This is a genomic window from Citrobacter sp. Cu096, assembly GCF_030332285.1.
Taxonomy (GTDB): Bacteria; Pseudomonadota; Gammaproteobacteria; order Enterobacterales; family Enterobacteriaceae; genus Citrobacter; species Citrobacter meridianamericanus.
The window spans coordinates 115,344-156,722 of record NZ_JAOWID010000028.1 but is presented as its reverse complement, the minus strand read 5'-3'; the positions used below and the strand labels follow the sequence as shown (position 1 = coordinate 156,722).

At 51.6% G+C, this 41,379-nt stretch carries 35 protein-coding genes, 2 rRNA genes and 3 pseudogenes (1 of these 40 cut by a window edge); 22 read left to right on the top strand and 18 right to left on the bottom strand.

What is annotated here, in order from left to right:
• Nucleotides 1-2,304, top strand: a 23S ribosomal RNA gene (locus tag OGX99_RS12885); the annotation flags it as partial.
• 93 nt (nucleotides 2,305-2,397) lie between these two features.
• Nucleotides 2,398-2,513 (top strand): 5S ribosomal RNA (rrf, locus tag OGX99_RS12880).
• Between the two features lie 92 nt (nucleotides 2,514-2,605).
• On the opposite strand, the gene OGX99_RS12875 is transcribed toward rrf, so the two are convergent.
• Nucleotides 2,606-3,043, bottom strand: coding sequence for an acetyltransferase (locus tag OGX99_RS12875; RefSeq protein ID WP_252838904.1), 438 nt, complete (start codon nucleotides 3,041-3,043; stop codon nucleotides 2,606-2,608).
• Between the two features lie 157 nt (nucleotides 3,044-3,200).
• Between OGX99_RS12875 and metA the strand changes: the two genes are divergently transcribed.
• From metA to aceK, 4 genes are all read left to right on the top strand, one after another.
• Nucleotides 3,201-4,130 carry a homoserine O-acetyltransferase MetA gene (gene metA, locus OGX99_RS12870; protein WP_151224594.1) on the top strand — a complete coding sequence of 310 codons (930 nt, stop codon included), beginning with the start codon at nucleotides 3,201-3,203 and terminating at the stop codon, nucleotides 4,128-4,130.
• Nucleotides 4,131-4,398: 268 nt separating this feature from the next.
• Nucleotides 4,399-6,000: a malate synthase A gene (gene aceB, locus OGX99_RS12865; RefSeq protein ID WP_187253996.1), complete on the top strand. Its 1,602-nt coding sequence runs from the start codon at nucleotides 4,399-4,401 to the stop codon at nucleotides 5,998-6,000.
• A gap of 31 nt (nucleotides 6,001-6,031) precedes the next feature.
• Nucleotides 6,032-7,336, top strand: a complete 1,305-nt coding sequence (gene aceA / locus OGX99_RS12860; RefSeq protein ID WP_016155323.1) for an isocitrate lyase — start codon at nucleotides 6,032-6,034, stop codon at nucleotides 7,334-7,336.
• A 102-nt stretch (nucleotides 7,337-7,438) separates the two neighbouring features.
• The gene (gene aceK, locus OGX99_RS12855; protein WP_286543750.1) at nucleotides 7,439-9,187 is read left to right on the top strand and encodes a bifunctional isocitrate dehydrogenase kinase/phosphatase; all 1,749 of its coding nucleotides are present in this window, start codon (nucleotides 7,439-7,441) and stop codon (nucleotides 9,185-9,187) included.
• Between the two features lie 21 nt (nucleotides 9,188-9,208).
• Here aceK and iclR read toward each other — a convergent pair whose 3' ends face one another.
• On the bottom strand, nucleotides 9,209-10,033 hold the full coding sequence (gene iclR, locus OGX99_RS12850; RefSeq protein ID WP_003031613.1) for a glyoxylate bypass operon transcriptional repressor IclR: 825 nt from the start codon (nucleotides 10,031-10,033) through the stop codon (nucleotides 9,209-9,211).
• A 195-nt stretch (nucleotides 10,034-10,228) separates the two neighbouring features.
• On the opposite strand from iclR, the gene metH reads away from it, so the two are divergent.
• A complete protein-coding gene (metH, locus tag OGX99_RS12845) occupies nucleotides 10,229-13,912 on the top strand; it encodes a methionine synthase (RefSeq protein WP_286543747.1) in 3,684 nt (1,227 codons plus the stop codon).
• A gap of 136 nt (nucleotides 13,913-14,048) precedes the next feature.
• A complete protein-coding gene (locus tag OGX99_RS12840; protein ID WP_003031618.1) occupies nucleotides 14,049-15,680 on the top strand; it encodes a Na/Pi cotransporter family protein in 1,632 nt (543 codons plus the stop codon).
• A gap of 53 nt (nucleotides 15,681-15,733) precedes the next feature.
• On the opposite strand, the gene pepE is transcribed toward OGX99_RS12840, so the two are convergent.
• Nucleotides 15,734-16,423: a dipeptidase PepE gene (pepE, locus tag OGX99_RS12835; RefSeq protein WP_151218102.1), complete on the bottom strand. Its 690-nt coding sequence runs from the start codon at nucleotides 16,421-16,423 to the stop codon at nucleotides 15,734-15,736.
• Between the two features lie 108 nt (nucleotides 16,424-16,531).
• A pseudogene (locus OGX99_RS12830) lies at nucleotides 16,532-16,811 on the bottom strand (addiction module antidote protein).
• Between the two features lie 681 nt (nucleotides 16,812-17,492).
• On the opposite strand from OGX99_RS12830, the gene OGX99_RS12825 reads away from it, so the two are divergent.
• Nucleotides 17,493-17,963, top strand: a complete 471-nt coding sequence (locus OGX99_RS12825) for a hypothetical protein (protein WP_094169439.1) — start codon at nucleotides 17,493-17,495, stop codon at nucleotides 17,961-17,963.
• A gap of 298 nt (nucleotides 17,964-18,261) precedes the next feature.
• On the opposite strand, the gene OGX99_RS12820 is transcribed toward OGX99_RS12825, so the two are convergent.
• Nucleotides 18,262-18,450, bottom strand: a complete 189-nt coding sequence (locus OGX99_RS12820) for a hypothetical protein (protein ID WP_286543742.1) — start codon at nucleotides 18,448-18,450, stop codon at nucleotides 18,262-18,264.
• Between the two features lie 210 nt (nucleotides 18,451-18,660).
• On the opposite strand from OGX99_RS12820, the gene OGX99_RS12815 reads away from it, so the two are divergent.
• Nucleotides 18,661-19,263, top strand: a complete 603-nt coding sequence (locus OGX99_RS12815) for a site-specific integrase (RefSeq protein ID WP_039316117.1) — start codon at nucleotides 18,661-18,663, stop codon at nucleotides 19,261-19,263.
• Nucleotides 19,264-19,398: 135 nt separating this feature from the next.
• Here OGX99_RS12815 and OGX99_RS12810 read toward each other — a convergent pair whose 3' ends face one another.
• From OGX99_RS12810 to OGX99_RS12780, 7 genes and pseudogenes are all read right to left on the bottom strand, one after another.
• Nucleotides 19,399-20,736, bottom strand: coding sequence for a hypothetical protein (locus tag OGX99_RS12810; protein WP_094169438.1), 1,338 nt, complete (start codon nucleotides 20,734-20,736; stop codon nucleotides 19,399-19,401).
• A gap of 397 nt (nucleotides 20,737-21,133) precedes the next feature.
• A pseudogene (locus OGX99_RS12805) lies at nucleotides 21,134-21,406 on the bottom strand (ISNCY family transposase); the annotation flags it as partial.
• A 203-nt stretch (nucleotides 21,407-21,609) separates the two neighbouring features.
• A complete protein-coding gene (locus tag OGX99_RS12800; RefSeq protein ID WP_286543729.1) occupies nucleotides 21,610-22,485 on the bottom strand; it encodes a hypothetical protein in 876 nt (291 codons plus the stop codon).
• Nucleotides 22,486-22,497: 12 nt separating this feature from the next.
• Nucleotides 22,498-22,857 (bottom strand): hypothetical protein, encoded by a 360-nt coding sequence (locus OGX99_RS12795; RefSeq protein WP_286543726.1) that lies wholly within the window; start codon nucleotides 22,855-22,857, stop codon nucleotides 22,498-22,500.
• Between the two features lie 202 nt (nucleotides 22,858-23,059).
• Nucleotides 23,060-23,314: pseudogene (locus OGX99_RS12790) on the bottom strand (ISNCY family transposase); the annotation flags it as partial.
• Between the two features lie 22 nt (nucleotides 23,315-23,336).
• The gene (locus tag OGX99_RS12785; RefSeq protein ID WP_286543724.1) at nucleotides 23,337-24,308 is read right to left on the bottom strand and encodes a lipase family protein; all 972 of its coding nucleotides are present in this window, start codon (nucleotides 24,306-24,308) and stop codon (nucleotides 23,337-23,339) included.
• Between the two features lie 155 nt (nucleotides 24,309-24,463).
• A complete protein-coding gene (locus tag OGX99_RS12780) occupies nucleotides 24,464-24,625 on the bottom strand; it encodes a hypothetical protein (RefSeq protein ID WP_286543722.1) in 162 nt (53 codons plus the stop codon).
• Between the two features lie 103 nt (nucleotides 24,626-24,728).
• Here OGX99_RS12780 and OGX99_RS12775 point away from each other — a divergent pair, with 103 nt between their 5' ends.
• The 4 genes from OGX99_RS12775 (at nucleotide 24,729) to rluF (ending at nucleotide 26,760) form a co-directional block, all read left to right on the top strand.
• Nucleotides 24,729-24,887 (top strand): hypothetical protein, encoded by a 159-nt coding sequence (locus OGX99_RS12775; RefSeq protein WP_187254001.1) that lies wholly within the window; start codon nucleotides 24,729-24,731, stop codon nucleotides 24,885-24,887.
• Between the two features lie 130 nt (nucleotides 24,888-25,017).
• Nucleotides 25,018-25,311, top strand: a complete 294-nt coding sequence (locus OGX99_RS12770) for a type II toxin-antitoxin system CcdA family antitoxin (RefSeq protein WP_187253990.1) — start codon at nucleotides 25,018-25,020, stop codon at nucleotides 25,309-25,311.
• Nucleotides 25,311-25,628: a CcdB family protein gene (locus OGX99_RS12765; protein WP_252838894.1), complete on the top strand. Its 318-nt coding sequence runs from the start codon at nucleotides 25,311-25,313 to the stop codon at nucleotides 25,626-25,628. Before OGX99_RS12770 ends, OGX99_RS12765 begins: the two co-directional genes overlap by 1 nt.
• Before the next feature lie 250 nt (nucleotides 25,629-25,878).
• Nucleotides 25,879-26,760: a 23S rRNA pseudouridine(2604) synthase RluF gene (rluF, locus tag OGX99_RS12760; protein WP_032948298.1), complete on the top strand. Its 882-nt coding sequence runs from the start codon at nucleotides 25,879-25,881 to the stop codon at nucleotides 26,758-26,760.
• On the opposite strand, the gene OGX99_RS12755 is transcribed toward rluF, so the two are convergent.
• From OGX99_RS12755 to rtcR, 3 genes are all read right to left on the bottom strand, one after another.
• Complete coding sequence (locus tag OGX99_RS12755) at nucleotides 26,757-27,029, bottom strand: YjbD family protein (protein ID WP_003031655.1); 273 nt, start codon at nucleotides 27,027-27,029, stop codon at nucleotides 26,757-26,759. The two genes, rluF and OGX99_RS12755, sit on opposite strands and share 4 nt — an antisense overlap.
• Nucleotides 27,030-27,126: 97 nt before the next feature.
• Nucleotides 27,127-28,068 carry a ketopantoate/pantoate/pantothenate transporter PanS gene (panS, locus tag OGX99_RS12750; protein ID WP_151218085.1) on the bottom strand — a complete coding sequence of 314 codons (942 nt, stop codon included), beginning with the start codon at nucleotides 28,066-28,068 and terminating at the stop codon, nucleotides 27,127-27,129.
• A 111-nt stretch (nucleotides 28,069-28,179) separates the two neighbouring features.
• A complete protein-coding gene (rtcR, locus tag OGX99_RS12745) occupies nucleotides 28,180-29,760 on the bottom strand; it encodes an RNA repair transcriptional activator RtcR (RefSeq protein WP_151218084.1) in 1,581 nt (526 codons plus the stop codon).
• A gap of 448 nt (nucleotides 29,761-30,208) precedes the next feature.
• Here rtcR and OGX99_RS12740 point away from each other — a divergent pair, with 448 nt between their 5' ends.
• Together OGX99_RS12740 and OGX99_RS12735 are read left to right on the top strand one after the other, a co-directional pair.
• The gene (locus OGX99_RS12740; protein ID WP_286543720.1) at nucleotides 30,209-31,336 is read left to right on the top strand and encodes a slipin family protein; all 1,128 of its coding nucleotides are present in this window, start codon (nucleotides 30,209-30,211) and stop codon (nucleotides 31,334-31,336) included.
• A 5-nt stretch (nucleotides 31,337-31,341) separates the two neighbouring features.
• Nucleotides 31,342-32,127, top strand: a complete 786-nt coding sequence (locus tag OGX99_RS12735; RefSeq protein ID WP_187260056.1) for a nucleotidyltransferase domain-containing protein — start codon at nucleotides 31,342-31,344, stop codon at nucleotides 32,125-32,127.
• 42 nt (nucleotides 32,128-32,169) lie between these two features.
• Here the strand turns inward: OGX99_RS12735 and lysC are convergent, their stop codons facing one another.
• Complete coding sequence (lysC, locus tag OGX99_RS12730; protein WP_151218081.1) at nucleotides 32,170-33,519, bottom strand: lysine-sensitive aspartokinase 3; 1,350 nt, start codon at nucleotides 33,517-33,519, stop codon at nucleotides 32,170-32,172.
• A gap of 301 nt (nucleotides 33,520-33,820) precedes the next feature.
• On the opposite strand from lysC, the gene pgi reads away from it, so the two are divergent.
• From pgi to OGX99_RS12705, 5 genes are all read left to right on the top strand, one after another.
• Nucleotides 33,821-35,467, top strand: a complete 1,647-nt coding sequence (gene pgi, locus OGX99_RS12725; RefSeq protein WP_151218080.1) for a glucose-6-phosphate isomerase — start codon at nucleotides 33,821-33,823, stop codon at nucleotides 35,465-35,467.
• A gap of 469 nt (nucleotides 35,468-35,936) precedes the next feature.
• A complete protein-coding gene (yjbE, locus tag OGX99_RS12720; protein ID WP_061382702.1) occupies nucleotides 35,937-36,179 on the top strand; it encodes an exopolysaccharide production protein YjbE in 243 nt (80 codons plus the stop codon).
• An 85-nt stretch (nucleotides 36,180-36,264) separates the two neighbouring features.
• Entirely contained in the window at nucleotides 36,265-36,903 is a 639-nt protein-coding gene (locus tag OGX99_RS12715) for a YjbF family lipoprotein (RefSeq protein WP_151224603.1), read from the top strand.
• Nucleotides 36,900-37,637: a capsule biosynthesis GfcC family protein gene (locus OGX99_RS12710; RefSeq protein ID WP_187253982.1), complete on the top strand. Its 738-nt coding sequence runs from the start codon at nucleotides 36,900-36,902 to the stop codon at nucleotides 37,635-37,637. Before OGX99_RS12715 ends, OGX99_RS12710 begins: the two co-directional genes overlap by 4 nt.
• A complete protein-coding gene (locus OGX99_RS12705) occupies nucleotides 37,637-39,733 on the top strand; it encodes a YjbH domain-containing protein (RefSeq protein ID WP_286543714.1) in 2,097 nt (698 codons plus the stop codon). The genes OGX99_RS12710 and OGX99_RS12705 overlap by 1 nt, the downstream gene beginning before the upstream one ends.
• A 34-nt stretch (nucleotides 39,734-39,767) precedes the next feature.
• Here OGX99_RS12705 and OGX99_RS12700 read toward each other — a convergent pair whose 3' ends face one another.
• Nucleotides 39,768-40,220, bottom strand: coding sequence for an acyltransferase (locus OGX99_RS12700; RefSeq protein ID WP_151218076.1), 453 nt, complete (start codon nucleotides 40,218-40,220; stop codon nucleotides 39,768-39,770).
• 138 nt (nucleotides 40,221-40,358) lie between these two features.
• Here OGX99_RS12700 and psiE point away from each other — a divergent pair, with 138 nt between their 5' ends.
• The gene (gene psiE, locus OGX99_RS12695; protein ID WP_003031674.1) at nucleotides 40,359-40,769 is read left to right on the top strand and encodes a phosphate-starvation-inducible protein PsiE; all 411 of its coding nucleotides are present in this window, start codon (nucleotides 40,359-40,361) and stop codon (nucleotides 40,767-40,769) included.
• A 45-nt stretch (nucleotides 40,770-40,814) separates the two neighbouring features.
• Here psiE and xylE read toward each other — a convergent pair whose 3' ends face one another.
• On the bottom strand, nucleotides 40,815-41,379 hold the final stretch of the coding sequence (gene xylE, locus OGX99_RS12690; protein ID WP_187253980.1) for a D-xylose transporter XylE. It continues 911 nt past the right edge of the window; only the last 565 of its 1,476 coding nucleotides appear in the window; the start codon falls outside the window, past its right edge — the gene reads right to left on this strand; the stop codon is at nucleotides 40,815-40,817.

Genomic DNA, 41,379 nt, shown 5'->3' with positions numbered 1-41,379 from the left:
GGTTAACCGTATAGGGGAGCCGAAGGGAAACCGAGTCTTAACTGGGCGTTAAGTTGCAGGGTATAGACCCGAAACCCGGTGATCTAGCCATGGGCAGGTTGAAGGTTGGGTAACACTAACTGGAGGACCGAACCGACTAATGTTGAAAAATTAGCGGATGACTTGTGGCTGGGGGTGAAAGGCCAATCAAACCGGGAGATAGCTGGTTCTCCCCGAAAGCTATTTAGGTAGCGCCTCGTGAACTCATCTTCGGGGGTAGAGCACTGTTTCGGCTAGGGGGTCATCCCGACTTACCAACCCGATGCAAACTGCGAATACCGAAGAATGTTATCACGGGAGACACACGGCGGGTGCTAACGTCCGTCGTGAAGAGGGAAACAACCCAGACCGCCAGCTAAGGTCCCAAAGTCATGGTTAAGTGGGAAACGATGTGGGAAGGCACAGACAGCCAGGATGTTGGCTTAGAAGCAGCCATCATTTAAAGAAAGCGTAATAGCTCACTGGTCGAGTCGGCCTGCGCGGAAGATGTAACGGGGCTAAACCATGCACCGAAGCTGCGGCAGCGACACTATGTGTTGTTGGGTAGGGGAGCGTTCTGTAAGCCGTTGAAGGTGTGTCGTGAGGCATGCTGGAGGTATCAGAAGTGCGAATGCTGACATAAGTAACGATAATGCGGGTGAAAAACCCGCACGCCGGAAGACCAAGGGTTCCTGTCCAACGTTAATCGGGGCAGGGTGAGTCGACCCCTAAGGCGAGGCCGAAAGGCGTAGTCGATGGGAAACAGGTTAATATTCCTGTACTTGGTGTTACTGCGAAGGGGGGACGGAGAAGGCTATGTTGGCCGGGCGACGGTTGTCCCGGTTTAAGCATGTAGGCGGAGGTTCCAGGTAAATCCGGTACCTTTTAACGCTGAGGTGTGATGACGAGGCACTACGGTGCTGAAGTGACAAATGCCCTGCTTCCAGGAAAAGCCTCTAAGCATCAGGTAACACGAAATCGTACCCCAAACCGACACAGGTGGTCAGGTAGAGAATACCAAGGCGCTTGAGAGAACTCGGGTGAAGGAACTAGGCAAAATGGTGCCGTAACTTCGGGAGAAGGCACGCTGATATGTAGGTGAAGCGGTTTACCCGTGGAGCTGAAATCAGTCGAAGATACCAGCTGGCTGCAACTGTTTATTAAAAACACAGCACTGTGCAAACACGAAAGTGGACGTATACGGTGTGACGCCTGCCCGGTGCCGGAAGGTTAATTGATGGGGTTATCCGTAAGGAGAAGCTCTTGATCGAAGCCCCGGTAAACGGCGGCCGTAACTATAACGGTCCTAAGGTAGCGAAATTCCTTGTCGGGTAAGTTCCGACCTGCACGAATGGCGTAATGATGGCCAGGCTGTCTCCACCCGAGACTCAGTGAAATTGAACTCGCTGTGAAGATGCAGTGTACCCGCGGCAAGACGGAAAGACCCCGTGAACCTTTACTATAGCTTGACACTGAACACTGGTCCTTGATGTGTAGGATAGGTGGGAGGCTTTGAAGCGTGGACGCCAGTCTGCGTGGAGCCAACCTTGAAATACCACCCTTTAATGGCTGGTGTTCTAACGTTGACCCGTGATCCGGGTTGCGGACAGTGTCTGGTGGGTAGTTTGACTGGGGCGGTCTCCTCCTAAAGAGTAACGGAGGAGCACGAAGGTTAGCTAATCCTGGTCGGACATCAGGAGGTTAGTGCAAAGGCATAAGCTAGCTTGACTGCGAGAGTGACGGCTCGAGCAGGTGCGAAAGCAGGTCTTAGTGATCCGGTGGTTCTGAATGGAAGGGCCATCGCTCAACGGATAAAAGGTACTCCGGGGATAACAGGCTGATACCGCCCAAGAGTTCATATCGACGGCGGTGTTTGGCACCTCGATGTCGGCTCATCACATCCTGGGGCTGAAGTAGGTCCCAAGGGTATGGCTGTTCGCCATTTAAAGTGGTACGCGAGCTGGGTTTAGAACGTCGTGAGACAGTTCGGTCCCTATCTGCCGTGGGCGCTGGAGAATTGAGGGGGGCTGCTCCTAGTACGAGAGGACCGGAGTGGACGCATCACTGGTGTTCGGGTTGTCATGCCAATGGCATTGCCCGGTAGCTAAATGCGGAAGAGATAAGTGCTGAAAGCATCTAAGCACGAAACTTGCCCCGAGATGAGTTCTCCCTGAGACTTTAAGTCTCCTGAAGGAACGTTAAAGACGATGACGTTGATAGGTCGGGTGTGTAAGTGTAGCGATACATTGAGCTAACCGATACTAATGAACCGTGAGGCTTAACCTTACAACGCCGAAGATGTTTTGGCGAAGAGACAGATTTTCAGCCTGATACAGATGACATCGACAGACTAAAAAGTGTGTTGATAAACAGAATTTGCCTGGCGGCTGTAGCGCGGTGGTCCCACCTGACCCCATGCCGAACTCAGAAGTGAAACGCCGTAGCGCCGATGGTAGTGTGGGGTCTCCCCATGCGAGAGTAGGGAACTGCCAGGCATCAAATAAAGTGAAAAAGCCCATCCTGCCGGATGGGCTTTTTTGCGTCTGTGCGCCGTGAAATCCGCCGGCTGCGGCGTCCGGAAGTACGGCTAGCCGTGTACGAGGCTGAGTAACGGGTACGGTCGTCCGAGATCGTCCACTTCTGTCCGTCCCGTCACGTTAAATCCCATCTTTTTATAGAATCCAACCGCCTGCTCATTCTGTTCATTAACGTTGGTCGTTAGCATTGAAGTCATTGATAAAGCATGTTCAATGAGTAACTTACCAATACCACGACCACGTGCATCCGGGTCGACGAACAGGGCATCCATATGCTGATCGGTCAGAAGCATAAAGGCGATAGGCTCATCTTGTTCTGTCACTGCAACCCATAGTGGAGCTTCTGGTAAAAATGAACGTACCAGCTCTTCCAGCTCAATGCGATAATCCGGTGAGAGAAAATGGTGCGTCGCATCGACTGAACGACACCAGATAGATACGAGCTTATCGCCTTCGTCCTTACGCGAACGACGAATGGTAAAGGGCATAGCATTCTCCTTTTTTCTTTACTGCACTATTCTACAGCAAGGGGCCGTGAAACTTTCTCAACTTGAGGATGCAGGCTCGACATTCGCATGATTCCTGGGTATCTTCAGCTGTCTGGATGTCTAAACGTTTAAACGTATGTAGTGAGGTTATCAGGTTATGCCAATTCGCGTGCAGGACGAGCTACCCGCCGTCAATTTCTTGCGTGAGGAAAACGTCTTTGTCATGACGACATCCCGCGCTTCCGGTCAGGAAATTCGACCACTGAAGGTGCTCATCCTCAACCTGATGCCCAAGAAGATTGAAACGGAAAACCAGTTCCTGCGCTTACTGTCTAACTCACCGCTACAGGTAGATGTTCAGCTATTGCGCATCGATGCCCGGGAGTCACGCAACACTCCTACGGAGCATCTGAATAACTTTTACTGTAATTTCGAGGATATCAGCGATCAGAACTTTGACGGACTGATCGTGACCGGCGCGCCGTTGGGTCTGGTTGAATTTAATGACGTGGCTTACTGGCCGCAGATTAAACAAGTGCTTGAATGGGCCAAAGATCACGTTACCTCGACGCTATTTGTCTGTTGGGCGGTACAAGCCGCGCTGAATATCCTGTACGGAATTCCTAAGCAAACCCGTACAGATAAACTCTCAGGCGTTTATGAGCATCATATTCTGCACCCACATGCACTACTGACGCGTGGATTTGATGATGCGTTCCTGGCTCCGCATTCGCGCTATGCCGATTTTCCTGCTGCACTTATCCGGGACTACACCGATCTCGAGATTTTTGCCGAGACAGAAGAGGGAGATGCTTACCTGTTTGCCAGCAAAGATAAACGAATTGCCTTTGTGACGGGTCATCCTGAGTATGACGCTCATACGCTCGGCAGTGAGTATTTTCGTGATGTCGAAGCGGGCCTAATGCCGGAAGTACCCTATAACTACTTCCCGAAAGATGACCCGCAAAACAAACCGCGGGCAACCTGGCGTAGCCACGGCAATCTGTTGTTTACTAACTGGCTCAACTATTACGTCTACCAGATCACGCCATATGATCTGCGTCACATGAATCCAACGCTGGATTAATCTTCTGTAGCAGACGATCCTTAAGCGTTTCAGCATGTTGAATCAGGCACCTTCGGGTGCCTTTTTTATTTCCGAAATGCACCTCATCATGTAATTAAATTTTATTTATATTGTTATCAATGAGTTAATTAATATTTAAATTAAAAATGGAAATTGTTTTTGATTTTGAAAATTAAATGAGTAGTCTTAGTTGTGCTGAACGAAAACCGCACAACGATCCTTCGTTCGCATTGGGGATGTGTTTGGATCAATGACGAGGAACTACGCAATGAATCAACAGGCAACGACAACCGATGAACTGGTCTTCACCAGGCCGCGTGGCGAACAGGAGCAACAGATTCTGACCGCTGAAGCGGTGGAGTTTCTGACCGAATTGGTGACAAGATTTACACCAAAACGCAATAAACTTCTGGCTGCACGTATCCAGCAGCAGCAGGATATTGATGACGGTAAGTTGCCTGATTTTATTTCGGAAACGGCTTCCATTCGTGAGGGCGACTGGAAAATTCGCGGTATTCCTGATGATTTACTGGATCGCCGCGTAGAGATAACCGGGCCTGTTGAGCGCAAGATGGTCATCAACGCGCTGAACGCAAATGTCAAAGTCTTTATGGCTGATTTTGAAGATTCGCTGGCTCCTGAGTGGAGCAAAGTAATCGATGGGCAGATCAACCTGCGCGATGCGGTCAATGGCACCATTAGTTACACCAACGAAGCCGGTAAAATTTATCAACTTAAACCCAATCCGGCCCTGTTGGTGTGTCGCGTTCGTGGTCTGCACTTGCCGGAAAAACACGTCACCTGGCGTGGTGAATCCATCCCGGGCAGCCTGTTTGACTTTGCCCTCTATTTCTTCCACAACTACAAAACGTTGCTGGCAAAAGGTAGCGGCCCTTACTTCTACCTGCCAAAAACGCAGGCCTGGCAAGAAGCAGCATGGTGGAGCGAAGTGTTCAGCTATGCAGAAGATCGCTTTAATCTGCCGCGCGGCACCATCAAAGCGACTTTGCTGATTGAAACTCTGCCGGCCGTCTTCCAGATGGACGAAATTCTGCACGCGCTGCGAGACCATATTGTCGGCCTGAACTGCGGTCGCTGGGACTACATTTTCAGCTATATCAAAACGCTGAAGAACCACCCGGATCGCGTGTTGCCGGACCGTCAGGTGGTGACGATGGATAAGCCATTCCTCAGCGCCTATTCACGCCTGCTGATTAAAACCTGCCATAAACGCGGCGCGTTCGCGATGGGCGGTATGGCGGCGTTCATTCCCAGCAAAGATGCAGAACGTAACAACCAGGTGCTGACCAAGGTAAAAGCGGACAAAGCGCTGGAAGCCAATAACGGTCATGACGGCACATGGATTGCTCATCCGGGACTGGCTGATACCGCAATGGCGGTGTTCAACGACGTGCTCGGTGAAAACAAAAATCAGCTGTTCGTGACCCGTGAAGAAGATGCGCCGATTACCGCAGAACAACTGCTGGCACCTTGTGAAGGTGAGCGTACTGAGGAAGGTATGCGCGCCAACATCCGTGTCGCAGTGCAGTACATCGAAGCGTGGATCTCCGGTAATGGCTGCGTACCGATTTACGGTCTGATGGAAGATGCGGCCACAGCCGAAATCTCCCGTACCTCCATCTGGCAGTGGATCCACCACCAGAAAACGCTCAGCAATGGCAAACCGGTGACCAAACCGCTGTTCCGCCAGATGCTGGCCGAAGAGATGCTGGTGATTCAGGACGAGCTGGGCGAACACCGCTACAGCAGCGGACGTTTTGACGATGCCGCGCGCCTGATGGAGCAAATCACCACATCAGATGACTTAATCGACTTCCTCACCCTGCCAGGTTACCGCCTGCTTGCGTAATCCACCACATAACAATATGGAGCATCTGCACATGAAAACCCGTACTCAACAAATCGAAGAATTACAGAAAGAATGGACTCAACCGCGTTGGGAAGGCATTACCCGCCCATATAGCGCGGAGGAAGTGGTGAAATTACGTGGCTCGGTCAACCCGGAATGCACGCTGGCACAGCTTGGCGCGGCGAAAATGTGGCGTTTGCTGCACGGTGAATCGAAGAAAGGGTATATCAACAGCCTCGGTGCGCTGACCGGCGGCCAGGCGCTGCAGCAGGCGAAAGCCGGTATTGAGGCGGTCTACCTTTCAGGCTGGCAGGTGGCGGCAGATGCCAACCTGGCGTCAAGCATGTACCCGGATCAATCGCTGTATCCGGCGAACTCCGTCCCGGCAGTGGTGGATCGAATCAACAACACATTCCGTCGCGCCGATCAGATCCAATGGTCAACCGGTATTGAACCGAACGATCCGCGCTATGTGGATTACTTCCTGCCGATCGTTGCCGATGCGGAAGCGGGTTTTGGCGGTGTACTGAACGCGTTTGAACTGATGAAGTCGATGATTGAGGCTGGTGCAGCGGCCGTTCACTTCGAAGATCAGCTCGCATCGGTGAAAAAATGCGGTCATATGGGTGGCAAAGTGCTGGTACCGACTCAGGAAGCTATCCAGAAACTGGTGGCGGCCCGTCTGGCGGCCGACGTTATGGGCGTTCCGACGCTGGTGATTGCGCGTACCGATGCTGACGCAGCCGACCTGATTACTTCTGATTGCGATCCCTACGACAGCGAGTTCATCACCGGCGAACGCACCAGTGAAGGGTTCTACCGTACACATGCGGGTATTGAGCAGGCGATTAGCCGTGGTCTGGCCTACGCACCGTATGCGGATCTGGTGTGGTGTGAAACCTCCACGCCGGACCTCGAACTGGCGAAGCGCTTTGCCGATGCTATTCATGCCAAATTCCCTGGCAAACTGCTGGCCTACAATTGTTCACCGTCGTTTAACTGGCAGAAAAACCTGGATGATAAAACCATTGCCAGCTTCCAGCAGCAGCTGTCAGATATGGGATACAAATATCAGTTCATTACCCTGGCGGGCATCCACAGCATGTGGTTCAACATGTTCGACCTCGCACACTCCTATGCGCAGGGTGAAGGCATGCGCCACTACGTTGAGAAGGTTCAGCAGCCAGAATTTGCGGCGGCGAAAGACGGTTACACCTTTGTATCCCATCAGCAGGAAGTGGGCACTGGTTACTTCGATAAAGTTACCACCATCATTCAGGGCGGTACTTCCTCGGTGACCGCACTGACCGGCTCGACTGAAGAATCGCAGTTTTGATCAATGCCCGGTGGCGCTGCGCTTACCGGGCCTACGAAGGGATGTAGGCCGGATAAGCGAATGCGCCATCCGGCATGACGTTGTGCCGGATGGGAGAAATCAATGACGCGTGGCCTGGAATTACTGATTGCTCAGACGATTTTGCAAGGTTTCGACGCCCAATACGGGCGTTTTCTGGAAGTCACCTCCGGCGCGCAGCAGCGTTTTGAACATGCCGACTGGCATGCGGTTCAGCAGGCGATGAAAAGCCGTATTCACCTTTATGATCATCACGTCGGTCTGGTGGTGGAGCAGTTGCGCTGCATTACTGACGGTAAAAGCACTGATGCGGATTTTTTACTTCGCGTGAAAGAGCATTACACCCGGCTATTGCCGGATTACCCGCGCTTCGAGATTGCGGAGAGCTTTTTTAACTCCGTTTACTGCCGGTTATTTGACCACCGCTCGCTGACTCCCGAGCGGCTGTTTATTTTCAGTTCTCAGCCAGAGCGCCGTTTTCGCACGATCCCACGCCCGCTGGCGAAAGACTTTTTCCCTGATTCAGGTTGGGAGTGGCTGCTCACACGCGTCCTTAGCGATCTGCCCTTGCGTCTACCGTGGCAGAACAAACATCGGGATATCCACTACATCATTGAGCACCTGACCGAAACCCTCGGTGCGAATGTGTTGCAGGGCTGCCATTTACAGGTGGCGAATGAACTGTTTTATCGTAATAAGGCCGCCTGGCTGGTCGGTAAGCTGATTACCCCTTCCGGGACGCTGCCGTTTTTATTGCCAATTCACCGGACAGACGAAGGTGAATTGTTTGTCGATACCTGCCTGACCACGACGGCGGAGGCGAGCATTGTGTTTGGCTTTGCCCGTTCCTATTTCATGGTGTATGCACCGTTGCCGGCCGCACTGGTGGAGTGGCTGCGCGAGATCCTGCCCGGTAAAACCACCGCGGAATTGTATATGGCGATTGGCTGTCAGAAGCACGCCAAAACCGAAAGCTACCGTGAATATCTGCTGTATCTTGCCCATTGCGATGAGCAATTTATCGAAGCGCCGGGGATCCGCGGCATGGTCATGCTGGTGTTTACCCTGCCGGGCTTTGATCGGGTGTTTAAAATCATCAAAGATAAATTTGCCCCGCAAAAAGAGATGTCTGCAGCCCACGTCCGCGCTTGTTATCAACTGGTCAAAGAGCACGATCGCGTTGGGCGAATGGCTGACACCCAGGAGTTCGAAAACTTTGTGCTGGATAAACGGCAAATCGCCCCGGCGCTGATGGCGCTGTTGCTACAGGAAGCCCCGGACAAAATTACCGATCTCGGCGATCAGATTGTCATTCGCCATTTGTATATCGAACGGCGCATGGTGCCGCTGAATATCTGGCTGGAGCAGGTCGAAGGCCAGCAACTGCGCGATGCCATTGAAGAGTACGGCAACGCGATTCGTCAGCTGGCCGCCGCCAATATTTTTCCCGGCGATATGTTGTTTAAAAACTTTGGCGTGACCCGCCACGGGCGCGTGGTGTTCTATGACTACGACGAAATTTGCTATATGACGGAGGTGAATTTCCGCCATATCCCGCCACCGCGTTACCCGGAAGATGAGATGAGCGCTGAACCGTGGTACAGCGTATCTCCAGGGGATGTTTTCCCGGAAGAGTTTCGCCACTGGCTGTGTGCTGACCCGCGTATTGGTCCGCTATTTGAAGAGATGCACGCTGACTTATTCAACGCCGACTACTGGCGGGGTTTGCAAACGCGGATCCGTGAAGGGCATGTGGAAGATGTTTACGCCTATCGGCGCAAGCAGCGGTTTTGTGTGCGTTATGAAACCGACCGTAAGCCGGGTAAGGCGTAGCCGCAACCCGGCAATGCCATCTTAGCGAAAGCCGCCATACGCCAGCGTTACTTCTTTCGCCGCTTTGATCGCCATGGCGCCAAACTCGGTCACGCGATCGTCGGTAATGCGCGAAATCGGACCGGAGATGGAAATGGCGGCAAACGGCTGGCGGTGCTCGTCATAAATGCATGATGCCACGCAGCGCAGGCCCAGCGCATGTTCCTCATCATCAAAGGAATACCCGCGCTTACGCGTCTGGGCGAGATCCTCTTTCAGATGCACCGGCGACACCAGCGTGGCGTGGGTGTATGCGTGCAGCCCTTTACGGTGCAGCAGCCCAGTCACCTGTTCTTCGCTCAGCTGGGATAAAAACGCTTTACCCGCACCGGAGGCGTGCATCGGCAGTTTGCCGCCGATGGGTGCAGACATGCGCATCAGTTGGGTACACTGCACCTGGTCGATAATAATCGCCTGATGGTCGCTTTGATCCAGCACGGCGAGGTTGACCGTTTCACCGGAATCTTCCATCAGTTTGCGCAGTATTGGGTGGACAATCGCCAGCAGATTGCGACTTTGCAGAAAGCTGCTGCCGACAATAAACGCATGCGCGCCCACGGCCCAATGCCCTAATTCACCGACCTGACGAACAAATCCCTGCTGCTGCATGGTGGTCAATAATCGGTGAGTCGTGGAGTTTGGCAGGCCGGCCTGCTGCGCCAGCTCGGTCAGCGCCACGCTGCCGTTGGATTCCGCAATCCACTCGAGCAGTTTCAGGCCGCGCGTCAGGGACTGAACCTGCCCGGTTGCGGGCGCAGTGGTAGCGGCGGGTTTTCTACCGCGTTTCGCGGGAACGGGGGCAACCATGGCAGACTCCTTTTCTGTATCGTGGAAATCATTTTCGTTTTATTCAAATATAATGCAAGAATTCCTGTACTGATCGGATGAGTGAAGCTGAACATGTCTCATGTTGGCCGTTGTTCTCTTTTCCGCCTCTCAGGTTTGTGCCAGTATGGTCTGTTGAGTTTTTTTCGGTCTGGTTGAGCGTTGTCGGGAGCGAGTGTGAGCAGCAAAGTTGAACAATTACGTCAGCAGTTAAATGAACGTATTCTGGTGCTGGACGGCGGTATGGGCACCATGATCCAGGGATATCGTCTGAGTGAAGAGGATTTCCGCGGCGAACGCTTTGCCGACTGGCCGTGCGATCTGAAAGGCAACAACGACCTGCTGGTGCTCAGCAAACCGGAAGTGATCGCTGCGATTCACAACGCCTACTTCGAGGCGGGTGCGGATATCATCGAGACCAACACTTTTAACTCCACGACTATCGCCATGGCGGATTACCAGATGGAATCCCTGTCGGCGGAAATCAACTTTGCGGCAGCCAAACTGGCGCGCGCGGCAGCAGACGAATGGACGGCGCGTACGCCAAATAAACCGCGCTACGTCGCGGGCGTGCTTGGCCCAACCAACCGTACGGCGTCTATATCGCCCGACGTCAACGACCCGGCTTACCGCAATATTACCTTTGATCAGCTGGTGGCCGCCTACCGGGAATCCACCAAAGCGCTAGTGGAAGGCGGCAGTGACCTGATCCTGATTGAAACTGTATTTGATACCCTGAATGCCAAAGCCGCTATTTTCGCGGTAAAAACCGAATTTGAAGCGCTGGGCGTTGAGCTGCCGATTATGCTCTCCGGCACCATCACCGACGCTTCTGGCCGTACGCTCTCCGGTCAAACCACCGAAGCGTTTTATAACTCGCTGCGCCACGCCGACGCGCTGACTTTTGGTCTGAACTGCGCCTTAGGGCCGGATGAACTGCGCCAGTATGTGCAGGAACTGTCGCGTATTGCCGAATGCTACGTTACCGCACACCCGAACGCCGGGCTGCCGAACGCCTTTGGCGAATACGATCTTGATGCCGACACTATGGCGGCGCAAATTCGCGAGTGGGCCGAAGCGGGCTTCCTGAATATTGTTGGCGGCTGCTGCGGCACCACGCCGGAACACATCGCCGCCATGAGCCGCGCAGTGGACGGGCTGCCGCCGCGCAAACTGCCGGAAATCCCGGTGGCCTGCCGCCTGTCTGGCCTCGAACCGCTGAATATCGGCGATGACAGCCTGTTTGTGAACGTCGGCGAAAGGACCAACGTTACCGGCTCAGCGAAGTTTAAGCGCCTGATCAAAGAAGAGAAATACAGCGAGGCGCTGGACGTCGCCCGCCAGCAGGTAGAAAGCGGCGCACAGATTATCGATATCAACATGGATGAGGGGATGCTCGACGCCGAAGCGGCGATGGTTCGTTTCCTTAACCTGATTGCCGGTGAACCGGATATCGCCCGGGTGCCGATCATGATCGACTCCTCAAAATGGGACGTTATCGAAAAAGGGCTGAAGTGCATTCAGGGCAAAGGCATCGTTAACTCCATTTCGATGAAAGAGGGGGTTGAGACCTTTATTCATCACGCGAAGCTGCTGCGTCGCTACGGTGCGGCAGTGGTGGTGATGGCCTTTGACGAGCTGGGCCAGGCCGACACACGCGCGCGCAAAATTGAGATCTGTCGTCGCGCCTACAAAATTTTGACCGAAGAAGTCGGCTTCCCACCGGAAGATATTATCTTTGACCCGAACATCTTCGCGGTCGCGACCGGCATTGAGGAACACAACAACTACGCGCAGGACTTTATCGGTGCCTGTGAAGACATCAAACGCGAACTGCCGCATGCGCTGATCTCCGGCGGCGTTTCTAACGTGTCGTTCTCGTTCCGTGGCAACGACCCGGTACGTGAAGCCATTCATGCGGTATTCCTCTACTACGCCATTCGCAACGGCATGGATATGGGGATCGTCAACGCCGGACAACTGGCGATCTATGACGACCTGCCCGCCGAGCTGCGTGATGCGGTTGAAGATGTGATCCTCAATCGTCGTGACGATGGCACCGAGCGTCTGCTGGAGCTGGCCGAGAAATATCGCGGGAGCAAAACCGACGAGACTGCCAATGCCCAGATGGCGGAATGGCGCAGTTGGGACGTGAAAAAACGCCTCGAATACTCGCTGGTGAAAGGCATAACCGAATTTATTGAACTGGATACCGAAGAAGCGCGCCGGCAGGCCGCGCGTCCGATCGAGGTGATTGAAGGGCCATTGATGGACGGCATGAACGTGGTTGGCGACCTGTTCGGCGAGGGCAAAATGTTCCTGCCGCAGGTGGTGAAATCCGCCCGCGTGATGAAGCAGGCGGTGGCCTACCTCGAACCGTACATCGAAGCCAGCAAAGAGAAAGGCTCCAGCAATGGCAAAATGGTCATCGCGACCGTGAAGGGCGACGTGCACGACATCGGTAAAAACATCGTCGGCGTGGTGCTGCAGTGCAACAACTACGAAATCGTCGACCTTGGCGTGATGGTACCCGCGGAGAAAATCCTCAGAACCGCGCGTGAAGTGAATGCCGATCTGATCGGCCTGTCCGGGCTGATTACCCCGTCGCTGGATGAAATGGTCAACGTAGCGAAAGAGATGGAGCGTCAGGGCTTCACTATTCCGCTGCTGATTGGCGGCGCGACCACCTCGAAAGCGCACACGGCGGTGAAAATTGAGCAGAACTACAGCGGCCCGACGGTGTACGTACAGAACGCCTCGCGTACCGTAGGCGTAGTGGCCGCGCTACTCTCTGACACTCAGCGCGATGACTTTGTCGCTCGTACGCGTAAAGAGTACGAAACCGTGCGTATCCAGCATGCGCGTAAGAAACCGCGTACCCCGCCGGTAACGCTGGCTGCCGCGCGTGAAAACGATCTGGCGTTTGACTGGGAAAATTACACCCCGCCGGTGGCGCACCGCCTCGGCGTACAGTCAGTCGAAGCCAGCATCGAAACGCTGCGTAACTACATCGACTGGACGCCGTTCTTTATGACCTGGTCGCTGGCGGGAAAATATCCGCGCATTCTCGAGGATGAAGTGGTGGGTGAAGAGGCGAAGCGCCTGTTCAAAGACGCCAACGACATGCTGGATAAACTCAGCGCAGAGAAGACCCTGAATCCGCGTGGCGTGGTGGGGTTGTTCCCGGCCAACCGTGTCGGCGATGACATCGAGATTTACCGTGACGAGACGCGGACGCACGTCATCAACGTGAGCCATCACCTGCGTCAGCAGACGGAGAAAGTCGGTTTCGCCAACTACTGCTTGTCTGACTTTGTCGCGCCGAAACTGAGTGGCAAAGCAGATTACATTGGGGCTTTCGCAGTTACCGGTGGTCTGGAGGAAGATGCGCTGGCGGACGCCTTCGAAGCCCAGCATGACGACTACAACAAGATTATGGTGAAAGCGATCGCTGACCGTCTGGCGGAAGCCTTCGCAGAATACCTGCACGAGCGCGTGCGTAAAGTCTACTGGGGCTATGCGGCGAATGAGAACCTCAGTAATGAAGAGCTGATCCGCGAAAACTACCAGGGCATTCGCCCGGCACCGGGCTATCCGGCGTGCCCGGAACATACCGAAAAGGCCACCATCTGGGAACTGCTGGATGTGGAGACGCACACTGGAATGAAGCTCACCGAATCCTTCGCGATGTGGCCTGGTGCATCGGTATCCGGTTGGTATTTCAGTCATCCGGACAGCAAGTACTACGCCGTGGCGCAAATTCAGCGCGATCAGGTTGAAGATTACGCCTTCCGTAAAGGCATGAGCGTGGCGGAAGTCGAGCGTTGGTTAGCGCCTAATCTGGGTTACGACGCTGACTGAGCCACAAAACTGTCATCTTTATTTACAACAAACAGGGCACTCAATGAGTGCCCTGTCTCTTTATTACGTTTAAACCCTTATACTGAAAGAAGGCTTCGGCCTCAGGAACATATAACGATAAGGAGTACCTGATTCCGTGTTAACTCTGTTACACCTGCTTTCTGCCGTCGCGATGCTGGTTTGGGGTACGCATATTGTGCGTACCGGCGTGATGCGCGTCTTCGGCGCTCGTTTACGCACCGTACTCAGCCGTAGCGTTGAAAAGAAACCGCTCGCCTTCTGTGCTGGCATCGGCGTCACTGCCCTGGTGCAAAGCAGTAACGCTACCACCATGCTGGTGACTTCGTTTGTCGCGCAGGATCTCGTGGCGCTCACTCCTGCGCTGGTGATTGTGCTCGGTGCCGACGTGGGGACCGCGCTGATGGCGCGTATCCTGACCTTCGATCTCTCCTGGCTGTCGCCGCTGCTGATTTTTATCGGCGTGATCTTCTTTCTCGGACGGAAACAGTCCCGCGTGGGACAACTTGGGCGGGTCGGCATTGGGCTGGGATTGATTTTACTGGCACTGGAGCTGATTGTGCAGGCGGTAACGCCGATCACCCAGGCTAACGGCGTACAGGTTATTTTCGCCTCACTTACCGGCGATATCATGCTGGATGCGCTGATTGGCGCCATGTTTGCGATTATCAGTTACTCCAGCCTGGCGGCGGTACTGCTGACGGCTACGCTGACCGCCGCAGGCATTATCTCGTTCCCGGTAGCGTTGTGTCTGGTGATTGGTGCCAACCTCGGCTCTGGTCTGTTGGCGATGCTCAACAACAGTGCTGCGAATGCTGCTGCCCGTCGTGTGGCGCTCGGCAGTCTGCTGTTTAAGCTGGTGGGCAGCCTGATTATCCTGCCGTTTGTTCATCCGTTGGCGAATTTGATGGATGAGCTACCGCTGCCGAAATCCGAACTGGTTATCTACTTCCACGTCTTCTACAACCTGGTACGCTGTGTGGCGATGGTACCGTTCGCTGAACCGATGGCGCGTTTTTGTAAGCGCATCATCCGCGATGAACCGGAGCTGGACGCGCATCTGAAGCCCAAGCATCTGGACGTCAGCGCGCTGGATACGCCAACGCTCGCTCTCGCCAATGCCGCCCGCGAAGCGCTGCGCATCGGTGATGCGATGGAACAGATGATGGACGGGTTGAAGAAGGTGATGCACGGCGAGCCGCGCGAAGAGAAAGAGTTGCGCAGGATGGCGGATGACATCAACGTGCTGTACACGGCGATTAAGCTCTATCTGGCGCGGATGCCAAAGGATGAACTGGCGGAAGAGGAGTCACGCCGTTGGGCGGAGATTATCGAAATGTCGCTCAACCTCGAACAGGCATCCGATATCGTCGAACGTATGGGGAGTGAGATTGCTGATAAGTCGCTGGCCGCCCGTCGGGCATTCTCTGTGGAAGGGCTGAAAGAGCTGGATGCGCTTTACGATCAGCTGCTCAGCAATCTGCAACTGGCGATGTCGGTGTTCTTCTCGGGCGATGTGACCAGTGCCCGTCGTCTACGCCGCAGCAAGCACCGTTTCCGTATTCTCAACCGTCGTTATTCGCACGCGCACGTTGACCGACTGCATCAGCAGAACGTGCAAAGCATCGAGACCAGTTCCCTGCATCTGGCGTTGTTGGGTGATATGCAGCGTCTGAACTCGCTGTTTTGCTCCGTGGCCTACAGCGTGCTGGAGCAGCCGGATGAAGATGATGAGCGCGACGATTACTAACTGAGTCAATGCCGGATGGCACTGCGCTTATCCGGCATCAGACAACCAATCAATTAAAAGCAGTGACCCGCCTCAACGGCAACCGCCTCTTCACCCGCTTTAAAGATATATGTGGTGTTCGGGCCGCCGAGCACAGATTGACCGTTGCTTACCTTAATCCAGTTACCTTCCGGCAAGCCAATCACCGTCAGCTCTGGCGCAACCACCAGCAGCTCGCGAATACGCTGTTCACGTGTTTCACCTTTGTGACCTTCCGGCAGCGCGTTGGTGAAATGTGGGTTAATCTGCAGCGGGAACAGACCCAGCGCATCAAAGCCTTTGGGATCGACAATTGGCATGTCATTGGTGGTGCGGATGGTCTGGCAGGCAAGGTTGGAACCCGCGCTCCAGCCAATGTACAGCGCCCCGCGCTTGACGACATCGACAATCGGCGACAGCAGCCCACGCTCGCGGCTCTCTTTCAGCAACTGGAAGGTATTACCCCCGCCGACAATCACCAGCTCTGCATTTTCAATGGCAGCAATCGGATCGGCAACGGTATGAATGCCTGTAACATTGACGCCCATTGGCGCAAAGATGGCTGCCGTTTTCGCCGTGTACTCATCCCAGGTTTGCGTCACGCCGGCGAACGGAATAAACACCGCCGTACGGCGACCATTCAGTTGCTCAGCAATCAGCGGCAGCGCATGTTCCATCCATCCTTTGCCCGGCAGCGTCGAGTTACTCAATAAAAGCAGTTCCATCATTTCTCCCTGTAATCAGAAAATTACAAACCGCGCTAATGCTACCACTATCAGCCTGACGCCTTACTGATATGGCTCACGATGTTGGAAGGGGCACAGAAGCTATGGCTATTTTTTAAGTGTCAATCCAATACCGAGCGCCTTCATCACAGCCAACGTGGTTTTTCAGCGTCGGATTTCCTTTCTCACTAAACGAGCGATAGAGTTGTTCGCGGGATAATCCCGTTTCTGCCGCGATGTTCGCCATTCCCTTCGCGCGTGCCACCACGCCCAACGCTTTTGCAATGTACGTTGCTTCGCCTGTTTCGAGGGCATCCGCCATAAATACAGCAATTTCTTCATCATCAACTAGCGCAGCAGCGGGATCGTACTGAGTAAGCTTATTCATGGCGGAATGTCTCCTGATAGTCCAGTGAACGGGCGAGCATTCCTCAACAGGTTTAACATCGCCAGCTAAACCATTCGCCAGTCGGAAAAGGCGTGCGGCAATGAGCGTTTTGGCCCTGCGATCCCGTAGATTCTGCTCCCAGCGTTGGAAAACCGTGGTCTGAAGAATTTCCATTATTACGTTCCATGTATTTTATAAACTACATTCTGAATTGACACGTTGAGACCAGAGAATAAAAAAATGGGGAGTAAGGGAAAATGCTGGCAGGAGGAAACAGGAAGGCGCCTCGCAGTAATGCATAATTTTCCAGGATGCTGCGGTTGATACGCGAAACGATAACAGGGGAGAGGGGCCGCTTTGTGCCAGAAGCAGACATTTCCGACAGCTGCATGCACTAATCCATGGAAAACGGATCTAACTACATAGTCATGCTGACATGCTGGAGTTATGAAGGATGTTTTTCAGGATTTGGGCGGAAAAAAACTGTCAGAAACGCCCTGTTCGCCGCAAAAGCGCGCTAAGGGCCTTTCTGGGTGGGGGTAAGAGATGCTATGGAAAATTGGAGGTCATAACACTTGTTGCAGTTTCGAATATATATCTGAACACTTGCCAACAAAGATGTTTTAAAGTAGGATTAATTTCAGTTTGCTAGTTTGTTATTGGCAAACCATGGTGGTTAAGATGAGTAAATTTTTCATTGAAGTTGAGCATGGGGTTTATGTAGCAACAAGCGAGCTGCAGGACTACCTGAAAGACGAAAAGTTGCGTCTGAATTTGACATGGAAGTCATTTAGCGAACGTATTGGGCGTATTTCTCCAGAGTTTCTTGGCTCTATTGCCAGGGGAACAAGTAGTAATCGTTTCAGTGAAGAGACCCGAGCATGTTTGGCCTCCTACATTGATTCTTCTGTTGAAAGGAACGAGGTCATACCCAATCTGTCTGCTGTTCCAACAGAGGTCTTAATGGCGGAAATTAAACTACGGCTGGAGCCAAAAAATAGCATTCAGTTACCGCATCAATGTCCTTGTTGTGGTCTGATAGCTTCAACTTTTGAAGAGATTGATGAGCAATTCGGTGTCAGAAGTATTCAGGGAAGAATCTCTAACCAATCGTGGTGCCGAAAATGTAGGCGAAGTCAAAATAAAATTTAAAAGAGGTGGAATTAATGAGTAACGCAAATGTTATTGAAATGCCTCACCATTGCCGCAACGGTCAGGGGTGTCCAGATAATACCGTGGCTGAGAATGCTTCAGAACTTGAGGCTAAATTTGGTTTTAGAATGCTCAACGGTAATCTGGCGCCGCAGAGCCTTTGTAAGCCTTGTCGTTCGCGGTCAGGTAAGGAATAGTATTAACTTTCACAGGTTTTACTATTATCAGGCAAAAAACGAAAAGCCCGCACTATGCGGGCTTTCTTATGTCCGTTGGGCAAGAAGCGTTGTGGTAAATATCAAACTTCAACAGCAATGTTAAGGTCACTATCTGTAGTCACTCGATCAGTGATCCTGTAAACAATTTTATAGTTTTTGCCATTGTAGTGTTTAACATCACCTGCAGCATAAGTCCGCTGTTCGGTTGTTACTATCGAGGGAAGCCTATTGCCGTTCTTATCAAAGAAAGCCCATTCGTAAGCAAACATAAAATCTCCTTTAACTTGTTGTTATTTATGTTTATTATAGCATATTGTTTTTTCTCGTTTCATTTATTTTGATGCAAATTCATGAGTGGTTCGCTGCTTGGGTGTTATGTTTAATTTGGCAGAATGTGCCGCCACTATCATTTTGACGTCCGCTACTCGCTCATAAGGGACAACCATACTCAAATCTCCCACATTGCAGGAGATTTGAGTATGAACACGTCACCGTGGAACAAAGACCGTATCATCGGCCAAAAAAGACCACTTCAGATATCTCATATCTGGGGGATCCGAATCCGGCTTGAACTGGAAGGTAAAACGCGCGATTTAGCTCTGTTCAATATGGCCTTGGACAGTAAGCTACGAGGCTGTGACCTGGTAAAACTCAAAGTATCTGATGTTGCATATGGTAGCTCTGTTTCAAGCAGAGCTACGGTGTTGCAACAGAAAACCGGTAGCCCTGTGCAGTTTGAGATAACCAAAGGAACAAGAGAAGCTGTTGCTGCATTGATAAAGCTTGGCAATTTGCATAGTAAAGACTTCTTGTTTCGGTCTCGAGTCGGAACTAACCAGCCCATATCTACCCGGCAATACAACCGAATTTTTCATGGGTGGGTAGAAAAGCTTGGTCTCGAAGATTCGCTTTACAGCACACATTCCATGAGAAGAACAAAACCTTACCTGATCTACAAGAAAACCAAGAATCTTCGGGTGATCCAACTTCTGTTGGGCCATAAGAAACTGGAAAGCACAGTCCGTTATCTGGGCATTGAAGTAGATGATGCGTTAGAGATCTCTGAATCGATTGAAGTCTAAGGTTGTCAGGGCTGCAACAGCAGCCCTGTGCCAGGTGCTATCGTTCGCCTAGTCGAATTCGACGTATGAAAGCAATCGGCCTACGCTCTTTCGATTGAAGGGTTGGTCACTTGCAGGCAGCACGGTCTTGGCTAGTCACTCGGACTCATAAGCGACCACGAGTGCTTTGCCCGTTTCATAGAAGCTTTGAATCATGTTTCTAACAGTCTGCGACTGGACTCCTCGGGAGCCAATCCAGCCTGCATTGACGCTCGCTGCGAACTGCGAGTTCGTAAGGTACCTGGGCGCTCCTTCGAAGGTGATCTGGGAGCCGCCCTGAGGGCCTTTCGGACCATTTGGGCCTAAGAGAAAATGCATGTACTCACGCGGTACATACATGCCCTTTATCAGTTCGCCAGATGCAGGTCTAAGCCCCTTATTTGGCACCAATTTCACCATGAATCCGTCGTCACTCAAGCGGTATTCGTTGTGTGATCGGATTGCGGCGGCAGATCGGGTCAAGTTATAAAAGTCATCCATCCTCACCAACTCTTGAGCAAGCTGTGCATCGGGCCGATACAAGACCCGATCGCCTTCCTCACGCATCAGTTTGTACTGAACTAGAACGAACAGCTCGTACGGTTCGTTGTAGTAAATCAGATCTACCCCAAGCGTGTGCTCAAGGTCGTTCCGATTCGCGTAGTTGACTTGCAGCCTGCGCCCACCTTGCTCGAATATAGATACCCCGGCTTGATGCATGGGAGTCATTCCAGGCCAGTTGAAGAGGTCGTGTTGAATCGCCGACTCTTCTTGTAGATAGCGTTGTGGTATGCCTGTTAGGAATGCTGATTGCCCAGACTCAAGATTCGTCAGTGTCGCCGTGGCTTCGGTCTCATTGATCTGTTCCACTGAGCCTTCATAGGGTGCCCATTCGCTCAACACACGCTCACGGAGTTGGTTGCTTCCAGAGAAAATGTCGAGAGAGATGCCAATAGCCTCTCGCTCTTGAAGGAGTATCTCTGCGGATTCGCCGTGGAGGCGAAATCCAGAGTAGCGACGAAGGGAGAGAAGCCGATCAATATCACCAGCGAGGCTCGGGCGCTCAGACTTGATGGCTTCGACTAGCGCTAACCATGTGCCTTCAGGGATGACGCCACCTAAGCCCTGTGATGCCTTGATGAAGTAGCGTTGAAGGTGAACAGAAAGCTTCGATTCGAGGGCTTGAATAGAGATGCTATTAAGGGCTACTGTGCTAGAAAACTCAACTCGGGACTTTGAGGTAACTACGCGCTTTCCCTTCTTCGCCAACGCGATGTAGTCGATTGTTGTATCTGAAAAGCACAGGAGGGCAATGCTGAGTTGCCCTATTTCCCAGTCGTGGACGCTCAATGCGTCCGAAAAAGGCTCGTAACTACCTTCGACCTTTTCTTGAATGAGATCTCGCCGTCTGTTTTCGTCGAAGTGGATCAGCAGTCCGGTTTTATTTGCAGCCATGGGATAAGTGGTAATCGTCCGATAGTGTGTAGGAGGCTAACATTGAAGTTAGATATACCGTCATGTTGACATCTCTGCAAGGCCAATCAACCAGAGCAGCAGCTGAGATGTCGCTGTGGTGCCAGAAGCGGACGTCACATCGGAATTTTTATCTACCATCAGTCTTTTGTGGGAGTGAAAAGTTGAACATAATATCATGCAGGATAAAGTTGTAATCGCTTGTAATACGAGCAGATACTACACCTTTGCATTTTGAGACGATTTTGTTCAAGAATAGTAAGAACAATAAATTATAATTTAATAAAGATGGAGTTGGTGGTGAACAAAGTTATAATTTCTGAGTATGATGTTTGCCAGATGATACCTTCATGGCAACCTAAGTTTAAAAATTATTATCGAATTCGGTATAGTTTTCACGAATTGTGTTGAGTGCATACCGGGCAAGACCTTCGGGAAGCTTGTTATTTCTGGTTTTTCCACATTGACGGTTAGTCATACCAAGCGGATCATGTTTGCGGTAACGTGGAAGAAGACGTCGGCTTTGGCGATCGGATATGCCCAATCGCTGTGCAGCCATTTGTGTGGTCAAACGCCGGTCGACAACATCCTGAATGATTTTGAGTCCGTTAACTTCATCCAAAGTAAAAAACTCCGCTGCATGAGATCCCATCAGAATCCCTCGATAGCGAATCTACGTGACGCACATATTAACTTAACGCAGAACGGACATTACAACTTTGCTGTTGCATAGTGTGTTAAAGATTAATGGAAATGTCTATTTGTTGGCTCATTAGAAATGTTCTTCTGTTGAAAAGATCGCTGCGAAAATAAAACCTTGCGGCGATCCCTTGAGCATAAAGTGAAGTGTGAAAATTACTCTATTTCACATAAATATAATGATTCAATTATAAATATAGATGTATTTCTTATTATATTTTCTAATGTATTACCAAATAATATATATCCATTTTCTTCTATGTGACTGACTATATCTTCCATAGAGTTCATGAAGAATAAAGCAGTCAAGTTACCCCCTTCTGATTTATTTAATTCTCCAAGTATTAAATCTATGCTATTGTTTAATCTGGTGATTGCCATAGTATCGTATGTGTTGTTATAGTGAACACACCTATTCCTTATAAGTGTCAATAAATCCCATGTTAGTGACAATGTTTTCCATGTTGTGAAAAACTTACTTCTTTCAGATATTGATTTGAGAAATTTATCTTTGTTTTTAAAATTATTCAACCTTCTATTTAAACAAAGAGTTATTGCTTGTGAACCTTTTATTTTTTTAGGATCATAAGATTTATTCGTCTCTAAGAATAAATTTTTTAAAGTTTCCTCCAATAGGAAGTAATACTGCAAAAATACACTGCAATTTAAAGTTCTTAATACTAACTCTCGAGGGGATATATTGTTTTTATTCGCTTCACCTATGAAGTAGTCAGATGCAAATGTTCTGCTTTCATTTTCTTGAATCATATTGCCCACATCTAGATGGGAACCTTTTGCATATTCTCTATATATCTTTCTTCTTTTTTTAGAATCTTCTGGAATTGTATTTATGAATGCTGTCACATCTGCATCTAATGCATCTTTTTCATTTTTATGTATAGGGATGAGTATTCCCTGGGAAACGCTACAAGTAATTGTTATATGGGCGTATTTTGAGATGAAGTCAGTGTAGTATGGTATGTCTTTTATCGGTGTTAAATAGTCTGTTTGATTGATATTTAAAAGAATCATATTAATTTATCCTTATGGAACGCAATTCACACATTCATTTACATCTACCTCTATTCTGGTGAACCCCTTTAAACCTATCCATATTTTTCCTAGCTTTTTATCATCTAAAATGGTAACCCCTACGACTTGATACATTTCCCCATAGTAATGAATGTAATTCCCTTTTTTTAATTGATCTGCTCTTTTTCTTATGAATATTGTTATATCGGAGGTTTCTTCATCATAAGATTCAATTAGAATGTACTCGTCGCACTCAGGGCACTGCCAATTTAATTCAACGTCTTCTTTATTATACTCATTGTTACATGTTGTACATTTATATATCTCGTTTGGGTATGAGATTTCTTTTTTAATATATTTTGTCTGTTTCATGTTTCAACCCTCTTTATGTACTAATTAAGACCCTCGTGCAGCCTTGCGTGGGTAATTTGTCTGACCTTACTTGATTTAGGTTTTGGCCGCGAAGCGGTTCTGGGTCCTGTGACACCAGAACTTTACCCCGGTTTCCAGGGGCTTTCCTCTGTATATCATATCATTGAAGCTATTTCCTTTTACCAAAAATTTGCTCAGAACGTTACTGCAATGTCTTAAGCGCATCTAACATGTCATCGCCGTTCAATGAGCGCTGGCATTTTTTCTCGGTTGGTTTTCTGTGCCGCCACGAAGGACCATCACCGACGGGGAACGCCTGTGAACGGTTGTTGTCGCGTTTATCCTGAACTAATTTGATAAATTCGATTGTACGTCCGAGGAGGTTGTTGCCCACGATAATATCTTGGTCGATTTCCGAGAGGCATTCATAAGTGGAGTAGGGAAGATCTGTCCCGTTAGGCAACCATCTCTAAACGTGTTCACGGCCTAGCTATACCAGTTGCTTTAGATAATAGGCCTGCGTAACCTTCTATTGAGTGTGCCTTTATGCTTGATAACAGCTTTGGAACATGGCCCGCCAGCCCAAATGTATCAGTGCGCGCAGTCAAAGCAATCGATCCGCTATCAGTGATCTCGTACTCCTTGCTACTGTCAGAGAAGCCCATTTTTCTAAGGGGCACGGTTGGTACGAGGTCTTCCTTTCTATAAAAATGGTGGGGACCGGGAAAACTACAGACGCTACCAAGTCCGCAATAGCGAGGCATGCCAAATGTGTACGCACAAACGGCATGGCCCGGAATATCCTCAGCAAGTCTTATTCTAGTATTAAGCTCAGCGTGAATCGCGTAGCCTACAGCGGCCATTGCTCCACCTAGTGAGTGCCCAGTCCAAACGACCTTGAGATCATTCCCCGAACTATTTCGTTGGTTAATGTGGTTAGAGATAGATGCGAACTGAGGAATGATTGACTCAAAGAATCCTCGGTGAAAGAATTGGTCATCAAATTCAACATGGCCATAAGGAAAAGGATGAAACTGTGGACACCCCCGAACATGGTACTTTTCGGCATCTATATTTGTTTTCCAGTCCCAAAGCTCGCGGAACACGGTGCCTCTAATAGCAAGAATCACGACGTCGCTAAAAATTGTGCCAAGCACTAGCGCATATGGACCACGAACCGCGAAAAACCTAGCATCCAGATTTGCTTCACTTAGACCATCAAGAATTGAGTTGGTCGTGCGATTTGCAATCAGGCCTCTATAAGTATCGCTAGCAAAGAGATGAATTCGACTTGCCTTCTTCAATTCATATTCTTGAACATCTTCGTAAACTATAGAGGATAATTCGACGCACACCTGCGCTTTATTGAGAGAAAAGGATTCGTCTTTCCAGTCTTGCTGATTCGCCAAACTAAGAATTCCACTCAAACGATCTATAAGCTTTGCATCCATGTTTTTCCTCCGTAACATTATCGCCTAACAGCGAGTTTTACCGACCATGCGAGGTCGGCTACCTTACAAGTTACTCTACCTTGCAAGGTTAAAAAGTCCAATGTCCGCTCCTCGCTCTAAGCAGACCTCCAGAAAACGATACATAATGTCGATCGCTAGACTTCAATCCCTTTCTGCTTCAGTTCTTTTCTAATCACACGTTTAATCCAGGCTGCCAACGATTCATCGCCATCCTGCCGTTGTGCTTCTTCCATCGCTTTGCGCAGTTCCGGATCCAGAAGGAATTGAAACGGGGGATTGCCTCTTCTTTCGTTCATGTGTGGTGACACCTTAATTACACAAGAGTGGTGTGGGTATGTGTGATGACACATTACGCTCACATATCAAAAATAACAACGCCCCGAAAGTGCGGGAACACGCATGCCGCAAGCTGATCTGCTTTATTTTCCACTCGCCGAGGCGTTCCGCCATCTTGATTGTCGCCATCTCACTACCGAAGAGAATCTGGTGCTGTCGTTCGGTTGTGAAGAGGCGCTGGCAGGGCTGTACCATACGCTGAGTTTTATGGGCGAAAGCTGACCAGCAACTGTTTGCCAGCGACCCCCTAAACTCATCTGGAAAGCGCCTCGCAGACTTCTTCTTCGGGACGTGACAGACCTGTGCAACCACCTTAGTGTGACATAATGATTTGTTGGTCTGGGAATAGGAAATGCTCGTTTATTACGCTAATCTTAGGCATGTCATGCGCACTGTTATGGGGGTTGTCATGCGCACTGTGTCTAAGGTAAAAAAATCAGTCAATGTCTCTCTGGCTCCAGAGATACTGGAAGAGGCGCGCAAGCTTAAAATCAATCTGTCAGCTGTTTTAACTGAAGCCCTAATCGAAAAATTTCGCGAGAACAAACGTGAAGAATGGTTGCGGGATAATAAAAAATCGATAGAAGCATTGAATCAATGGGTGGAAGAAAACGGTTCGTTCAGTGATTTTCAAAGGACATTCTGATGGAGCAGTATTGCGCTTATGAGAATACTGGCAGTGGAAAAAGCGTTTATCCGTTTTTAATTAGCTTACAGCATCCGGTGGCCGCTGTTTTGCAACATGTACTGGTTGCCCCCGTTATCGCGCTAAGCCAGTTCCCCAACGAAGTACCGCCAGCTAAAATTTGTCCTGTTGTTAATATTGGTGGGCAAGCCTATGTGGTGATGACGCATATGATGACAGGCATACCGGTGAAGAATATGGGTAACTGTGTGGGAGATCTGACCGCAAACAGGGCTGAACTTCGCGATGCGATTGATTTCCTGCTTAACGGTTATTAGAGCACCATGACGGGGCTGATTATGTTGAAAGGTGTGACGGATCACAAATAGCCCTCGGGCATTCGCGCACGATTATTTTTATCGCCTGCAAGGTAAGGTATATTTCGCTTTTAATACACAAAAGCATTCAAGTTGTATCAAGGCGGCAAGGGAACGAATTCCTGGGAGCATAGATAACTATGTGACCAGGGTGAGTGAGGGCAGCCAACGCAGAGACGGCTTGAAGGATGAAGTGTATACAGGAGAAATTATGCTGCCCGACTCATCCATCCGATTAAATAAATACATCAGTGAAAGCGGAATCTGCTCGCGTCGCGAGGCGGATCGCTTTATCGAACAAGGGAATGTCTTCCTGAATGGTAAACGCGCCACCATTGGCGATCAGGTGATGCCTGGCGACGTCGTAAAAGTGAATGGTCGGTTGATTGAGCCGCGTGAAGCGGAGGATCTGGTTTTTATCGCACTGAACAAGCCGGTAGGGATTGTCAGCACCACCGAAGATAGCGAACGCGACAACATTGTTGATTTCGTTAACCACAGCAAGCGCGTGTTCCCCATTGGCCGTCTGGACAAAGATTCCCAGGGGCTGATCTTTCTGACCAACCACGGCGACCTGGTGAATAAAATCCTGCGCGCCGGTAACGATCACGAAAAAGAGTATCTGGTGACGGTCGATAAGCCCGTAACCGACGACTTTATTCGTGGGATGGGAGCCGGTGTGCCAATCCTCGGCACCGTTACCAAGAAATGTAAGGTCAAGAAAGAAGCGCCGTTTGTGTTTCGCATCACGCTGATTCAGGGGCTGAACCGCCAGATCCGCCGTATGTGTGAGCACTTTGGTTATGAAGTGACGAAGCTTGAGCGCACACGCATCATGAACGTGAGTTTGTCCGGCCTGCCGCTAGGTGAATGGCGCGACCTGACGGATGACGAACTGATCGATTTGTTCAAGCTGATTGAGAATTCTTCTTCAGAAGCTAAACCGAAGGCGAAAGCGAAGCCAAAAGCCGCCACCGCAGGTATCAAGCGCCCGGTAGTGAAAATCGAAAAATCAGCGGAGAAAGAGAAATCGCGCCCGGCGGCAAACGGGAAGCGTTTTACCTCGCCGGGGCGTAAGAAGAAAGGACGTTAACGTCTACCGCGCGTTGGCGTATTCGCCGACCAGGAGAATGACGCCTCTGAATCCGGTTTATAAGCCTGCTTTTTCTTCAACTGGCGGGCTTTTTTAGCTTCGGCTTCGCGCAAGGCCATCAGCTTATCGATGTACTCTTTCTTGATGCTGTTGGTCTCTGCGTTGGTCAGCAGTCGACCATGCGCAATGCGTGCGCGGTCAAGCAGCGTTTTCAGTTCACGCTGTTCGCGCTCAGTCATCTCTTTTTGGGTAATGCGGGGGAGTGCCATACGGGTGCCCTCTGTTAGCCGATACTCTCAGTGTACGGTAATCCTGGTCAGGCTGATAGCACTCAGGCCGGGTAAGCATGTGCTACCCGGCATTTTTTTAACTTTCCTTCACTGTTTGCTGTGGTTCTTTAGCAATCGGTTTACCGGACCAGTAACCCGCAAGCAGCGAACCAGAAAGGTTATGCCAGACGGAGAACAACGCGCCGGGCAGAGCGGCGAGCGGACCGAAGTAGATTTTGCCCAGCGCAGCGGCGAGGCCGGAGTTCTGCATGCCGACTTCAATCGCCAGTGTGCGGCAGGTGGATTCATCAAAGCCGAACAGTTTCCCGCCCCAGTAGCCGCCAAGCAGGCCAATGGTGTTATGCAGAATAACGGCGATAATTACCACAAAGCCGACCGACGCTATGTGCGACGCAGAACCTGCCACAACAGCGCTGATGATGGCCAGGATGCACACCATAGAAAACGCGGGCAGATACGGTTCTACGGCTTTTACGACGCGTGGGAACAGATGGTGAATGACCAGGCCCAAAGCAATCGGAATAACCACGATCTGCAGAATGCTCAGCAGCATACCCATCACATCTACCTGAATATGCGCGTCGACGTAAAGACGGGTGAGCAGCGGTGTGGCGACAACACCGACCAGCGTTGAAACCGATGAAATCGTCACGGAGAGCGCCACATCGCCCTTCGCCAGGTAAATCATTACATTAGATGCCGTTCCGCTGGCGACGCTACCGACCAGCACCATACCTGCGGACAGTTCCGGTGGCATATTAAAAGCCAGCGCCAAAATCCATGCGGCGAGCGGCATCACCAGATAGTGTAGAAAAATACCTGCCGCAACCGGCGCAGGGCGTGAGAGTACGCGTTTAAAGTCATCCACCTTCAGGTGCACGCCCATGCCGAACATAATCAGCATCAGTAACGATGGCACGAATGGCCCGACAGGCGTAAATGTGGAGGGCGTGTAATACGCAATAACAGAGAGCAGCAGCGCCCATAACGGGAACAGCCGCGTGAGAGTAGCGAGCATGTTGTATTCCTTGCGATTGAAATGTGTTGTGTTGTTATAAAAAAGCCGGGATCGAGCCCGGCCATAGTTATTGTGTATCGCGTGATGGAATATTATTCAAACAAATTATGTTTATGTTCCGCAGTGAATGTTTTCCCAGCTCAGCCCGAAACGCGCGAGATATTTGCGCAGGCGGTCCGCATCGTTAGGATTGGCTTTTTTCTGCCGCGAGACGGCGAACAGTTCGCGTCCGGCTTCCGACAGCGACGCGCAGCGGCGGCACACTTCCAGTACCGTTTCTAACTGGCGGCGATCGAACAGGTCAATGTCCATATTCAGTTCAGGCTGCGGAGTGGCTATCTGCCAACTCTCCTTTAGCAGCGCAATCTCTTCTTCGACAAGGGATAAGGTGATGCGACCTTGTTCAGCAAGCGTCGCCATACGCGCGATGGATGAACTGAGTTCGCGAAAGTTGCCGCGCCATTGCGCCTGCGGGGAGCAGGCAAACGCCAGATAGGAAGTGCGTGCCTCTTTATCGAAACGGATTTGCGTCTGCTTGTTGCTGGAAAAACGTTGCAGCTCATACTCGACGTTCGGCGCGATATCTTCCCGCCGCTGCGCGAGACCGGGCAGGGTGAAACTCCACATGTTGATACGCGCGTAGAGATCCTCGCGAAAACGGCCCTCAGCGACCCATTGCCGCATGTCGCGATGGGTGCCGGCAATCAGCTGAAAATCGCTGTGTACTTCTTTGTCCGACCCAAACGGGAAAAAGGTTTTTTCTTCAATCGCTTTGAGTAACATGGCCTGCTCGTCCAGCCCCAGCTCGGCGATCTCATCGAGAAACAGCACGCCGCCATCGGCCTCTCGCAGCAATCCGCTACGCGCCGTGAGCGCACCGGTAAACGCCCCCTTCACATGGCCAAACAGCGTTGACATCGCATTATCACCGCGCAGGGTCGCGCAGTTAACCGCCACCAGTTTTCCCGCCACCAGATGCCGCGACTGGCGTAGCTGAAAAATACGTTTCGCGAGGAAGGATTTGCCCGCGCCGGTAGGGCCGGTGAGCAGGATCGGGTCTGTTGAGCGCAGAGCTACCCGCTCAATGCGATCGATCAGTTTATTGAAAGTGGCGTTGCGCGTATCAATCCCGGCTTTCAGAAAGGATACCGACTGCTGCTGTTCGCGCTGAAAACGACTGGTGAGCGTGGCATAGCGGCTTAAATCGAGATCGATAACCGAGCAGACGCCAGCGGCGACGGCTTCATCTGATGAACCGCGTGGTGCCGGGCTGGTTTGCAACAGGCTGGCGGGCAGGTAACGCGCTTCCGTCAGCAAAAACCAGCAGATTTGTGCCACGTGAGTCCCGGTGGTGATGTGCACCAGATACTCTTCGTTTTCCGTATCAAACTCATAATGCGTGGCAAAGTCGAGAAACGCGGCGTAGACCTCTTCAAAGTCCCACGGATCGTTAATGGTAACGGTATGCGGGCGGACTTGGGTGTGCGGCGAAAGCAGCGCGACGTCTTCAATCAACCTTTGCGCCATGCTTTCATCGCGTGGCTGGTGGAGGAGTTCCAGCCTGTCGACAGGGAAATCGGGTTGTTGGCATAGCCCAACCGTGGGTCGCCATTTCTTAAACCGATTGGCCCGCTTGCCGCGCTTATCCAGCACCGTTCCCAGTACGCCAATCACTACCCGTTGCTTCTTCATGGTTTATCCAAAAAGATAAATAAGAGATTAAAAGATAAAAAAATAAACCCATCGAGACAACCGCCATGATTGGCGTAAATAATTAAAGCTATGAAAATCAATTAATTAAAAATTAATCATGCCTGTTTTAATTCCTGGCACGCTTCTGGCAATAACACTTGCGTCAATCACGCTGAAAGCGCAGGGGGTTAAACCCCGCCGGCACGTCAGGAACGGCACAGGTTGTTTTCCGGAAGTGTTCCGTCAGCCGATGACCACCAAACGGGTTCGATTCCCGATTCATTCTCCCAATGAAACTGGTTGTTAATCATAGAAATAAAGCGGAGCAATGCGCAGCTAGCACGCTCCAGAACAGGCTGCCGGTAAAGATGCCGTGCGGCAGGCAAAAGGGAATTCCCCTGCCGCTTCGCCCCTGCACCCGCGCCTGAACGATATTAAGGAATATAAAATGGCTAAGAAAATTACTATTCGTAAAGGCCAGCTTGGCCTGTTATCCCGACAGGGTGACTACTATCAGGTGCTGAATACAGGTGAACACCGTTTGCCATGGTTTAACACTCCGGACGTTCTGGTAATCAATACCGATGGCAGCGAAATTCCGGAAGCGCTCGCGGAGTATTTACGTCGCTTCCAGCCTACATGGGTGGAGCAGTACTGTGTGGTGGCTGATCTAACCGATACTGAAGCAGGTGCGCTGTATGTGAACGGCGTCTTGCAGGAAATTTTGCCACCGGCAACGCGCCGTCTGTACTGGCAGGCCGATGAAGCGCTGAAGCTGGTGCAGATAGATACACGTCAGGTTTTGGTTCCTGTTGATGTGATGAACGCGGTGTTACAGCCCCGTCGCAGCGGTGCGGTGAAAGGTCGCGAAGCGATCTTAACGGTGCAGGTTCCGGCGTGGCACGTCGGTGTACTGAAAATTGATGGTGAAACTCAGGCGCTGTTGCCGCCGGGGTTAACAGCATACTGGAAGGTAAATCATCTGATTGAAGCGGAAGTGGTGGATACCCGCTTGCAGGTGCTGGAGGTCGGCGGCCAGGAGATCCTGACCAAAGATAAGGTCAACCTGCGTTTGAACCTGGCGGCGAACTGGCGTTATAGCGATGTACTGCTGGCATTTGGTCAACTGACTAAACCGCTGGATCACCTTTACCGTGAGTTGCAGTTTGCGCTGCGTGAAGTGGTGGGAACGCGCACGCTGGACGAACTGCTGGAAGATAAACAGGTGATTGATGAGGTGGTGAGCGCGCAGGTGAAAGCCCGCATGACGCCGTTTGGTATCGAGGTGGCTTCGCTGGGGGTGAAGGATATTGTCCTGCCCGGCGATATGAAGGCCATTTTGTCGCAACTGGTTGAAGCGGAAAAATCCGCCCAGGCCAACGTGATCCGACGTCGTGAAGAGACTGCTGCCACGCGATCGCTGTTGAATACCGCCAAAGTAATGGAAAACAACCCGGTAGCGCTGCGCTTAAAAGAACTGGAAACCCTCGAAAGAGTCGCGGAACGGATCGATAAAATCTCGGTATTCGGTGGCCTCGACCAGGTGTTGCACGGTCTTGTGAACATAAAAGGATAAAAATAATGAGTTACAACACAGTGGACGGTGCAATGCGCGAACGGGTATTGCGCCAGCTAAAAGAGGTGGAGAAACGCTATAACGTCAGGGTGCTGTACGCCTGTGAGTCCGGCAGCCGTGGCTGGGGATTTGCCTCGCCAGACAGCGATTACGACGTGCGGTTCCTCTATGTTCATTCCCCTGAATGGTATCTGCGGATCGAAGCGCCACGTGATGTTATCGAGCTGCCGATAGATGATGAGCTGGACGTGTGCGGCTGGGAATGGCGCAAGGCGCTGGGGTTACTCAAAGGCGCAAACCCGACGCTTATCGAGTGGCTGGATTCGCCGGTGGTCTATCAGCAGGATGACGCGACCGTGTCGGCGCTGAAAGCGTTGGTGCCTGAATGGTTTTCCCCGCTGCGTGCCCGCTGGCACTACTATTCAATGGCGCGGAAAAACTTTCGCGGTTATCTGCAGGGCCACGACGTGCGATTGAAGAAGTACTTCTACGTCATTCGGCCGCTGCTGGCGGTACGTTGGGTGGAAGCGGGCAAGGGCGTACCGCCGATGCGTTTTGCCGAGCTGCTGGCGGGAAGTGAACTGGATGCGCCATTGCGTCAGGAAATCGACGAATTGCTGGCGCGCAAACAGCGCTCAGGTGAGGCTGAGTATGGTCCGCGTCGTCCATTGTTACATGCGTTTATCCGCACCGAACTGGAGAGAGGAGAAATTCCGCCGATCTTACCAGACAGCCGGGAGGGGAATGTCCGGACACTGGACCGACTATTATATGACACGGTGATGCGGTGAAAATGCCCGATGGTACAAGAGCCATCGGGCGTTAGCGTCTACTCACTCAAACAAATTATGGTGCAGCTTCTGTACCACTTGCTCAGCTTCGTTACCGGGCACCAGGAAGCACAGGTTATGGCTGGACGCGCCGTAGCAAATCATTCGAATGTTGAACGGCTCCAGTACGCCGAACACCTCTTTACCCACGCCGCAGGCTTTGGACAGGTCGTTGCCAATCAACGCCACCAGCGCCAGGCCTTCTTCGACTTCAACCCGACACAGGGCCGACAGTTCCATCAGCAGAGACTGCGTTAACAGCGTATCGCCGGTGGACGTTGAACCGGTGGTATCCAGCGTCAGCGCCACGCTGACTTCGGATGTGGTGATTAAATCGACCGAGATATTGTGGCGTGCCAGGATGCCGAACACTTCCGCTAAAAAACCACGAGAGTGCAGCATATTCAGGCTATGCAGTGTCAGCAGCGTCTGCTTACGGCGTAACGCCAACGCACGAAACAGTGGTGGATTCGCGGTTTTATTGCAGACCAGCGTACCGCCTGCTTTTGGCTCCTTACTGGAGCCAACAAATACCGGGATATCGCTACGTACGGCTGGCAACAGGGTTGCCGGATGCAGTACTTTCGCGCCAAAGGTCGCCATTTCTGCGGCCTCTTCAAAAGCGATTTCATCAATACGCTGCGCAGCCGGAACCACGCGCGGATCGGTAGTGTAGATGCCGGGAACGTCGGTCCAGATATCAACGCGCGTTGCGTGCAGCGCTTCGGCCAGCAGGGCGGCGGTATAATCGCTGCCGCCGCGTCCCAGCGTGGTGGTGCGGCCCTTGCTTTCACTGCCGATAAAGCCCTGAGTAATCACCAGACCTTCGCTCAGGCGCGGGGCCAGCTGGTGCGAAGCCAGTTCAGCCAGCGCCGCAACGTCGGGCTCTGCACGGCCAAAACGATCGTTGGTGCGCATCACTTTACGCACGTCAAACCACTGCGCTTGCACGTTGCGCTCACGCAGGATCTCGACGAATAGGAGGGTAGACATCAGTTCACCATGGCTGACCAGTTCGTCGGTCAGCGCGGTTGAGGTCGCCAGTGACGCTGCTTCTGCCAGTGTGGTGATGTTCTCCAGCAAACGTTCGATCTCTTCACGAATGACGTTCGGATAACGCAGGCGTTCCAGAATATTGAACTGAATTTGACGAATGGCGTCGAGTTTTTCGAAGCGTTCGGTTGGCTCCAGACCTTCTGCCAGCGCGACCAGCAGGTTAGTAATACCCGCTGAAGCGGACAGCACCACTAAACGTACGTTAGCATCAGAAAGCACGACATCAGCGCTGCGATTCATGGCATCAAAATCCGCCACGCTGGTACCGCCAAATTTGGAGACAACTACATCAGTCATAACTACCTCGTGTCAGGGAATGAATAGAGCGACCATGGCACAAAGGCAGAACGGAAACCGGTGCAGGCGCAAATGCAAATACCGTATTTATAAATAAAATGTGTGGCCTGTACTGTCAACGCTGGGATTATGCGGATTTTTCATGCTGCGTTAACGCTGAGTAACAGTACTTATAACAGCTATACTTTTTAGCCACATTTGGCGGATGCCCTGGCAATGGCATTAAAACAATCACACTTTTCTGTGGCTGGCGTTACAATCGATCTCAGTCACAATTCTCAAAATCAGAAGAGTATTGCTAATGAAAAACATCAATCCAACACAGACCTCAGCCTGGCAGGCACTACAAAAACACTTTGAAGAAATGAAAGACGTTACTATCGCGGATCTGTTCGCGAAAGATAGCGATCGTTTCACTAAGTTTTCCGCGACGTTTGACGATCTGATGCTGGTGGATTTCTCCAAAAACCGCATCACTGAAGAAACGCTGGCTAAACTGCAGGATCTGGCAAAAGAAACCGATTTGGCCGGTGCTATCAAGTCCATGTTCTCCGGTGAGAAAATCAACCGCACTGAAGACCGTGCCGTACTGCACGTGGCGCTGCGCAACCGTAGCAATACGCCAATCATCGTTGACGGCAAAGATGTGATGCCGGAAGTGAACGCGGTGCTGGAAAAGATGAAATCCTTCTCTGAAGCGATTATCTCCGGCAGCTGGAAAGGCTATACCGGCAAAGCCATTACTGATGTCGTGAACATCGGTATCGGCGGCTCTGACCTCGGCCCGTTCATGGTGACCGAAGCGCTGCGTCCGTACAAAAATCACCTGAATATGCACTTTGTGTCGAACGTCGATGGTACGCACATCGCCGAAGTGCTGAAAAAAGTGAACCCGGAAACCACGCTGTTCCTGGTCGCTTCCAAAACCTTCACCACCCAGGAAACCATGACCAACGCCCACAGCGCGCGCGACTGGTTCCTGGCGACCGCTGGCGACAACAAGCACGTAGCCAAACACTTCGCAGCGCTGTCTACCAACGGTAAAGCGGTTGGCGAGTTCGGTATTGATACTGCCAATATGTTTGAGTTCTGGGACTGGGTTGGCGGTCGTTACTCCCTGTGGTCTGCAATTGGTCTGTCCATCATCCTGTCCGTAGGCTTCGACAACTTTGTTGAGCTGCTCTCTGGCGCGCACGCGATGGACAAACACTTCTCCACCACCCCGGCTGAGAAAAACCTGCCGGTGCTGCTGGCGCTGATCGGTATCTGGTACAACAACTTCTTCGGTGCCGAAACCGAAGCGATTCTGCCGTATGACCAGTATATGCACCGTTTCGCTGCCTACTTCCAGCAGGGCAACATGGAATCCAACGGTAAATACGTTGACCGTAACGGCAATGCGGTGGATTACCAGACTGGCCCAATCATCTGGGGTGAGCCGGGTACTAACGGTCAGCATGCGTTCTACCAGCTGATTCACCAGGGCACCAAAATGGTGCCGTGCGATTTCATCGCCCCGGCCATCACTCACAATCCGCTGTCGGATCACCATCCGAAACTGCTGTCTAACTTCTTCGCGCAAACCGAAGCGCTGGCATTCGGCAAGTCTCGTGAAGTGGTTGAGCAGGAATATCGCGACCAGGGTAAAGATCCGGCTACGCTTGAGCACGTTGTGCCGTTCAAAGTGTTCGAAGGTAACCGTCCAACGAACTCCATCCTGCTGCGCGAAATCACGCCGTTCAGCCTGGGTGCGCTGATTGCCCTGTACGAGCACAAAATCTTCACTCAGGGCGCGATCCTGAACATCTTCACCTTTGACCAGTGGGGCGTTGAGCTGGGCAAACAGCTGGCGAACCGTATTCTGCCAGAGCTGAAAGATGGTTCCGAAGTGAGCAGCCACGATAGTTCTACCAACGGTTTGATTAACCGTTATAAGTCCTGGCGCTAATCTGCTTCTTCCTTCGAACCGCAGCGGTGTTGGCTGCGTTCGTTAACCCCGGGAACATAGCTATCTATGCTCCCGGGGATTAACGATCTTGCCGCCTTGCTGCAATTCGAATGAATTTGCAGATTACCTGTGATAGAAGTTGATATTATTATCAGCTTTTTTTATAAGATAATTCCACTTCTCCACGTTATTACCTAAAAATTTAATTGAGCTTAATCCTAAAATAATTTATTCACCGTTATCCTGTTTCTGATATTTTCAGATTTACCGGATATTGTGTTTTTACTATTATATTTTAACTATTTGAATTAATTTGTTTTTATTATTTGCTATTAATAATTTTTCCTCTCGTTATCTAATTGTCCTAAATTCCCTCTCGACCTAATTTACAAACTTCGCTTGTGTATACTCGATCTCGCCCGAAATTCTTTTGGGTAAATCTCCATTCATACAATGAAGGGAATTTGTGATGAAAAAAGTTCTGTATGGCCTTTGGGCTATATCTGCGCTTGCGGTGACCTCTGTCTATGCCGCCCCCGTTCAGGTGGGTGAGGCTGCAGGGTCGGCTGCCGCGTCGGTTTCGGCGGGAAGTTCCTCCGCGACCAGCGTGAGCACCGTAAGTTCTGCGGTGGGGGTTGCCCTGGCGGCGACCGGCGGCGGCGATGGTTCTAATACCGGAACCACCACCACGACAACCACCAGTACCCAGTAACACCAGTACGTAGCCCCTGAAGTATGACGGGGATTAACCATAACCACACTTCGGTGTGGTTATTTTGCCGCTGCGGAGAAACGTCGTGAAGCGACCAGCGCTCATAATGGTTTGCCTGTTACTACAGGCGTGCTCAGCCACCACCGAAGGGTTGGGGCATTCGCTGTGGGATAGCGTGTTTGGTACTCCCGGCGTACAGATGACGGACGATGAAATTCAAAACATGCCTTACGCCAGCCAGTACATGCAGCTCAACGGCGGTCCCCAACTGTTTGTGGTACTCGCGTTTGCAGAAAACGGACAGCAGAAATGGGTGACTCAGGATCGGGCTATTCTCGTCACGCAGCATGGGCGCATTGTGAAAACGCACCTTGGCGGGGACAACCTGATCGAGGTGAATAATCTGGCGGCAGACCCGCTCATCAAGCCAAATCAGATAGTCGACGGCGCAACGTGGACCCGCACGATGGGCTGGACTGAACATCAGCAGGTACGCTATGCCACCGCGCGCTCGGTTTTCACCTGGGATGGCGCAGACACCATCAAAGTCGGCAGCGATAACACGCCGGTACGGATCCTCGATGAAGAGGTCACCACCGATCAAACGCGCTGGCATAACCGCTACTGGGTAGATAGTGACGGCATGATTCGCCAGTCAGAACAGTATCTTGGCGCAGGTTTCTTCCCGGTGAAAACTACGCTGATTAAGGCGGCAAAACCATGATGAAACAAATGATTACTGCGCTGACATTCAGCCTGTGCGCGGCATCTGTTTTTGCTGTGGGCAGTGTAAAAGTGATCACGACAGGTAGCACAGAAGCAAAAACGCTGACCGGGGCTGAACATCTGCTCGACCTGGTCGGACAGCCGCGGTTGAGCAATAGCTGGTGGCCAGGCGCGGTTATCAGTGAAGAGCGGGCAACAACTGAGGCACAACGTCAGCAGCAGGCATTACTGGCTCGTCTGGCGACGTTGAGCGCTGAAGCAAGCGGTGATGATGCTGGCGCTATCAACGCATTACGCCAGCAAATTCAGGCGCTGAAGGTGACCGGCAGGCAGACAATTAATCTCGACCCGGATGTAGTGCGTACCAGTGAGCGAGGCAACCCGCCGTTGCAGGGTAATTACACGCTGTGGGTCGGACCGCAGCCCACGGATATCACGCTGTTGGGTTTGCTAAGCCACTCGGGTAAACAGCCGTTTATACCCGGACGTGATGTTGCCAGCTATCTCGATGGGCAGCATCGGCTCAGCGGCGCGGATCGTAGCTACGCCTGGGTTGTCTATCCCGACGGACGCACACAAAAAGTACCGGTCGCCTACTGGAACAAACGTCATATTGAGCCGATGCCCGGCAGCATCATTTTTGTCGGGCTGTCGGACTCTGTCTGGAGCAGCACCCCGGATGAAATCAATGCCGACATTCTTCGCACCCTGACCCAGCGGATACCCGAATAATGAGAAAAACTTATCTGCTCAGCCTGTTGGCGCTGGGTATCAGCGCGGCCTGTCACGGTGAAACGTATCCTGCGCCGATTTGTCCTTCCCAGTCTGATTTTGGTGGCGTAGGGCTGCTGCAAACCCCAACCGCACGCATGGCGCGTGAGGGCGAAATGAGCCTTAACTACCGCGATAACGATCAGTACCGCTATTACTCTGCGTCGGTGCAACTGTTTCCGTGGCTGGAAACGACCCTGCGCTATACCGATGTGCGCACTAAAAAATACAGCAGCGTGGAGTCGTTTTCAGGCGATCAGACATACAAGGATAAGGCTTTCGACCTTAAACTGCGATTGTGGGAAGAGAGCTACTGGATGCCGCAGGTGGCGGTGGGCGCGCGCGATATTGGCGGAACCGGCCTGTTCGATGCGGAGTATATTGTGGCGAACAAAGCCTGGGGACCGTTTGATTTCTCACTCGGTCTCGGCTGGGGATACCTCGGGACCAGTGGTAACGTCAGCAATCCGTTTTGCTCATACAGCGATAAATTCTGTCATCGCGATAACAGTTACAAGCAGGCGGGTTCCATTGACGGCAGCCAGATGTTCCACGGCCCGGCGTCGCTGTTTGGCGGCGTGGAATATCAGACACCCTGGCAGCCGCTGCGTCTGAAACTGGAGTACGAGGGCAATAATTACCAGCAGGATTTTGCGGGCAAGCTGGATCAGAAGAGCAAGTTTAACGTCGGCGCTATTTATCGCGTCACCGATTGGGCCGACGTTAACCTCAGCTATGAGCGCGGGAACACCTTTATGTTTGGGTTCACGCTGCGGACTAACTTTAACGACTTGCGACCACACTATAACGATAACGCCCGTCCGAAGTATCAGCCGCAGCCGCAGGATGCCATCCTGCAACATTCGGTAGTGGCGAATCAGCTAACGCTGCTGAAATACAATGCCGGGCTGGCGGATCCTAAAATCCAGGTGCAGGGCGATACGCTGTATGTAACCGGCGAACAGGTGAAATACCGTGATTCGCGCGAGGGGATCGAGCGTGCCAACCGGATCGTGATGAACGATCTTCCAGACGGGATCCGCACGATCCGTATTACGGAAAATCGCCTTAACTTGCCGCAGGTGACGACCGAAACAGAAGTTTCCAGCCTGAAGCACCATCTGGAAGGCGAACCGTTGGGCCATGAGACTCAGCTGGCGCAAAAACGCGTGGAGCCGGTGGTGCCGAAAACGACCGAGCAGGGCTGGTATATCGATAAGTCGCGCTTCGATTTCCACATCGATCCTGTGCTTAACCAGTCGGTGGGCGGCCCGGAAAATTTCTATATGTATCAGTTGGGCGTGATGGGTACGGCGGATTGGTGGGTGACCGATCATCTGCTGACCACCGGGAGTTTGTTCGCCAACCTCGCCAATAACTATGACAAGTTTAACTACACCAACCCGCCGCAGGATTCGCATTTGCCGCGTGTGCGTACCCATGTACGTGACTATGTGCAAAACGATGTTTACGTGAATAACCTGCAGGCCAACTACTTCCAGTCACTCGGCAACGGGTTTTACGGACAGGTGTACGGCGGCTATCTGGAGACCATGTATGGCGGGGCGGGGGCAGAAGTGCTGTATCGCCCGCTGGACAGCGATTGGGCGTTTGGTGTTGATGCCAACTACGTGAAACAGCGTGACTGGCGTAGCGCGCAGGACATGATGAAATTCACCGACTACAGCGTGAAGACCGGGCATTTGACGGCGTACTGGAATCCTTCTTTCGCCCAGGATGTGCTGGTGAAAGCCAGCGTGGGTCAGTATCTGGCCGGGGATAAGGGCGGAACGTTGGAGATCGCCAAACGCTTCGACAGCGGTGTCGTGGTGGGTGGTTATGCGACTATCACTAACGCCTCGCCGGATGAGTATGGCGAAGGTGATTTTACTAAAGGGGTGTACGTTTCCGTGCCGCTGGATCTGTTCTCGTCAGGCCCAATCCGCAGTCGCGCGGCGATTGGCTGGACGCCGTTAACGCGCGATGGCGGTCAGCAGCTTGGGCGTAAGTTTGGTCTGTACGATATGACCAGCGACAGAAGTGAAAACTTCCGCTGACTGATGGCCGGATGCGACTTGCGCTCATCCGGCTCTATAAACGGCGCAATAATTTTGCCGGGTTTCCCGCATACACGCCTTTCTCGGTGATCGATTTGGTCACTACGCTGCCCGCGCCGATGACCGCGCCATCGCAGACAGTGACCGCCAGAATGGTCGCCCCGCTGCCGATCGAAACATCGTCGCCAATCGTAATGCGACCCCAGCTGTTGCGGTCGGCGTTGGGTTTTCCTCCGCGAAACATATCGTTGGCGAACATCACGCCATGCCCGATAAAACAGCGGGCGCCGAGGGTGACATATTCGCAGATGAAGGTATGCGACTGAATTTTGCTGTCTGCGCCAATCTGCGTGTTGCCCTGGATTTCAACGAATGGTCCGACAAAAACGTTGTCACCCAATATGCAATCGTAGAGATTGGCGGGTTCATAAATCACCACGTTCTCACCGCAGGTCACGTTGCGGATAGCAGATTGTCTTAGCTGCATAATTCATCCTGTGAAATGTATCGTGGTATTCATCATTCTCTGTTGACCTTTCTTGCACAAAACATAAACAAAAAATGTAGATCTCTGTCACATTTTTGCGTTATACAGGAACCTCGCCACTGAGTATGAGGTGCTGTTATGACGTCGCTATCTCGTCCGCGCGTGGAGTTTATCTCCACCATTTTACAGACCGTGTTGAATCTGGGACTGCTGAGTCTGGGCCTGATCCTGGTCGTATTCCTCGGGAAAGAAACGCTGCATCTGGCGGATGTGCTGTTCGCGCCGGAACAAACCAGCAAATATGAGCTGGTGGAAGGGCTGGTGGTTTACTTCCTGTATTTTGAATTTATCGCGTTGATTGTGAAGTACTTTCAGTCAGGGTTTCACTTTCCGTTGCGCTACTTTGTCTATATCGGGATCACCGCGATTGTGCGGTTGATCATCGTCGATCATAAAGCGCCGATGGATGTGCTGATCTATTCTGCGGCGATCCTGCTGCTGGTGATCACCCTGTGGCTGTGTAATTCCAAACGGCTGAAGCGAGAGTAAAAAACAACACGCCGCATTCGGGCTGCGGCGTGTTGATGGTCAGGGTTACTGCGCAGAGGCAGGTTTCGCTTTCTCTGCTGCGGGCTCCCACAGTTGTTCAAGTTCTTCCAGCGTTTTGCCCTTGGTTTCCGGTACGAACCGCCACATAAACAAGGCTGCCAGAATGCCCATACAACCGTAGATCCAGTAGGAAAAACCGTTGTGGAAATGGGAAACCAGCCACGAATTTTTGTCCATCATCGGGAAGGTCCAGGAAACGAAGTAGTTTGCCAGCCATTGAGCGGCAACCGCAATGGCGAGTGCCTTGCCACGAATCGCATTGGGGAAAATTTCGGCCAACAGCACCCAGCAAACCGGCCCCCAGGACATGGCGAATGCGGCGACGTAAAACAGCATCGACAGCAGCGCTATCAGCCCGGAAGCCTGGGTGTAAAACGCAGTACCGAGACTGAACATACCAATGGCCATACCTAAGGCGCCAATAATTTGCAGCGGTTTGCGACCAAATTTATCCACCGTCATGATCGCCAATACGGTAAAGCTCAGGTTGATCACGCCGACAATAATGGTCTGCAGCAGCGCCACATCGGTACTGGCTCCCAGCGTTTTA

Bases quoted from the DNA above. Each gene is read 5' to 3' on its own strand.
- OGX99_RS12875 (WP_252838904.1), bottom strand. From the start codon at position 3,043: ATGCCCTTTACCATTCGTCGTTCGCGTAAGGACGAAGGCGATAAGCTC.
- metA (WP_151224594.1), top strand. From the start codon at position 3,201: ATGCCAATTCGCGTGCAGGACGAGCTACCCGCCGTCAATTTCTTGCGT.
- aceB (WP_187253996.1), top strand. From the start codon at position 4,399: ATGAATCAACAGGCAACGACAACCGATGAACTGGTCTTCACCAGGCCG.
- aceA (WP_016155323.1), top strand. From the start codon at position 6,032: ATGAAAACCCGTACTCAACAAATCGAAGAATTACAGAAAGAATGGACT.
- aceK (WP_286543750.1), top strand. From the start codon at position 7,439: ATGACGCGTGGCCTGGAATTACTGATTGCTCAGACGATTTTGCAAGGT.
- iclR (WP_003031613.1), bottom strand. From the start codon at position 10,033: ATGGTTGCCCCCGTTCCCGCGAAACGCGGTAGAAAACCCGCCGCTACC.
- pepE (WP_151218102.1), bottom strand. From the start codon at position 16,423: ATGGAACTGCTTTTATTGAGTAACTCGACGCTGCCGGGCAAAGGATGG.
- OGX99_RS12825 (WP_094169439.1), top strand. From the start codon at position 17,493: ATGAGTAAATTTTTCATTGAAGTTGAGCATGGGGTTTATGTAGCAACA.
- OGX99_RS12820 (WP_286543742.1), bottom strand. From the start codon at position 18,450: ATGTTTGCTTACGAATGGGCTTTCTTTGATAAGAACGGCAATAGGCTT.
- OGX99_RS12815 (WP_039316117.1), top strand. From the start codon at position 18,661: ATGAACACGTCACCGTGGAACAAAGACCGTATCATCGGCCAAAAAAGA.
- OGX99_RS12810 (WP_094169438.1), bottom strand. From the start codon at position 20,736: ATGGCTGCAAATAAAACCGGACTGCTGATCCACTTCGACGAAAACAGA.
- OGX99_RS12800 (WP_286543729.1), bottom strand. From the start codon at position 22,485: ATGATTCTTTTAAATATCAATCAAACAGACTATTTAACACCGATAAAA.
- OGX99_RS12795 (WP_286543726.1), bottom strand. From the start codon at position 22,857: ATGAAACAGACAAAATATATTAAAAAAGAAATCTCATACCCAAACGAG.
- OGX99_RS12785 (WP_286543724.1), bottom strand. From the start codon at position 24,308: ATGGATGCAAAGCTTATAGATCGTTTGAGTGGAATTCTTAGTTTGGCG.
- OGX99_RS12780 (WP_286543722.1), bottom strand. From the start codon at position 24,625: ATGAACGAAAGAAGAGGCAATCCCCCGTTTCAATTCCTTCTGGATCCG.
- OGX99_RS12775 (WP_187254001.1), top strand. From the start codon at position 24,729: ATGCCGCAAGCTGATCTGCTTTATTTTCCACTCGCCGAGGCGTTCCGC.
- OGX99_RS12770 (WP_187253990.1), top strand. From the start codon at position 25,018: ATGCTCGTTTATTACGCTAATCTTAGGCATGTCATGCGCACTGTTATG.
- OGX99_RS12765 (WP_252838894.1), top strand. From the start codon at position 25,311: ATGGAGCAGTATTGCGCTTATGAGAATACTGGCAGTGGAAAAAGCGTT.
- rluF (WP_032948298.1), top strand. From the start codon at position 25,879: ATGCTGCCCGACTCATCCATCCGATTAAATAAATACATCAGTGAAAGC.
- OGX99_RS12755 (WP_003031655.1), bottom strand. From the start codon at position 27,029: ATGGCACTCCCCCGCATTACCCAAAAAGAGATGACTGAGCGCGAACAG.
- panS (WP_151218085.1), bottom strand. From the start codon at position 28,068: ATGCTCGCTACTCTCACGCGGCTGTTCCCGTTATGGGCGCTGCTGCTC.
- rtcR (WP_151218084.1), bottom strand. From the start codon at position 29,760: ATGAAGAAGCAACGGGTAGTGATTGGCGTACTGGGAACGGTGCTGGAT.
- OGX99_RS12740 (WP_286543720.1), top strand. From the start codon at position 30,209: ATGGCTAAGAAAATTACTATTCGTAAAGGCCAGCTTGGCCTGTTATCC.
- OGX99_RS12735 (WP_187260056.1), top strand. From the start codon at position 31,342: ATGAGTTACAACACAGTGGACGGTGCAATGCGCGAACGGGTATTGCGC.
- lysC (WP_151218081.1), bottom strand. From the start codon at position 33,519: ATGACTGATGTAGTTGTCTCCAAATTTGGCGGTACCAGCGTGGCGGAT.
- pgi (WP_151218080.1), top strand. From the start codon at position 33,821: ATGAAAAACATCAATCCAACACAGACCTCAGCCTGGCAGGCACTACAA.
- yjbE (WP_061382702.1), top strand. From the start codon at position 35,937: ATGAAAAAAGTTCTGTATGGCCTTTGGGCTATATCTGCGCTTGCGGTG.
- OGX99_RS12710 (WP_187253982.1), top strand. From the start codon at position 36,900: ATGATGAAACAAATGATTACTGCGCTGACATTCAGCCTGTGCGCGGCA.
- OGX99_RS12705 (WP_286543714.1), top strand. From the start codon at position 37,637: ATGAGAAAAACTTATCTGCTCAGCCTGTTGGCGCTGGGTATCAGCGCG.
- OGX99_RS12700 (WP_151218076.1), bottom strand. From the start codon at position 40,220: ATGCAGCTAAGACAATCTGCTATCCGCAACGTGACCTGCGGTGAGAAC.
- psiE (WP_003031674.1), top strand. From the start codon at position 40,359: ATGACGTCGCTATCTCGTCCGCGCGTGGAGTTTATCTCCACCATTTTA.